We start from the raw sequence: 57,671 nt of genomic DNA on the forward strand, positions 1-57,671 counted from the left end.
CTTGTTACAAACAACGCTTTCATTTCCTGCCCTACAGCAATTGCCAACGCTAATGGCACTAACGTGACAAGCCCAAATGCGACCGTCCCCTAGCCGAAGGGGCGGGCAGGTACGCCAGCGACGGTAGAAGCTGCAAGGACGTCCTTCGTCACGACCGCTCCCGCTGCTACCGTCGCTCCGGCCCCAACTTTTACACCGGCGAGAACGACGCTAGAAGCCCCTAGCCATACATCCTCTTCAATGTGGACAGGCGAAGATTTGAAAACTAAGTTACGTAACGGAACACTGTGGTCATGGTTGCCGTCGCGGACCACTACATTTTCGGCAATCTGTGTGCCGGTACCGATGTAGATCGACTCGCGAGCCACGATGGTAGTGTTTTGCCCGACGTAGTCGGCGGCAATGTCCAGCCGAGCGTTACGTCCCGCCGTAAGTGTTACCCCTGGGCTCACGTGACACCCGTCAAGCTGCATCTTGCCACCGCGATGGAGGTAAATACGGACATTAGCACTGATGTGCACTGCCCCGCTAGTCGTAAGGCCCGGAAACCTAGCCTTCAGCGCAAGAAGCCGGACTCCAGACCATATCTTATCCACGCCCAGTACAGCACCATTAAGCATGAAGCCAATTATATTTCGAACTGCCATCGAGACTTCTTTCTGTCATTGCCTCAAGCCAAGGCATTATTGACGGTTTTTACGGTGGTTGCTAACCAAGCCATGCAAGGTAATCCAGCCATTACGGCGGAGCCGAACCACGACCAGAACCATACGGCGCTAAGGCTTGTTATGAACAGGCATAAGGGATTTGTCGCGGTGGTGCATGGCGGCAGTTTGACGAAGCACATGCGCGCACTTTTCTCGGTACGAGTCCTCGAAAAATCGGGCGGGCGCCTTGCTCCACGCGATCACAGATGTTTTAGATGTTGGGGTGCCCTCACGAGGTCATGGTCCGCAAGCCCTCACCATAATTATGAATGATGACCTGAACTATCACCTGAATCAAAGAGAACAGGCTGATCCTTCACGCCGACGCAACTATTCCACGTTCGCGTCTTCGCCTGCGATAGGTCGGCAGAACTGTGTAGGCCTTTCGCAGAAAGGCCTACAGCGGCTTGGCCAACGCAGCTTCTGGAGGAAAGGGTGGGTGCTTCTGCGGTGACAGTGTTACCAGTTTAATCCCATTCAAAAGGCAAGCTTGAGAAGCGTTATGATCGAAGCGCAGTTTGCACGTCAAAGTTAGGGACGTTGCTTTGTCCCGCCAAAATCCGAGACGTCAACTGACATTCATAACAGATACCTACGAACTGGTGGGGACAATCTAAAGGCATGGCGCCTTCCACCTGAGACAGCGAAACTTTCACAGCCACATTTATACCACCATGAGTCCATGATTTGTGCATTCCACCTCTCCTGCTTGTACGGGCCGCTTTGTTACTCCTCGATTCAATGCTTTAAGTCTCATCGCCGCGTCTTCACATAAAGCAAGAAACTTCAAGTCGTGCAGTCGGAACACCAAAGCGGTTACGGGTCGGGCCCGATGGCAGTGCAAGCGAGTAGATAGCGGGTGTGGTCATCGAGGAAGTTCAGGATCTAGATAACGAGTGAATCGAACTGCCAATATTTTGTGCGGGTAGGTCTCGAAGCGGCGCGGCGAACATTTGGGACAGTTTCGGTCCTAGGGAGATCAGCGCGGCCGGACTTGAGGGATCGCCGAGGCCGAAAGTTGTTACGGAGCCTCCAGGGTCCAAATCTGTACGACACCTTTTGGGGAATGCCAATGGAGCGAGGTCAAGGAAGATCTGACCTCACGTTGGCTCGTGGGCTTCCATATATCCATTGGGGTTAGCCTTTTGCCAACGCCAATGGTCCTCGCACATCTGTGCCAGCCCTCTCCCGGCCGACCACCCTAAGTCCGCCAGAGCCGAGGCCGGGTCTGCGAAGCTTACGGCCGCGTCACCCGCACGGCGTGGCGCCAATTCGTATGGAATGGGACGACCGGCGGCCTTACCGAAGGCCTCAATAACCTCAAGCACAGAATACCCCCGTCCTGTGCCAAGGTTCCACCGGAAGACGCCTGAGGACCGGCGCAAGTATGCCAGGGCAGCTAGATGACCGGCCGCCAGATCCATAACATGTATGTAGTCTCTGACTCCGGTCCCATCTGGGGTGGAATAGTCACTACCGAAAACGCTCACCACTGAACGACGGCCAACAGCTACTTGCGCAACGAAGGGAAGCAAGTTACTGGGTGTCCCCTGGGGGTCTTCCCCAATCAGCCCTGAGGGATGAGCTCCAACAGGATTAAAATACCGTAAAAGGGCTATTCTCCATCTCGAGTCAGCAGCTCCTAAGTCCGACAAAATGTCTTCGATCTGCTCTTTAGTGCGACCGTAAGGGTTTGTTGCCCCCAATTCGCACTTTTCCGTCAGGGGAACGTTTTCGTTTGATCCGTAGACTGTAGCGGAGGAGCTGAAAACTAGCGTTCTAACGCCGTATTTATCCATTGAGGTAATAAGGTTTAGGGTGCCTACAACGTTGTTCTTATAATATTTCAAGGGCATATCAACTGACTCACCGACTGCTTTTAGACCAGCGAAGTGAATAACTGCGTCGAAGGCACCTTCGCTCACAAGCGTGTCCACCGCTCCCTCATCAAGCAGATCCAAAATGCGAAGGTCGACGTCACGCTGAGCTAGATATTGCACCCGGGCCAGGGATTCGGAATTGGAGTTTACGAGGTTATCCACCACCACAACGTCATGGCCTTCCTCGAGAAGAGTGAGTGTTGTGTGGGACCCGATGTAACCGGCGCCGCCGGTGACCAATACCTTCATATGCACTAGTCTAAGGCGGCGCCAGTTACTTGCAGGTTCGCGCTTCTTCGTTGTTAGGGGTGCGCTACTGCAGGAGTGATAGTGGTCATGTTGGCGCAACGACCAAGACGTTACTCAAACTTCGAGCCGATCCGTGACCAGGGCTTATTCGACGGTGACGCTCTTGGCGAGGTTGCGGGGCTGGTCCACGTCGTAGCCCTTGGCTCCGGAGAGTTCCGCGGCGAAGATTTGCAGCGGGACGGTGGTCAGCAGCGGCATGAGCAGGGTGGGGGTTTCGGGGACATAGAAGACGTACTCGGCGTAAGCCTTGACGGCTTCGTCGCCTTCCTCGGCGATGACCAGGGTACGGGCCCCGCGGGCGCGGACTTCCTGGATGTTGGACACCACCTTGGCGTGCAGGGAATCGCGGCCGCGCGGGGACGGGACTACCACGAAGACCGGCTTGCCCTCATCGATCAAGGCGATCGGGCCGTGCTTGAGTTCACCGGCGGCGAAGCCCTCGGCGTGGATGTACGCGATTTCCTTCAGCTTCAGCGCGCCCTCGAGAGCCACGGGGTAGCCCACGTGGCGGCCCAGGAACAGCACCGACGTTTCGTTGGCCATGCTGCGGGCGAGTTCACGGAGTGGTTCGGCGTTGTCCAGGATGGTCTGGATCTTCGCGGGGATCTTGTTCAGGTCCGCGAGGACGTCCTTGATCTGGCCGGAGAAGATGTTCCCGCGCAGCTGCGCCAGGTACAGGCCCAGCAGGTACGCTGCGGTGATCTGGGCAAGGAACGCCTTGGTGGAAGCCACCGCGATCTCCGGGCCGGCGTGCGTGTACAGCACCGCGTCCGATTCGCGCGGAATGGTGGAGCCGTTGGTGTTGCAGATCGAGATGGCCTTCGCGCCCTGTTCCCGGGCGTAACGGACGGCCATCAGGGTGTCCATGGTTTCACCGGACTGGCTGATGGACACCACCAGGGTGTTCTCATCCAGGATCGGGTCGCGGTAGCGGAACTCGTGCGCGAGCTCCACCTCAGTGGGGATCCGGCACCAGTTCTCAATCGCGTACTTCGCCACCGTGCCGGCATAGGCGGCAGTGCCGCAGGCCAGGACGATGATCTTGTTGACCTGCTTCAGCAGCTCCGGGTCGATCCGGAGCTCGTCCAGGGTCAGCATCCCGTTCAGGTCGGAACGGCCCAGCAGGGTCTGGGCGACGGCGTCGGGCTGGTCATGGATTTCCTTCTCCATGAACGAGCTGAAGCCGCCCTTCTCCGCAGAGGCGGGGTCCCAGTCCACGTGGTATTCCTTGCCCGCGGCGGGATTGCCGAAGAAGTCGGTGATGTCCACCGTGTCAGCGGTGATGGTGACAATCTGGTCCTGGCCCAGCTCCACCGCACGGCGGGTGTAATCGATGAACCCGGACACGTCCGAGCCCAGGAAGTTCTCGCCTTCGCCCAGGCCAACCACCAGGGGCGAGTTGCGGCGGGCGGCCACCACGACGCCGGGCTGGTCAGCGTGGACCGCCAGCAGGGTGAAAGCGCCCTCCAGACGCTGGCAGGCGAGCTCCATCGCGCGGGTCAGGCCGCCGTCGGAGACATCGCCGCCGAGCTTGTCCCGGAAGATGTCCCCGAGCAGCGCGGCGGCCACCTCGGTGTCCGTTTCGGACAGGAACGTGACCCCCTTGTCCAGCAGCTCGAGCTTGAGCTCGGCGAAGTTCTCGATGATGCCGTTGTGGATAACGGCGAGCCTGCCCTCATCGGCCAGGTGCGGGTGCGCGTTGCGGTCCGTCGGTCCGCCATGGGTGGCCCACCGGGTATGGCCGATCCCGGTCACCGTCTCCGGCAGCGGCCGGGCTTCCAGCTCGGCGATCAGGTTGCTCAGCTTCCCGGATTTCTTCCGGGACTCAATCAAGCCTTGGGACACCACGGCGACCCCTGCGGAGTCGTAGCCCCGGTACTCCAGCCGGCGCAGTCCCTCAAGAACTACGTTCAGCGCACTGTGACTTCCGCCGTGATTAGAACGGCCCACGTATCCTACGATTCCACACATAAGTTGCAACCTTACAGGCACAGGCAACGCCCTCGGGCGGACATGCAGATACGCAAGTCCTCCTTCCAGCAGGCAGTCAGCATTACTGCTTCCTGCCATGACTTCACGGATATCACCACCTTGTTGGGCAGGTATAATTCTCGTTGTCCACACTAGAGAACTCTCAGGAAACGTGTGACTACTGCCGACTTAAGCATTTACTCAGGGGGAACCTAGTTTGGACCTACGCGAATACCTGCGCATCATGCGGCGCAACTGGATGCCGGTCCTCGGGATTACGCTCTTGGGCCTTCTTCTAGCTGGAGGAGCCTCTGCTCTTGCTCGGCCGACATACACAGCTGAAACTCAATTGTTTGTTGCGATACAAGGCTCTGGTTCAGTTTCGGAACTTCAGCAAGGCAATACGTTCGGACAATCACGGGTTCAATCTTATGTAAAGACTGTCACATCACCCTTAGTCTTGCAGCCCGCGATCGAGTCGCTGGGCCTCGACGTAACGCCGGAGCAATTGGCAAGTCAAATAAAAGCAAGTACCGATCTCAACACTGTATTGATTTCCATTGCCGTCACTGATTCCTCGCCTGTTCAAGCCGCGGCGATTGCGCAGGCCGTGGCGGGCAGCTTGGTCAAGGCAGTCGATGCTTTGGAGACTCCAGAAACCGGCGAATCGTCTCCAGTCAGCTTGTCAGTCATAAAACCGGCCGTTGCCCCACCCACGCCTTCGTCACCGAACACGAAACTGAACTTGCTCATTGGTCTTCTTGCTGGCCTGATGGCGGGCCTAGCTTTTGCAATAGTTCGGACGGTGTTGGACACCCGCATACGAGGCGAGGCCGACGTGCGCGCGGTGACCCAAGCTCCATTACTTGGGGCCATATCGTACGCCGAAGAAGCGATTCGACGGCCACTACTGACTCAAGCACAACATCAGAGCCCACGAGCAGAATCGTTCCGACAGCTAAGAACCAATCTGCAATTTGCTAACTACTCAGGGCGAGCCAAGTCCATTCTCATAACATCCTCACTGCCGGGCGAAGGCAAGAGCACCACGGCTACGAACTTGGCCATCGCGCTCGCTCAGGCTGGTACTGCTGTCTGCCTCGTGGATGCGGATCTTCGTCGACCTTCTGTCAACAGTTATCTGGGGTTGGACCGTAACGCCGGCCTAACTACTGCTCTAGTAGGGGACGTTGACGTCAATGACCTGCTTCAGCCTTGGGGTGAAGACAACCTCTACATTCTTGCCTCTGGTCAAATTCCTCCTAACCCAAGTGAGCTCTTGGGCTCCTCACAGATGGAAGAACTGATAGGACGTTTGGAGCACGAATTTGACACCGTCATCATAGATGCGCCACCCCTACTGCCCGTGACGGATGCCGCAGTGCTGTCCCAACATGTGGGCGGAGTCGTTGTTGTAGTCGGATCTCAAAAACTTCGACAGCAGGACCTGGAAAAGTCGTTGGCAGCGCTCGAGATGGTTAGTGCAAAACTACTCGGGGTGGTCTTAAACCGGCTGCCAGCAAAAGGACCCGACGCCTATTCCTACACTTACTACAGTCATGACGAGCCTCGACATACTGAGGAACCCAAGGGGACCAATCGAAGAAAAGGTACAAAAGGCGCTTCAATGCCATCATTCGTCCCTACAGAGGTATCTTCCACGGGTGACAAGTTCCAGCGCTCCCTGTCTGCCGACGATGAACATCAGCCTTCGTCCCCCAGGTACTAGCAAAAAAGGCCCTCGCATTTAGGCGAGGCTGGTCGATCGACGCCGTATGGCGGAGGCCGCTGGCGGCGGCCGGGATGGCAGGTTTGCCCACCGTGTTCGGGCCCGATGATCGGTGGTTGGTCTGGCAGCGGGTGGGCGGCTCTTCACGGTTCATGGTGAAGGGAATCCCCGGATGAAGGTAAGGCCGTCGTCCGGACGGCACTTCTCATGAGATTAACCGAGGTGTAGTTGGATAGGTTCGGGACTGCCCCGGCTTTTGTTGACTCGGGGTCTTAGGCCGCTGTGAGCGCGGTCCGGTTGATTGTTTCATATTCGATGGGCGTGAGTTTTCCCAGCCGTCTTTGCCGTCATCGGCGGTGGTAGGTCCTTTCGATCCAGGTTGTGATGGCCAGTCGGAGGTCCTGTCTGGTGAGCCACCGCTGACGGTCCAGGAGGTTCTTCTGCAGCAGCGAGAAGAACGATTCCTTCGCGGCGTTGTCCGCGCACGCACCGACCCTGCCCATCGAGCCGGTGAGCCCGTGGTGACGGAGTGATTCGACGAACCGGCGTGACCGGAACTGGGACCCGCGGTCGGAGTGCACCACCGTCGCTGCCGGGCGGCGTGCCCGGACTGCGTTCTCCAACGCGGACACCGCAAGCGAGGACTTCATCCGGGCGTCCATCGAGTACCCGACGATCCTGCCGGAGTAGACGTCCTTCACCGCGCAGAGGTAGAGCTTCCCTTCTTCGGTGGGGTGCTCGGTGATGTCTGTCAGCCACAGATCGTTCGGCGCCGCGGCGGTGAAGTCCCGCTCCACCAGATCGTCGTGGACCGGTGGCCCCGGTTTCCGGTTCAGACCCTGCTTCTTTGAGAACACTGACCAGATGCCGTGGTCCCTGCATAAGCGCTGGACCCTGTTCTCGCCCGCCGTGATGCCCTTCTCCGGGAGCTCGTCGGCGATGAACCGGTACCCGAACGCCGGATCGCCGGCATGGATGTCCAGTGCGGCGTTGACCAGGTGCGCATCGATCCAGTCCCGTTCCGTCACCGGGTTCGCCTTCCACCGGTAGTAGCCTTGCTTGCTGAATCCGAATACCCTGCAGGTCACCGCCACGGAAACACCGTCAGCGGCAAGATCCGTGACCAGCGGGTAGGTCTGTAATGGTCAGTAGCCGGCCAGAGGCTGGCTGGCAGGCTGGTCCCGGAGAGTGGCGCGTGACTCAGGGTATATCCGACCCGCTCGTGCGGTGTCTTTGAAAATGACTCGTCCGCGCCGTTCCCCAGGCACCGGTCTGCCCCGCCGCGGATGACCTGATCAGAAGACTGTCCACCTTTGGTGTGACCCGTTACAGATGCGTCTCCAAAGCGATTCAGGGAGGCTCCTGCCACTTGTCCCGTTCAATAGAAGAGGAGAACGCATGGCAATAATTGCCGAGGAATTCGAGTTCGTCGTCGGAGTCGACACCCACGCCCGCACCCACACTTTCACCGCTGTTCATGCCTCAACCGGTGCAGTGGTCGACACCGCTGTGTTCCCGGCCACCTCCGCGGGAATGGACCGTGCGATCAACTGGATCGTACGGCGCACAGGCGGGGAGAGGGTCTTCGCTGCTGTCGAGGGCACGTCCTCCTACGGTGCCCGGCTCACCCAGGTCTTACTTGCCGCTGACATCGAGGTTGGCGAGGTCAGACCACCCACCCGCTCATCGCGGGCCCTCACCGGCAAGTCGGATCCGATCGACGCCGAAGCCGCAGCCCGTTCAGTCCTGGGGCGACCCCGCGATCAGGTGACCGAGCCGCGTGCTGCAGGCACCAGGGCCGCGATCAGGATTCTGCTGGCCTCACGGTCCCTGCTGGATCACCAACGCACCGCGAACCGCAACGCCCTCACCGCCCTTCTCCGCGGCACAGATCTCGGAGTTGACGCCCGGGCATCCCTGCGGCATGCACAGGTCACCGCCATTGCAGCTTGGCGGACCTCAAACAGCACCGAACCCGTGATCCGAATCGCCCGCGCCGAAGCCAAACGCCTGGCCCTGGCCGTCAAAGACCTCACCGCCAGGCTCGCCGACAACCACAAGGAGTTGGCGCAGCTCACCGAAGAATTGGCGCCAGGGCTTCAATCTGTCGCCGGGGTCCGGCCCGTAACAGGAGCGATCATCACGTGCGCCTACTCCCACCACGGCCGCATCCGTTCAGAGGCTGCCTTCGCCGCACTCGGAGGTGTCGCGCCACGCCCGGCGTCCTCCGGCAACACGACCCGGCACCGGCTCAACCGATCCGGAGACCGTCAACTGAACCGCGCCTTCGACGTCATTGTCCGCACCCGCGTGAGCTTCGACACCGCAACCAAGGACTACGTGGCCCGCAGCCGGGCATCAGGGAAATCAAACCGGGAGATCCGCCGGAACCTCAAACGCTACGTCTGCCGCTCCATCTTCCGGCAGCTCCAAACTATCATGGCTTGACGGAACCCATAGAAGAGTCATTTTGGGTTGATGTCCCTTGCCAGATAGGCAGCTGCCCGGCGCAGAATTTCGTTCTCCTGCTCCAACAGGCGGTTGCGCTTCTTCAGCTCGCGCATCTCGGCCGACTCCGTCACCGCCGGGACGGTCCGGATTCCTTACGTTCGGCCATGCCAATCCAGCTGAATATTCGCGCTCTTGGGGTCCATCTGTCGTGTGTTTGGGGCCGGTAGGCAGAGCGCGCAGTAGCGGTCTTGGGAGCCGGGCAGTGGCGTCGTTGGGGGCCACCCCGGCTTAGGCTCCTTCCGTCGTGTGTATAGGGCGCACGGCGGAAGGAGTAATCAGTGATGGTACGGAAGATCAGGGCGAAGCTGGTGTTGCAGTTGCGCGCCGAGGGTCTGTCAGGCCGGGCAATCGCAGCGTCGCAGGGAATGTCACGGAAGAGCATCACGGCGGTGCTGGAGACTGCCGACGCGGCCGGTGTGGTGTGGGACGAGATCGCCGACAGCTCGGACCGGGAGGTGTATGCCCGGTTGTTGGGACTGTCCGATAAACGGTGTGTGGGGTCCGGCTGGTTTTCATTCGAGCCGGCCGGCGAAGGTAATAGCGAACGCGTTTAGTGCAGGCTTCCACCTGATTACCCAGCGTGCCCGACCGCCGCCGGTGGGATCAAGAGATCTGGTGACCAGGTACAGGCATTTCAGGGCCGCGGTCCCGTTCGGAAAGTGCCCGCGGGCCCTCACCGCCCTTCGATAGCGGGCGTTGATCGACTCGATCGCGTTCGTCGTGCAGATCACCCGCCGGATCTCCACGTCGTACTCCAGGAAGGGCACGAACTCGGCCCAGGAGGATTCCCAGAGCCGCACGATGGCCGGATACCGCTGGCCCCACTCGGCCGTGAACTCGGCAAACCGGTCCTTCGCCGCTTGCTCTGACGGGGCCGTGTAGAGCGGCTTGAGCGCCTTGACGATCCCGTCGCGGTGCTGGCGGCCGGCATAGCGGAAGCTGTTGCGGATCAGGTGCACAATGCACTGCTGCACGACCGTCCGCTCCCACGTGGTCGTAATCGCCTCCGGCAGGCCCTTGAGCCCGTCGCAGACGGTGATTAACACATCTTCCACGCCGCGGTTCTTCAGCTCGGAGAATACCTGCAGCCAGAACCGGGCACCCTCGCCACCGTCGCCGGCCCAGATGCCCAGGATCTCCCGCTCCGCGCTGGTGGTGACCCCCATAACGACGTAGAACGGGGTGTTGCGCACCTGCCCGTCACGGACCTTGACCACGACCGCATCAACAAAGAGCACCGGATAGATCGGATCCAAAGGCCGGGCCGACCATTCGGCCAGCTCCGAGGCGACTTTCTCCGTGATGCGGCTGATGGTGTCTTTGGAGACCTTTGCCTCATAGACCTCCTCGAAGTGGGCGGCGATTTCCCCTGTCGTCAGCCCCCAGGCGGACAGCGAGAGGACGATCTGGTCGATCCCGTCCAGACGCCGTTTCCGCTTGGGCACTATCACCGGCTCGAACGATCCGTCCCGATCCCGGGGGACCTCAATCTCGACCGGGCCGATCTCGGTCAGCACGGTCTTGGACCTCGTGCCGTTCCGCATGTTAGCGCCGACCGGCGTCTGGCCATGCTCGTGGCCCAGGTGCTCGGTCAGTTCCGCTTCCAGCGCGGTCTCCAGCACATTCCTCGTAAGCTGGTTCAGCAGCCCGCCCGGGCCAACCAGGCTCACGCCCTGCTCCCTGGCCTGCGCGAGCAACCGCTCCGCAAGCTCCTTCTGATCAATGATCTCTCCCGTCACAGAATCGATCATCACCCCTGTCATCCCGGTCGTGGACTCAGACACGGCCCTCTCCTTTCGGATCAGGCCGGACCCTCACACACCGTTATTCAGACAGACCCGGACAAGGAGTCAACAAAACCGGGGCCGGTCCCGAGGGCATTACGGTCGATATGACACTCCGATAGACATTTTTGAAGTTGTGCCCTGTTCGTTTACGTGGAGTGTTGGTACCGGGACAGGGAAGACCCGGTGTGCAATGCGGCGCTTAAGGCAGCGGACAATTTCCCGTTTGCCATGGCCTTGAGCCGTCCTCCTGGCCGCGTAGTCTTTCGTTTGCTGGACGTACCTCATTCTGACCAGCACGATGTAGTGAAGGGCAAAGTCGGCCTTCCGAGCGCCCGCGATTCCGACGGTTCCTTTCTGTCTTCCCTAGGAAGCAGGCCGTGGACCAGTGCCCGCAAATTGGCTTTCGCTACTCAGTCGCGCTATGTTGTCGCCGGCGGTGAGGAGCAGCTAGCCCTGTAGTGGGGCCCGATCCGCATACGTTGAGGAGCTCGAGCGAGAGTTCGTAGAATACGAGCACTCTGATGTGAGGTCCCATACCTACTCATCGAGTTCTTGATACCTCTTGGCCAACATGCACTACGGATAGCGTTGCATCCTTCTGCCGCGACAGGTTGCCGCTGTGGGCGGGGGCTGTCAGCAACGCGACGAGAGGTGGCGTTGTCAATTGACGGCGATGCCGCAGAGCACATCACCTCGCACCATGACCTCAGGTATCCCGTGGAGCCTCCACCCAGGTTGATCATCTTCCTGCAACGACGTCCTCAACAGTGCGAACAGCAATCCCAATAGATGCTGCATGATCGACAATTTTCTCAAATTCGGTCGGACTCAGCCCCACCGAAGGGTGAATCCGATGGTGGGTCAGGATTAGCCATGAGTGGTTAGCTTTGGCCTCGTCAAGGCGCTGCATAACCGGCGCTGAAATTCCGGCAACACTTGCGTCACAATGAGTCAAAAGATATGGATCCAGCCGTTCGGGGTGATTATGCAACGGCTGTGACGACGTCGTTCGTGCCGAAGAGAAGTACCTTCGAACCATATGAATGGTCTCCCGATTGAAGGCGCCTTGGGGATAGGCAAAGCTTTGCCCTCGAAATCCATGGGAACGAAGCCACGCCTTGTGTGCAGAAAGCTCAGCATCTAATGTAGCGGCATCTAAGTTGGAGAGCCGAGCATCATGAGCCACTCTTCCCATAGAGTGCCCTCCTATTTCCCAATTGCTGAGATCCTGCATGGCACTGGCCTGCTCAATCGTCAACCTTCCTGGCTGTCCAAAAAGATCGGAGATAACGTAGGCGGTTCCTGGGTAGCCGTACTTGTCCAGAATGCGCTTGCCCTCCGAATAAGCGTCAACATAGCAGTCATCAAAAGTGAAGGACACTACCCCGTGAGGGTACTTGTGGGCCGCTACCGGCACAAGTCCAATGCCACCGACGTTCAGAACAAGCTTTTCAGAGTCGCTCACGTTGGCCGAGGCGATAAAGCGCAGCCGCAGGTCCGTTAGTCCGTCACGAGGAGGAGAATTCGTCTCTAGAGTGCTGTATGACGCCCAATCGAAGCGGAGCGGAAACCACTCCCCGTTAATAGCAGGCGTAATAGACTCACCGCTTATCCACGTACGAAGAGTATAGTACCTCCCAAAGCCAGGAGTACCCAATAGCAGCTCTATAGCGCCCAATTTATTGCCCTGGAGAAAAGTAGCATCAGACTGATTACCGAAGTCTTCGAAGCGAACCCAAACCACAAAATGTTTTAGCGTGGTATTCAGCTTTAGCCCTGTTTTCGTGATCTGGGCGTGGACGCCCGGCCCACTAGCGACCAGCGAGAGCGATTGAGACCCAAACGCTGGATTGGCGGGATCATCCTTAGCTGTGGCATTGGATACTTGAAATCGATGGCCAGGCTGAAAGGTACTTATCCATTCGACAGCGACAGGATAGTGAAGACCCGACGGCCCGGAGCCCACTGAACCAAAACTACCATCCAATCCCATCTGCGACGCCTCGTATAGGCCAGTTTCAACTGCCGCAAGTTCTTGTGCATTAGCAGCACTGATATCGGGCCGGGCAGCAATCCACGCCCCCGTCAAAGCGGACGAAACTGCACCTACTCGGAAAAATCCGCGACGGCCTAAAGGCGTTCTGAACTGCGGCACGGATGACTGATAGGCCCAAACATCTGAAGGCAGGCTCTCAGGGCTGCGTGAAAAAATACTCATGCGAAGCAATGTAATTGCGTAAATAACAGGGAGCCACAGTAGCAACTACCTGCTTTTTTAGCGCACCAGTTATCGGAACTACTTGGTTTAGCGGTTGCATGGTGGGGGCGGCGGAGGCGAGACGCTAGAGAGCGTCACCTCGGACCCTGGATTACAGGAGTCCTCGGACACTTCAGGGGTGCCACGACCTATACTGCCTTTCGCCGGCTACCAGACGCAAAGTCCATACGGCTTCGTCCGCTCCTCCGCCTTCTAGCTGTAGGAGGAACTCGGGCACCCAGGAGAATGAAAGCGAAACAGACGCAGAATGAAAGGATAATCGACATCAGTATGCCAAGCAGAGAAAACCGTGAGCCCCACAAAAGCAAAGAAGGGACCATAACAAGAATCGCAGCGACCGAGCCCATAACCGCAAATCGCAGTCGGCGTAGTGGCGCTAATACGGCAAGCGGAACCGTCTGAGTCATAAAGGCTAAGAACACAATGAGTGCGAAGCAGGTTCCGGTCGCCAAGTTTGTGTCGACTACACCAAGTGATAATACGTCTAGTATGACGGGTCCCGCTATCATCGCGCCCACGAAAATTACGAGTCCTGCAAGCCATATGTGTCGTAAAGATTGAGTAGCTGAAATACGAACATCGCTCCTATCGCGAAGCTTACCCGACATTCTTCCGACCACCATTTGTGTAATTGGGAGCATGATCGTCACAAATTGCTTCTGCACCTTGTCAATAATTGCGAAATGGACGAAGGCCTGTGATCCTACGAAACTACTCAAAGGAAGAGCAAGCGATGACAGGATGACGTATGCAAAATTTAGGCCCAATCCATGAGTCTGTTGACGTAAAACGCGCCCGAGAGCCGACCACCCGAGCCGAACCTTCACTTGCTCCGATGTCCTTCGTCGTGCGTAAATCACGGATAGTATGACCGACAGAAAAAGTCCGCCTGCTATACCGGCGATGTACAAGGTTCCTTGTCGGTAAAAAAAAGCCAAGCCCACCCCACATACAGCGCCTGCACCTCGGGTCAAGGCGTCGATGAAGAAGAGTGCGACAGGGTCGTTGAGTCCTAAGAAGTACCAGCTGGAGCCCATGCCAAGCAGAGCGAAGGCCATAGCACTGCCTACGAACAGCGGGTTGAGGGCACCTGGAAGCACGAAAGCGCTCAGCGCTACTACGAGACAGACCGGCGCCACAAAAAGCAAACGCACCATGAGGGAACGAATCAGGATAACGTACTGGTCCCCTAGCTCCGCCATGGCCACTTCAGAGGGGCCGGTAACCGGCCAGCCCAGCCCGACTATTACCGATCCTACTAAGCCTATTGACTGCCCGAGAGCTATCTGGCCCCACTGATCGTCGCCTATCGCCAGTATTAGAACTGGGATAGAGCCAATAGCCACCACTCCAGAGAGCGCAGCTGGAGCGAAATACCACGCATTCGCCCACGGCAAAGTACCAAAGCGAGAAAACTTTTGTCTTTTTCTTGCGTGTCTCAAGACTTTGATTCTGAACGAGAAGAGGTAGACACAAGCCCATTATAAACTTCGGTATACGCGCGGGCAGAGATCCCTATGTCGAATTGCTTGAGAGCTTTGCAGCGGCTTTCCTGCGAAAGTTTTGCGCGCTCATGAGGTTGCATTTCCGCATAGCAGTTCATCGCCCGCGCTAAAGCACCCACAGATTTGGGTGAAACCAACATATCACTGCGTAGGGCGAAAGAACTGGCTCCCCCAACGTCTGTCGTTATAACGGGCACTCCGTGCATACAAGCTTCAGACCCCACCATTGGGAACGTTTCCGAGAAGCTCGAAATAACGAGAGCGGAAGCATGGGCGAATAACTCCGCAACATTCAAGCAGGGGCCCAAAAATCGGGCCGACGCACTATCCGATTGACTGAAGCCCGCATCCGCCGCAAGTGACGCAAACCGTGAATTTTCCAGTGATACGCCCTCACCAGCGCAAAGTAGACGTGACTCTGGATAGGACTCGAGGTGCTGCTTAAAAGCTTTCAACAACACGTCATGTCCCTTAACCGGGTTGAACCTAGCCAAAGACAAGAACACTACACGATTTGGGTCAAACAGTGGCTGCTCCACGACGGGCGTTCCGTTATTGATGACTATAGCGGGAGACGAATAACGCAAAGATTTCATGTACTCAACAGAACGATCGCTAGTCGCTATCGCTACCGCAAAGAAGCGAGATAACCGTCCTACCGCGTGGGCCATGATGCGGCTGCGGAGCGGATCGGTCTCCTGGATAGAAGCGACGTGCACTGACGTTATACGCTTGGCTCCCCGAGCGTTGATCAACAAGGAGACGAAGTCGGACTGGACAAGGTGTGAATGCAGGATGTCAGGCCGTAGCCGGTCCACTTGACGTTGCACACCTACTAACATCTTCACGAGATCGCGCGAAGACTTAGACGCACCGACTGACGTCAAGGACGCCGCCGATCTGCCCACTTTTTCACTAAGTGGCCCCTGACCCTGCAGGACAACAACATGATGCTCATCTGACCAGTTGGCCAAGAGAGCGGCAAGAAGGCTTTCGGCCCCCCCAATATCAAGACTGTTAATAACATGCAAAATCTTCATGGTTGGGCAACTACCCTTAGTCCGTAAGCCTCAAGCAGTCGCTCCTCCTGGACTGCGGATACATTGTCTTTCAAAAACTTATCCCATGTGTCCAGCAAGTCTCGTGCCTCGTTTCGATTCTGCAGTATTTCTACAACTCGGTCGGCCATTGCCGCAGGAGTCGTAACCTTCGCGGGTTCCGGAACTTCGCTGAAAGCAGGAATGTCCCGCACTAGACTCGGAATACGCATTGCGTTTGCTTCCAGTAGCACCATAGGGAAACCGTCCCATGCTGCCGGATGCACATGGAGGTCTGCGGCAGATAGTTTCTGGAGTGCCTCCTGCCGAGGTAGCCACCCGGTTATTTCCACTCCAGCATTCACCAGACGAGACACGTAGTGATCCTCACCGCCTCCCACCCAAGTAAACTTTATTTGGGGCATGGCTGCTTTAACGATTCGCACTACGTCGCAAAAGAAGTCAGGATCCCGCGCAGGAGTCAAACGTCCCACCACCACAATTTCGGTGCCAGCCTTGTCCTTCGGCGTCGTTTCGACTTGGCGGACCTGGGCGACATTGGGAACGTAAACCACGCTTGGACGTGAATTTCCAAAAGAACTAAGTGCTGCCTCTCGCGGGGAACAAGCGGCATATCGGCTCGTGTTGCGGCTAAGAATGGATTCGACCAGCCGAAAAATGAGAGCAACGAGGCGAGGAATGTCTGCTCGTTCCGAACCGTACCCATGTGGCGTGTAGACAATAGGACGGCGCTCGGTAGCTCTGATGCCCACTCGGACGTATAGCCCGGCAAAACTAGAGTGAGCATGCAGAACGTCCGGCTGCAATTCATTGACGAAGTGCCTCACGCTATGGATGGCGGCGAGGGGTTGCCGGGGCAAGGACAGAACGTCGGCAAATACATCGGTTTCACCGTTGTCTATGAAATCACCGGGTCGCTCGGTCCTTAAAAGATAGTGTGTCAGTTGCGGTGTGGCTTCAGCATATTGCTGGAGGGCGGTAGCGACACCGCCACCAAAACTTTCGACAACATGGAGCACGGAAAGCGCACGTTTCAAGAGAATTCCTTTCGGTTCGCGACATTGCCAGTGCGGGTGGCATTCGAGCGAACGTATACCCAAAGAAGAGCCGGGACGAATGGAGTCAGATGCTTCAGGGCGGACCCATAATCCGGCTCAAAGAAAGACTGCGTAACCAAAAAGCTAATTAAAATAAGCGCCATGCGCGAGTAACGCACTGACTCTTCGTCATCCGCTACCGGGCTCCACCCAGATTGCAAGAGGGCCCTGTAGAACACAATCCACAGAACACCTATTACGCCCGCGAGCAGCATGTAATATGGCGATAGCTTCGCCATCAAAGGAAAAGGAAATTGCAACACCAAGTAGCTCAATACATTGTTTGCAATACCCGACATCGGCTCGCCTACGTCCAGATAACGCGGAATTAGGCTATTTACGTCCCCGTAGGATTCGCGATACGTATTGACACTGGATCGGTAATAATCGCTTGGCACCCCCATAGCGATCGTGATGAAGGCTGAGCCTAGTACCACTAGAGCAGGGGCAACAACGAAGACCACTCGTTGAGGTGTCATGAAATTCTTAACCGCAAGTAGCACTGTGAAGGCTGCAGCCAGGAAGAACCAGTAGTTCCTAAAAAAGTAGGCGTACGCACATATTGCGATCAGAAGAAGCAGTAGTCGCCAGAGACCGGATCGTAGCACAAGTGCCATCAAAATAATGGGAACAATGAATACTTCTTTTGAATAAGTTCCCATATAAATTGAGGTGAGAAGAATGCCGAAAACCAAAATTGGAGTAGCGAATCCTCGCAGAACATCGGTGGAACACGATCGAAGGATGACAAAGTACGGAACGCACCCGATCGCAAAACCCAACAAAGACGCAAGCACCGGGTAGTCAGCAAAGCCGACTATTCTGTAGAGCGTAGCCACAGTTCCGTAGGAGGAATCACCAACCGTTTCCCATGTACCCTGCGCCAGGCTTTGTATAGTCTTTTCGTCACCTAGAAACCGTGGAGGAAGAATAGCCTCCCTACGCAGGACGATAAGCAAGCCAATCCCGATAGATAGCAGCGTAAAGAGGTCACGAACTAAGAAGGCCTTGGCATCCTTACTTCTTGACGCACGGGCTTGCCGGTCGGGCGCCGTCTCCGCTTTTAGCCGCGAGTAACCCGTAGTGTCCACTCAAAATCTCCATAATAGGCGGCACTCCAGCCAAGGGGGCTTCCCCCAAAGGAAGGACCATTGAGCGAAGCACCTTTGAACCGGTACAATCCACCGTGCGCGAGTGGAACGACCTCACGCTCATTTGCAGGCGGGTCCCCGCCGGCCACCTTCCAGCTCGTCATATTCAAGCCCCCCACCATCGAACCGCTCCCCCTACCCGCTGTCACCATTCGAACAGCCACTTAGACCACTACTATGATGTTGTCAGAGGAATAATCTTAAATCCTCTGCGCCGGGCGTAACGATCATACCGGCATAGAGGGGGCAGGACTTCGTCAATGCCCTTGCTTTCCTCGACAGCCGTTTTTTTGATGAGTTGCGTCACTTAAGGCTGCGGTGGCGTTGGTTGCTTCAGGTGATCTCGGCTATTCTGGCGCCACCTTGTGAAGGTCAAGGCGCGAGGCTGGGGCAGTCGCCAAACTTGTCGCGAGGAAGTTAACTTTCTACCGTCCATTCGAGAACCAGAGCCGCCATGCGGTCTGGCTACTCCAGGCCTTCGTCCTGTTACTGATCGGCGCAATAGCGCCAAAGCTTGCAAAGGGGTTTCGTTGAATCGGGAAGCTGATTGGCGTGCGCGGTCTTCCCGACTAGTCGGAGTAGTGGATGCGTTTGTCATTACCTGGGCTGTTGCGGGGGCATTCGTCGTCAGGTTCGGGGCAGAACCTAATTTCGTAACATCGGGCATGGAGACGGCGTATTCGTGGTTATCCCTAGGACTGATCGTCACTTGGTGGGTCATGCTCGCTGCCTGGAACACTCGACAGACTCGCATCCTGGGATCTGGGCCGGATGAGTATAAGCGAGTAGCGGCCGCATCGCTCTGGTTGTTCGGCCTTATTGCCATTCTCTCGTATGTGTTTCGAATCGATACCGCCAGAGGCTACGTTGGCATAGCTTTGCCGGTCGGTCTTCTGGGCCTTTTTCTTTCTCGCTGGCTTATTCGACAGCACCTCTTCGTTGCCCGCCAAAATGGCGAGAGAATGTCAAGGCTTCTATTAGTAGGCGGACATAGCGCGGTTGCTCACCTAGCAGCCTCTATGGACCGCGCAAAGTACTGTGGCTATCTGCCCGTCGCGGCATATACTCCCGGCGACGAAGACGCCCAAGAGAATAAGACCTATGGCCTTCCTGTACTCGGCAATGAGCCAGATACGTCGTCCATACTTGACGCCATAAAAACTTGCAGGGCCGATGCTGTTGCAGTCTCGGCTGGCGTTCAGTTACATCCTCAGACTCTGAGACACTTGGGCTGGGAATTAGCTGCTCGAAATATCGGGCTGATTATGGCACCGGCTTTAACTGATATTGCCGGACCGCGTATACATACGCAACAGGTAGCGGGGCTCCCGCTAATACATGTCACTACGCCTACTTTGGAAGGCGGTCAAAGAGTTGCAAAGCGACTCTTTGACATTTTAGGGTCAGCCGTCCTGGTTATCCTCGCATCGCCCGTAATGTTGATCGTTGCGGGCCTCGTATGGGTCGACAGCCCTGGGCCTATCCTCTTCAAACAGGAGCGGGTTGGTATAGAAGGTAAGCATTTTAAGATGCTGAAATTCAGGTCAATGATAGTTGATGCGGAACAGAAGCTAAACGAGCTTGTAAGCCGCAACGAGGGGAGTGGTGTCCTCTTCAAGATGAAGCAAGACCCACGGGTGACACGCGTAGGTCGGTTTACCAGAAAATTCAGCCTCGACGAACTTCCTCAACTGTTCAACATCTTGGGTGGTTCTATGAGTCTTGTAGGCCCGCGCCCGCCGTTGCCAAAAGAGGTGCAGGCCTACGAACATGACGTCCGGCGTCGCCTTCTTGTGAAGCCAGGCCTCACCGGATTATGGCAAGTTAGCGGGCGATCGAACCTATCGTGGCAGGACTCCGTGCGCCTTGACTTGTACTACGTGGAGAATTGGTCCCTGGCCGGTGATCTGGTGATAATTCTTCGTACCGCCCGCGCCGTCTTCGGAGGAACTGGCGCGTACTAAATACACGCGTTTTCTCGCTGTGCCCTTACGGAAGGAAATAACTTATGACGCGCAGGTTATTAGGCAAAGCGGGCGGGGTCAGGGTAGGCGGGTCTGCCGACGGTAGTGGGCATAAAGGGAAGTCTCGGGTCTGGTACCTCCTCGTAGGAACCGCAGTTACTGTGGCGATTGCGTCCTTGGCAAGCCTATGGTGGCTGCGATCAGCGGCGTCTGATATCCAATCTCATTTGAATGCCGCAGCATCATTTGTCCCCTCGGTTCGAGCGGACGTGGCGGCAGGTAGGACCACAGAGGCTGAGGCTTCGGTAATCAAAATTCGCGAGCACACAGCAGCGGCTAAGGGAACCTCCGAAAAGCCCCTTTGGACGCTTACTTCCGAGCTCCCTTACGTTGGTCCGAACTTCAGAGCCATAACGGAAGTGGCTCATTCTGCTGACGATGTTGCTACGCTCGGGCTCGCTCCCCTAGTTTCAGCGGTCAGCGCGTTCGACTGGGAGAGTCTCGTACCCAACAGTTCTGGTTCGGACTTGAAGCCGCTGGCCGAAACCTCATCAACTGTCGCCTCTGCGGCATATGCAGTTCGCGAGTCCGCTAACCGATTAAATGCGATTGAAACTCAGAATTTGCTTCCGCAGATCGCAACGCCCATAGTCCTCGCCCGCGAGCAGTTAAATGAGGTTACCCAAGCTTTGGATACTGCGGCTGATGTCTCTAGGCTCGCTCCGGCGATGTTGGGTAACGAACAAACCCGTAGATACCTTTTATTGATTCAAAATAATGCTGAGTCTCGAGCTTCAGGTGGAATTCCCGGTGCTTTGGCTATTGTCTCCATCGATGACGGAAAGCTGACTCTTGAAGCGCAGTCAAGTGCGACTGCGCTTGGATCATTTACACCTGCACTGGTAGTGGAAGAGGAACAACTGCGCATCTACTCCAGCAGAATGGGCAAGTTTATGCAGGACGTCAACTTCACGCCTGACTTTCCGACCACTGCTGCTTTGGCCAAAGACATGTGGGAGTCGAAAATGGGCGGCACGCTCGATGGCGTGATCTCAATTGATCCTGTTGCCCTCAGTTACGTACTTGATGCCACGGGTCCGATACCGATCGACGACCCTGAGCTCCAAGAATTGTCGGGCGGCAAACTGCCCCGTGAAGTCACCAGCACAAACCTCGTACCTACCCTTCTCTCGGATGTGTATGCCAAGATTTCTGAACCTGAGCTCCAAGATGTGTACTTCGCAGGTGTCGCCCAATCGATATTCGCCAGCCTGTCATCTGGAACTACTGACCCCGGGAAGCTGACAGAGGGCATCAGCCGCGGCGCAGATGAAGGCCGCGTATTGCTGTGGTCGGCGAAAAGTGACGAGCAGGCCATCATTGCGAACTACAGGCTAAGCGGCTCAGTCACCGGACTTTCCAACTCACCGGCACAATTTGGCGTCTACTTCAACGACGGGACCGGTGCAAAGATGGACTATTACGTCAGACGCACAGTTCAGCTAGTCAAAGAATGCGCTAAAGACGGATACGAGCAAACGTCCGTCCGGATAACCAGCACGAACACCGCTCCAAAGGACGCCGCCACATCGCTACCTCCCTACGTCACTGGGGACGGCATTTACGGTGTCTCGCCGGGTTCAGTGCAGACGAATGTGGTAGCTTACGGACCGGTGCAAGCAAACGTGGAAACAGCGAAACTAGACGGGCAGCGAGTCGCATTTGCCCCATACCTACACCGCGACCGACCCGTTGGCGTCCTTACGGTGCGACTTGCTCCAGGGGAGAGTAAAAGTGTCGAGTTTACTTTCGGCAAAATAGTCCAGCAAACCGAGCCTGAAGTGTTTGTCACACCCAGTCTTCAACCCTTAGCTGATGTGATTTTGCCCACCGAAACCCCTGGCTGCCACTGAGTTCCATGGACAGTCGCTTAACGCTAAGTAAACCGAGTGGATTGAGATTGCTCACAACGAAGTGCAGATGGTACCGTCTTTCTTGGGATATCTATCCGTAGTTCTGCACGGTCTCGTGCGGAGGGGAAAAGCTCCCTAATTTCGGGTACAACAAAACTTAAGGTCTCCGGGGGGACACATATGAAAAAAACACTCGCAGCACTCGCACTTGCAGGATCAATCGCATTGCTGGGCGCCGCCCCAGCAATGGCAGATCTTCGTTATGTATCAGATGAATCGCCGGCTACCGTTTCAGACGGAACTCCGGCGCCGGGCGAAACCTTCATCTTCAGCGGCACTGGCATGCTCCCTAATGAGCCTGTCACTATCACCGTAACGCCCGTTGACGCTGCCGCACCTGCAGCCGGCAGCCAGTCGGTGGCGGCAAAAATCAGCATCTTCCAAGCACCGCAGTCCTTCAGCACCACCGCTGACGCACGCGGCGCATTCTCCCTGCCCATTAGCATCAGCGAAGCTGGCACTTACTCGATCTTGGCCACGGGTAACATCTCGGGAAACCAGGCGGGGCCTGTCACGGTAAAGGTTGAGGTCGCCTTGGCCAACACGGGTGGCGCTGCCTTGGCCAACTCGGGCAGCAGCACGGGCCTCGCAAACACAGGCGCTGACTCCGGCCTTGTCCTCTGGACCTTGGTTGGGGCAGGCGCGCTGGCTGCCGGCGCAACCTCAGTAGTGGTTGTTCGCCGCCGCGCTAAGGTTGAAGTCGCTGCATAGCTGCACACCCGCAGGCACCAAAGAGGGTGGGGTTCCCCGGGCAACCGGCGAGCCCCACCCTTTGCTTTAAGTTGTAACCAAACTCCCAGCCGTTGGGGCTGTGATGTCTATAAGAGCTAGGGGGCGGGACATTGACGACGAGCACCAGGGCAATGCGCCTTCTTCGATTCGCCCCCCGCCCACAGGAGCCTCGTTATGCTGTCTTAGGCCAACTCGCCTTTTCCACCCCGGGCATTACGGCCTTACGCCTTCTACATACTGCTTAAGTGTAATTTGAGGTACTTTCGGAAGAACCGGTTGTGGCGCTTGCTCCTATTTGTCATGCTAGTTCCCCTAGCCGCGATAGCCTTCTGGGCGAGCCCCGTGGACCAGCCATTCCAGGGCCAACTTGCCAAAATCCTGCAATTGCTTCACCGGCAGGGAATCCCGGCCTGCTTCAATTACAAATTCGTGGAGGCCTCGGCCAATGTGGCACTTTTCGTCCCGCTCGGATTTGTAAGCTCCCTTGCTTTCCCCGATAAGCGGTGGTGGCAGATTGGCGCCTTTGGGCTCATAATGTCCTGCTGCATCGAGTTAGGCCAACTCCTGTTTCTTCACAACCGGTTTGCAAGTCCCCTTGACCTTGTGACAAATGCTTCAGGTGCTGTCATTGGCAGTTTGCTGGCGATTCTTTTGGCTAAAAACCTTGAGGCCCGCCGCCTTCGGGCAACGGGCCTTTAGAAGGTTTGTAAAGCTTCAGTTACACATGACGAAGCTCTTCATCCAGGTTTTCAAGTCCTCTCCGAACTCCACGCGCTCCGACGCCAGAGTGATGACGGCCTTGAGGTAGCTCAGCTTGTCGCCTGTGTCGAAGCGGCGGCCCTTGAAGACCACCCCATACACACCGGAGCCTTCGCCCTCGCCGGCAGCAAGAGTCTGCAGCGCATCCGTCAGTTGGATCTCCCCGCCGCGGCCCGGCTCCGTGTTCTCTAGGACGCCGAAAACAGACGGGTGCAGCACGTATCGGCCGATCACGGCCAGGTTGGACGGTGCCTCAGCTACGGCAGGCTTCTCCACCAGGCTGTTGACTCGGACGTAGTCCTCGCCGTCTACCGCAGTGATGTCCGCGCAGCCGTAGGCGCTGATCTGAGAGGGGTCAACCTCGATCAAAGCAATGACGGAACCGCCGGTCTTCTGCTGGACCTCCATCATGGTGCTCAGCAAGTCCTCGTCCTCATCGATGAGGTCATCGCCCAGCAGGACCGCAAACGCTTCGTTGCCCACGTGCTGGCTGGCGCACAGCACCGCGTGGCCCAAGCCCTTGGCCTCGCCCTGGCGGACGTAGTGAATGGGGCCAAGCTCCGAGGCGTAGTGCACGGACTCCAGACGGTCTGTGTCGCCCTTCAGCTCGAGCGCGCGCTCCAGGCCCGGCTCGCGGTCGAAGTGGTCCTCGAGGGAGCGCTTGTTCCGCCCCGTGATCATCAGCAAGTCGGTGAGGCCGGACTTCACGGCTTCCTCAACGACGTACTGGATGGCTGGCCGGTCCACCACCGGCAACATTTCCTTCGGCATTGCCTTGGTGGCGGGCAGGAAGCGAGTTCCCAATCCGGCAGCAGGAATGACGGCTTTGGTGATAGCTTTCCCCATAGTCATAGGTGAACCTTACAAATCAGCGGCAGGCAAAGGCAATTTCCCGCCGGTGAATTCGGGGTTCCACTTCTCCTGTAAGGCCCTAAAACCCTCTGCGTAGTCGTCTCTTTTGCAGAGAGTCTTGCCTGTTCAGCGTTTACTTCTGTCATAGCCTCCCACAGCCCCTGGCGATGGTCATGAATGGTCGCCACCAGCTCCTTGCTGGCGGTGAAGGCTCCGGTGGCACCACGAGCAACCCTGGCTACGATGGCTCGCGTGTTCTCCACCAGCTCCCCCGCCGGCATGGCACGGCTGAACAACCCACGTGCCACGGCCTCTGCCCCGCTGATCAATTCGGCCGTGTATATCAGGTCCAGCGTCCGGTGCATCCCCAGCCGCTCCGTGAAGTACCAGTGCCCGCCCGAATCCAGCGTGGCGCCCAGCTTGGCGAACGGCGACCCGAACTTTGCGTTCTCCGCCACGTACACCATGTCAGTGGCAAGCAGCAGCCCCAGCCCCACGCCGAGGCAGGTGCCGTGGGCCGCGGCAAACGTCGGTGCCGGGAACGCGCTCATCTTCTTCAGCAGGCGCTCCACCAGCCCGCCCAGGTACGCGGCGGCGTCGTCATTCTGCGGCGTCACGTTCTGGATGTCCCGGTCCGCACGGAAGGCGCGGCCCTCTCCCCTCAGCAGCAGCGCCCGCATCTCACCTCGCGTGGCGGCGGCAGCAGCAGCGACGTCGTACGCCTGGGACAAGTCCGCCAGCGCCTACTCATCCAACGAGTGCAGCTTCTGCGGTGCGTCCAGGACCACCTGAGCGACGCCATTGCTAATGGAAAGGGGAAATCACTCGGGCTCCTTCGGGTGAGACCGGTCAGGCTTAGACTTGAAGTCGACGATGATTTCCTTGCTGTTGGGGTGGCTCTGGCAGGTCAGCACGTACCCCTTGTCCAGCTCATCAGCACGTCCCGCACACTCCCCCGGCGCGGGCGAACGGCGCAGCCGGGCGGATTCTCTATCCGCGAATCCTCGGCCGTGAATGTCAGGCCTTCGGCATCGCGCAGGACGGCGCCTCGGAATTGGATGCGTCCGGCCTACGTCAAGACCCTGCCCCGGCAGATCTCCCGGGCCGCTTCCATGATTGCTCCTAGCACGGTCATCGCGGCCTGAAACCTATGCCGATCGTTAGTTCAGGATAGGAGGTAGCCACGAAGGGTATAGCGGAATTCATCAATTTATTGATTCCAGGGCCGGTTGAGGTCTCGCACAACTTGCGGGGCAGCACGCAGGAATCGGGCCCACCTGGTTTGGTGCTGCCGGATCCGCCCGCGGAAGGACATGTCTGCATAAATGTTTGCGCCCAAAAAGACCTCGGGCCGCGGGAAAACGGCTCGAAACAGCATCCTCGGTCTGTCCTTCAGTGGCGCCTGACCAATGGCGATAAGCCGCGCGCTCCCCGGCTCTTTAGCCATCACAAGGTTGTGCCACTCCATGGATGCCTCAGGCCAGTCCAACATCGCGGTCTTGGGAAGAAGGTCCTCAAGGAAGGGGCGTATTGCGGCAAGTGAGCCTGTGGCTGCGGAAATGTCTAGGATCGCGACGGCGTGCGACTCCCGTTCGGTAAGATCCGCGAGGAACCCGAGTTCCTGCAGAGAGGCCGGCAACTGGGGTGAGCGGAGAGCGTGCAAAGCAAGAATCAGAATTCCCAACGGCTTTGAGGGGACGCGCACCTTTTGTCCTGCAACTTCAAAGTCCTCCGTGTCGGCCCACAGCGATTTGAAGGTGTCGCCAGGAATATTCTCCATCCCGGGAAACCGGAAGTGAACGTCGATGCAGCACGGCCATTCTGGATGGTCGACAGTAACTGAGTGCTTTGGAAAGGTTTTGCTGTCCGGATCCACCGGGCGTTCCCGCCAGCCGCGCTCCCGAAGTCCCTGGAGCATCGCAGCCAGGTCCGACGGCGCCACGAAAACATCGACGTCGGCCGAAATCTTGGGCGGGCGCAGCCCCTGCGTGACACTCGCCGGGCCCTTGATGAAGAAAGCCCGTATCCCCATGCTGTCCGCGATGCGCGACACCAGGGCATGCCCCAGGAGCACGCCTTCGGGGACACTGAACTGAGTTTCATCAGGCTGATTTTTCATGGAACTATCCGCGTGCCCGGCGGCCAGCGGCAGTGAGCTCGGATTCAACCTCAGGAGTTGGATCCGTTGCGGAGGTGTAGGTCCCGTAGTACGAGTAGGCGTCTGTTCCGCGGGTATGCACGCAGTTGAGGACCGCGCCCAGGATCCGGCCCTTAACCTTGTCGAGGTTCCCAAGTGACTGTGCCAACTGCTCCTGGGTGGTCTTGCCTGTCCGGATCACCACGATGGCGCCGTCCGCTGCGCGGGAGAGTACGGCGGCATCCGTCACGGGAAGCAGTGGAGGGGCGTCGATCAGGACGATTGCGTTCTCCGCCAGGACGTTGAGCATGTTCTTCATAGCCAGGGAACCCAGCAGCTCGCTAGGGTTCGGCGGAATGAGGCCAGAGCCGAGTACCGAGAGGTTCGGCAGGGCACCCCAGGGCTGAAGGACATCCGCCAACTCGGCGGCGCCGGTCAGGACATCGGTGACTCCCACCCCCGGCACAAGATCGAAAACGTCCACTAAGGTGGGGCGCCGGAGGTCGCCGTCAACCACTACAACGTTCTCTCCGGTAGCTGCGATGGCGACCGCAAGATTTGCCGTGACCGTGGATTTGCCTTCCGCCTGCACCGAACTGGTTATCACGATTATTCGTGGCGGTTGGTCCACATCGAGGAAACTAAGGTTGGTGCGCAGTTCCCGGAGCGCTTCAGCCATCGCTCCGCCGGCGTCGTGGACCTCCTCCGCGGTGCCGGCTTCCAAGGTGGTGCTCTTGTTTGCTAGGCGGTGGTCCACGGGGAGGGTGCCTATCACGGGGAGTCCGAACAGCCGTTCGATTTCAGCGCTGTCCCGGATGCGCCGGTCCAGAAGACGGCGGACCAGTGCATAGGCTACCCCTAGCGCTAGTCCGACAAGTGCGCCGAGCGCCAGGTTGAGCTGGGTGTTCGGTGATGTGGGGCTGGCGGGAAGAAGTGCTTTGCCCAGGGGAAGCACCCGCACAGCCGTCGCGGTAGCATTCGCCAGCGACCCGGCGTTAGGCGTTGCTACGGTGCCGGGCTCAGCACTTGTCTCCGCGGGAGCCGCCGTTTCGATCGCTTCCACTTGGGCGGCGAGGCCATTGACCCAGGCGTCGGCGACGCGCTGCGCGGTAACGGGGTCGGTCGATAGGGCGGTCACCCGAATCTCGGCGGTGTCCAGCGGGGCCTTCACACTGATGGTGCCGAGCAGAGCGTCCGCAGTGGTGTTCAGCTCTAGGGCGGCGATGACTCGGTCCGCCACGAGCCGAGACTTTGCCACAGACTCGTAGTTTTTGACCTTGGCCTTGGCAAGGCTGTCTCCGGCCAGAGACAGGCTTACGTTGTCCGAGCCCGGTGTCACCACGATACCGCTGGAATCAGAGGAATAAATTTTGGGCTGGATAATGGTCCACCCGCCCGCCGTTACGGTGCCCAACAGGGTGAAGGCGACAATGGCCTTCCAGTAAACCCGAAGTATCCGCAGGTAGTCCGTCAGGTCCAATCCTGCCGGCGCTTCCGCGGGCGCTGCCGCTGTTGTGCTCATAGTGGTTCCTTCCACTCAAATTCTCTGTTTACTGTCCCGGCGTTCATCGCCGCGGTGCTGCTTCGAGTGGTCCCCCACGCTGTCGGCGGCTACTTGCGGCCGTGTTCCAAAACTGATCTCTCAGCGAGCTGCGCTGCGGCTGCGGCGACGGCACCACGGTAGCCTTCCGGCCTGCCGTGCACCTTGCTGACTTCTTCAGTGAGCTGGTCCAGCCTGACTGGGTTGGCGGACGCTTCCCAGATGGCCGGGCCGATCCCGCTGAGCCGCACAATCTCGTTGTCAAGCATCACTAGCACGTCCCCATCGATAGCCACAGCGTCTTTTGGTGTTGTGCGCCGAAGGCAGCCGTCCGGGATGCGTCCGGACTGGGCATCGTCTGCCCGGGCTTCCCATCTGGGCTCCGTCTCGGGCTGCGGCCAAAATAACGGCTCCAGGGCGGCCGGCAGATGAGTGGCTTCCGAATACGTCATTTGCCAGACTCCCCCGACGCTGTCGATCAGACGACAAAGCGATTGCAGCGGCTCCTCAATCTCGCCCTGCGAGGACGAGTCTGGGATCAGGGCAAGTACAGCGTCGGCCAGCGGGAACCTCTTCAGCACGGGGGTCACCGGAGGATCACTCTGGATCCGGTTCAACAACACGATGGACTGGATGAAGGGCTTGGTGGGGGCTGGTTCTAGTCCAAGTTCGTCCGGCCCAATCTGTCCCTTGGGCAGGCCGGGCCCTTGCTTCACTGACAGCGGCTTCGGGTACGGAATCACGGATCCGTCCGGACCGATGGCTACGGTTTCATCCGTGACATACCCGTACGTTCTCGCCAGTACCGAAGCTGCGGTGGTTTTGCCCGTTCCCGACTTGGCCACGAGCGCCACCACCGCCCCTGTGACGGGATCCGCCACTCCGCAGGCGTGGAGCATCATTAGTTCCCCAGCATTGGCCAAGATGGCAGCCACCGTCAGCCTGGTCGTGAGGTTCTCAGCCAACTCTTCAAAAGAGGCAGCCTGCAGCGGGAAAGTGCCGGCCTCGGTGGCCATCGTCCGGTAGGTGACTGACGCCGAGAACGGCTCGGAGTCGGTGGGCTCGTTCGGCAGCGGCGGAACCAACAGCTCCTCAATGCTGGCGCATCGTTCCCAGGCCAAGCGCATGGCATCCCGCTGCTCCCGGGTAACTTCGAGGCCCCAACGAACGGCGAACTGCGTTCCCAGCACGTCCACGCGCAGTAGATCACTGCCGCTCAGCAGCCCGTCAAATTGGCTTGGTGCACCGGCCGTCTGTAAGTTACTCATAATCCCGCCGGACCTGAAGCTCTTAGAGCGAAGTGTGGCTAGCAGACTCAATCAAGTGCTGGGCTTCGAGGCCGGCCAGGAACCCTTCGACTTGGACCTGCATCCGGCCGACCTGATCCTCAAAGCTTGACTCGAGTTCATTCAGAATGGACTGCACTGTTCGTTGCCCGTCAATGAGATCCCAAATTTTTGCAGCGGTACCTTCGAGGACCACCGGCTGGGTTGCGTCGAGATGAAGGAGGGCCACCCGGCCCTGCGACTCTGTACGAACTTCTGCGACTAGGCTCCCATGTTTCCAGACCATGGTTAGTAGGCCACCGTCAGAACCCCAGTCAGAATCCGGTCGGTGCCGTCCGGAAGCCTGAGGGTAATGGTCAGCGAATAAGTAAAGGTCGTCTTAGTAGGAGACCCGTTGAGACGTTGGTACTCGAATGAGAGGGGGAAGTTCAGGGGCTGGCCACTGCTGATGCCCCCTGCGTACGAGAATGTGGCGTTGTACTCGAAGGTGGCGGTATAGGCCGGTGCTGTGAGTACGGCGGGAGTCATGGACTGGATGCCTGCTCCTGCAGTTACTGTTCCTGACGGCTTGATATTGACAGTGCCGGTGATCGGACCCGTAATTGCTGCACCCACGTTGTTGATCTGGAAGCCCGTGGGGCCGGTCCCCGTGCGGTTGGTGCCTGAACCCGTACCTGTTGAACTGACCAGTGTGATGCTCGACGCTGGACCCGTCAATGCCGCTGTGGCGCTAATCCTGGACGCCGCTGCAGCCGGCGCGGCGATAGCCGTGGCAATAACTGGTAGCGACCATGCCACTCCCGCAACTACCCTGCGACGGCTTAAGCCCCCCTTTGCGCTGTTATGGACCGTCTCGTTCAGAACCTCAGACAAGTGTGCCCCCGTGGAGTTTCAGCTGCGCCACGTCTTTGAAGACCTGCAGCGTCGTTATACCGGGTTTCTCCCGGTTTCTTCTACTCTTGCGAACGGGAACAAAGATTTCCGCAAATGAGACTCAAGTTTCAGTCAATATTCGGGCTAATTCTCAACACGAGTTTGACCTGCGGTTATGCGACAAACCGTAGACTAAGAGGCGGCCGGTGGTGAGTTTCGCAGCTCAGTTGAGCGGGCGGCTAGGGCGGCTGTGGGTCAAGCCGCGTCTAAGGGTGGGTAAGGGCCCGACTCTGCCGAGAACGCAGTCCCGCCTTCATCCGTCACTATCTCATCCGATTCCCTCAGGCTCGCTGACGCGAAACTGTCATCGCACCGGCTAACAAGATGGTGCGGGCACGCGGCAAGGTAGATGCCGTCCCCGGTGGATCTGTTTCAGCCGCCGCGATGATGGTGCCGGCGAGTGCTGGGGTGGGAGCCCTCTCGCGAGAAGCTCTCTCCTCGCCGGCACTTCCCAGTAAACAGCCAACCAAAGCGGGAAACACGAGTAAGCGGTACCCGTTCCGGCAGGCGGGAAATACCTGCGTGATCTGTACGCCTGGGCTAGGCAGAGACGCAGGAGCGGTTCTCCGCACCGGTCGCCCATACCGACTCATTAGGGACGCGTTTTAGAGATTAGGCAAGCCTAAGCTAATCTTCAGGAGTGATTCAGCAAAGTGAACTCTTCGGGCTCGAGGCGAGCGGCCTGGTGCTCCGTTACGGGGACAGGGACGTGGTGCACGGTGCCGGGCTGCAGCTTGTGCCCAGCCGGATCGTTGCCCTCGTCGGGCCGAACGGCAGCGGCAAGTCCACCCTGTTGCGCGCCCTCGCCCGGCTGCATGAGGCTTCCTCGGGAACGGTAACCGTCCGGCCAGCGGCTGGTGAAGCCGCTGATGCACTTTTGATGAAGCGCAGCGACTTTGCCCGGCATGTGACGCTGCTGTCGCAGAGCAGGCCGGTGCCGCACGGGCTCAGCGTCCGTGACGTCGTCGAATTTGGCCGCCACCCCTACCGCGGCCGGTGGCGGGCAGCGGATCCCGAAGGACCCGCCGCCGTGGACCGCGCCATGGGCCTCACCGGCATTACTGATCTGGCGCACCGCGGTGTCCATGAGCTCTCCGGCGGCCAGCTGCAGCGCGTCTGGCTGGCAAGCTGCCTGGCGCAGGACACCTCCGTGCTGCTGCTCGACGAGCCAACCAACCACCTGGACCTGCGCTACAAGGTGGAGATCTTCGACCTGATGTTTGACCTCGCGCGAGTGCACGGCGTCGCGATTGGCGTGGTGCTGCACGACCTCGACGAGGCAGCCGCGCTGGCCGACCACGTGGTGGTCCTCTCCGCAGGCCGCATCGCGGCGTCCGGCCCTGCCCATGAGGCGCTCGACGCCGAACTCCTCAGCGAGGTCTATTCCATCCCCATAGTCACCCATACCGACCCGCTCACCGGCCGGCTGCGCACCCGCGCCGTCGGACGGCACAGCGACAGTCAAAACCACCACCCCGAAAGGACCCCACGTCCATGAGAATTCCCAAGGCCGCCCTGGCCGCCACCGCTGCCCTGGCGCTCCTGCTGACCGGCTGCGGCACCACCGAGAGCCCCGCAAGCCCGGCTTCCGACAGCGCGGGCAGCGGCGAAGCCGTCACCCTGACGGACTCCCGCGGCGTCGAAGTCACGCTCGATGGCCCCGCCAAGCGCGTGGTCGGCACCGAATGGAACGTGGTGGAGAACCTGACCACCCTGGGCGTCCAGCCCGTCGGCGTCGCCGACATCAAGGGGTACAACGCCTGGGTCACGGCCGGGAAGCTGGACAGCACTGCCACCGACATCGGCACCCGCGGCGAGCCCAGCTTCGACACCATCGCATCCCTTGACCCGGACCTGATCGTGGCAACGGCTGACCTGCCCGAGGCCGTCATCAAGCAGCTCGAAGACGTGGCCCCCGTCGTCGTGGTGAAGTCCGCCGACGCCAGCCGCCAGATCGACCAGGCCAAGGACAACCTGAAGCTGGTGGCCAAGGCAACCGGCACGGAGGCCAAGGCTGACGAGGCTGTTGCCGCGTTCGACGCCGCCGTTGCCAAGGGCAAGGAGGCCCTCGCCACGGCCGGACTGGCCGGCTCCCGCGTGGCCTTCGCCGACGGCTGGGTAGCCGACGGAAAGGTCTCCGTCCGCCCCTTCACCAAGGGCTCGCTGCTGACCGACATCAACACCGAGCTGGGCCTGGTCACACCGTGGACGATGGAAGGCGACCCGGCCTACGGCCTGGCCTCCACCGACGTCGAGGGTCTGAGCGCCATCGACGCCGACAGCTTTGTCTACATCACCAACAGCGCCGACGGCGACTTCACCGAGGAACTGGCCGGCAACGCTGTGTGGAAGTCGCTGCCGTTCGTCGCATCCGGCCAGGTACACCGGCTGCCGGACGGCATCTGGATGTTCGGCGGCCCCGCTTCGATGACCCAGTACGTCGACGCCATCGTCGCCGCCCTCACCAAGTAGCCCCACCGCGCCATGACCGAAACCGTGAAGAGGCCCTCCCCGGCTGTCCCCGCCCCAGCGCCAACGGCCGTGGCAGGGGCCCCCGCACCGGCACTCACGGGCGCCCGCGGCCGGTCGCCGGCAGCCCTGGCCGCCGGCTGCGGACTGATCGTACTGGTCCTCTTCGCGCTGATCCACCTCACCCAGGGCACCGCCGACGTCGGCCCGGCCGAGTTGCTGGGCCTGCTTACTGGGGGAGGCTCTGACCAGGCGGCCGCCGTTCTGGTCGCCTCGCGCATCCCCCGGCTGATGGCCGGGCTGCTGGTGGGCGTGGCGTTGGGGGTGGCCGGCGCGGCACTGCAGTCGGCCACCCGCAACGTCCTCGCCGCCCCGGACACCCTGGCGGTCAACGCCGGTGCGCACCTGGCCATCGTTGCCGTCGCCGCGTTCGGGGTGACCCTTCCGGCGCTGCTCTCCGGCGCGCTTGCCTTCGTGGGCGGCCTCGCCGCGGCGCTCCTGGTGCTGGCCCTCTCCGGCGGCGGCGCCAACGGCAACGGCGGCCCGATCCGGCTGGTGCTGGCCGGCACCGCACTTGCCCTGGGCCTGCATTCGGCCACGAGCGCCCTGCTGCTGCTCTTCAGCCAGGAGACCACCGGCCTCTACGCGTGGGGCCAGGGCAGCCTCGCCCAGTCCCGCCCCGACGAACTGCTCCAGTTCACGCCGGTGGTCCTGGTGGCCGTCGCCGGGTTGCTGGTTCTTGGCCGCCGGCTGGATCTGCTCGGCCTGGGCGACGACGCCTCCCGGCTGGCAGGGGCGGACCCGCGCCTGGCCCGGGTTGGCGCCGTCGTGCTTGCGGTCCTGCTGTCCGCAGCGGCGGTGACCATCGCCGGTCCCATCGGATTCGTGGGCCTGTGCGCGCCGGCCATCGTGCGCCTGCTGGCATCCCGGGTCCGCGGCCTCGGCAGGCACCGGGCGCTGCTGCCCATCTCGGGCCTCGCCGGTGCCGTGGTGGTGATCGGAGCCGACGTACTGGTCCGTGTTGTCTTTGGTGCGCAGGCCGGCGTGGAAGTTCCCACCGGAGCGGTCACCACCGTTTTCGGTGCGGTGTTCCTGGTGGTTCTGGCGCTGCGGATGTCCGACGCCGGCCTGAGCGTTGCCGGGGACGCGCTGGCACGGCTGCGCTCCCGCAGGTTCTTCCTGGGCGTGCTGATGGGGCTTCTGTTGTTGCTTGCCGGGCTGCTGGTGGCCGGCGCACTGCTCGGCGACGCGAAACTCCTGCTCGGCGACCTGGCCAACTGGCTCACCGGCCAGTCCGGCAACCGGGTCAGCGCCGTGCTGGGAACCCGGATGCCGCGCGTTGTGGCGGCCGTCCTGGCCGGTGCGGCCCTTGCGATCGCGGGTGCCCTGATCCAGGCGGTCTCCCGGAACTCACTGGCCGAACCCGGCATCCTCGGCGTCTCCGGCGGCGGCGGCCTCGCGGCGATCGTGGTCATCACCACCGTCCCGCTGGCGGGCTCCTGGCTGGTCACCGGCTCGGCGCTGCTGGGCGCCGCCCTTGCCGCCCTGCTGGTGTTCGGGCTGGCCTTCCGCGGAGGACTGCAGCAGAACCGGCTGGTGCTGATCGGCATCGGCGTCTCCGCCGGCCTGGCCGCGCTCATCACCGTACTCCTGGTGACCACCGACCCCTACAACCAGACCAAAGCCCTCACCTGGCTTTCCGGCTCAACCTACGGGCGGACGTTCGCCTCGGTCCTGCCGCCGCTGGCGGCGCTGATTCTGGCGCTGCCGGTGCTGGCGGCACTGCGGCGGGATCTTGACCTGATAGCGGTGGACGACGATTCCCCGCGCGTGCTGGGCATCGCGCTGTCCGGTTCCCGCCTTCTCCTGCTGTCCGTGGCGGTGCTGCTGACTGCCGGCGCGGTGTCATCCGTGGGCGTGATCGCCTTTGTGGGCCTGGTGGCGCCGCATGCCGCCCGCAGCCTGGTGGGCGCGCGGCACGTGCGGGTGCTGCCGGTGGCAGCCCTGATCGGAGCCTGCACGGTGGTCCTCGCCGACGTGATCGGCAGGACGGTCATCGCACCGGCGCAGATACCCGCCGGCATCATGACGGCGCTGGTGGGCGCCCCCTACTTCGTGTACCTGCTGTGGCGCTCACGGGTGGACCGGGCAGCGTAACGGGGCTTCTGCACGCGGCGGTGCGATTGACTTTCGATAGGTAAGTGCCGATTATTGATGAATGCTTATTGTTAATAAATTGGTCCTCCCGCTACGAGCCCTGCTGGTACTGGTGTTCCTCGGGTTGCTGGTGGCCCAGGTCATGTCGTTCCCCGGCGAGTTTCTCTTCACCACCGAGGAGGGGCCGGCATTCGATCCCTGGCGGTGGCCGATGCTGCTGTTCTGCGAACTGGAAGCCCTGTGCCTGCAGGTTGTGATCGTGTGCGTCTGGCGGCTGCTCACCCTGGTCCAGCGCGACCGGATCTTCACCGCGGCCTCGCTGCGGTGGGTGGACGTGATCATGTGGGCGTTCGTCGCGGCGTGGCTGCTGCTCGCGGCCATGGCCGGCTCCCTCGTCGCGTACATCTACTTCACCCCCGAACTGCGCGACCCCGGGACGCCCGCGGTGTTGATCGGCATCACGCTGATCGGCGCGGTGCTGGTGCTGCTGATCGTGGTGATGCGGGATCTGCTGCGGCAGGCGACGACACTGCGGACGGACATGGAAGGGGTGATCTGATGGCGATCGTGGTGCGCATCGACGTCGAACTGGCCAAGCGCAAGATGAGCGTGGGCGAGTTCGCCGAACGCGTCGGGATCACGCCCGCCAACGTGGCGGTGCTGAAAAACGGCCGGGCCAAGGCGGTCCGCTTCAGCACCCTGGACGCAATGTGCCGGGTCCTGGACTGCCAGCCGGCCGACCTGCTGGAGTGGGTGGACGACGACACTGCCGGCGAAGGGACAGAGCAGCCGTGAGGTGGCTGGTCTCGCTCCTCGTGCAACTATTCCCAGTGGCGCCTATGGGTCCTAGGGTCGATGAATGACCAGACTGCATGGCGTGGGCCCGAGGACAATCCGGATCTTTTTTTGAAAGTCCTGTCGATCCGGCGCCTGCCTGTTCGACGCGATAGTAGAAGGACCCATCCGGCGTCCTCAGTACGAAGGAGAAGAACCATGAAATTTATGCTGATCATGCGCGCTACCGAGGAAGCAAAGACGGCCTACGAAGCGGCGGACTTCGAGCAGATCATCAATGCAATGGGCGCCTACAACGAATCCCTCATGAAGGCCGGCGTGCTGCTCGCCGGTGAGGGACTTGCCGATGACATGAGCGAAGCTTTCGTCGTGGATTTCTCCGCCGATACCCCCATCGTCACCGACGGCCCCTACGGGGAGACCCACGAACTGTTCAACGGCTTCTGGATCATCCAGACCGCCAGCAAGGAGGAAGCTGTCCAGTGGGCCAGCCGGTGCCCACTGGGCCCGGGCAGCAAACTTGAGGTCCGCCGCGTGACCGATATGAGCGACTTCGAAGACTTCTCCGACAACGAGTACCTGCGCAAGGAAGCCGGCTGGCGCGAAGAACTCAACCAGCCCTAAGCCAAAGAGCAGCTAAGCACGTGGCCACCTCCAAGCCGGGAATCGAGCGCACCCTGGACGCCGTATGGCGGATCGAAAGCGCGCGGATCATTGCGGCCCTCGCCAAGATGACCGGCGATATCGGCCTGGCCGAGGATCTGGCTCAAGAAGCCTTGGTGGATGCCCTCAGCCAATGGCCCGAGTCAGGCGTCCCGGACAATCCGGGCGCCTGGCTCACGGCCGTGGCAAAACGCAAGGCAATCGACGGCTGGCGCCGCCGGGAGCGCCTCGACGAACGCTACCGCGCCATCGCCCATGACCTCCAGGAGATGACCGAGGACCAGTGGCAGCCGATCCCCGACGACATGCTCAGGCTTGTCTTCATCGCATGCCACCCCGTCCTCTCCCGGGAGGGCCAGGTGGCCCTGACACTGCGAACCGTCGGTGGCCTCACCACCGAAGAAATTGCACGCATGCTGCTCGTCCCCGTCGCCACCGTCCAGCAGCGCATCGTCCGGGCAAAGAAAACCCTGTCCGTCGCCCGGGTGCCATTTGATACGCCCGACCCGAACGAGTGGAAAGCCCGCCTCAGCGCTGTTCTGGGCGTGGTTTACCTCATCTTCACCGAAGGCTATGCCGCCACAACGGGCGACCGGTGGATCCGCACCGAGGTGGCCAACGAGGCACTGCGCCTTGGCCGTGTGCTTGCCGGCCTGCTTCCGCGGGAACCCGAAGTTCACGGACTCGTTGCGCTGATGGAGTTCCAGGCGTCCCGGTTCGCCGCACGCGTCAACCACGACGGCAGCCCGGTCCTGCTCGCTGACCAGAACCGATCGCGCTGGGACAGGACGCAGATCGGCCGCGGCGTGAGTGCACTGGCGCGTGCCGACGCGCTGGGCCGCGGAAGGGGAAGTTACTGCCTGCAGGCAGCTATCGCCCAGTGCCACGCAACGGCCCGAACTTTCGAAGAGACCGACTGGAACAAGATAGTCCTGCTCTATGAGGCCCTGGGACAACTGGCACCCAGCCCCGTTGTCGAACTCAACCGCGCCGTAGCGGTCTCCATGGCAACAGGGCCCGCGACCGCCCTGAAAATCGTGGATCAACTCGTCGCCGACCGCACCCTCCCCCGCTCACACCTGTTGCCCAGCGTGCGGGGGGAATTGCTCACCCAACTCGGGCGCAGGGAGGAAGCAAGAACCGAACTGCTCGCGGCGGCCGAACTCACCGCCAACGAACAAGAAAAAGCCGTGCTGTACGCCAAAGCCGCCGCCCTCTGACCGAACTTAACCAACAAGGCCGGTGAACTTCGGCTCCCGCTTCTCCTGGAACGCCCGGAAACCCTCGGCATAGTCGTCCGTTTTGCACAGCCGTGCCTGTTCAGCGTTCTCCTCCGCCATCGCGGCCCACAGGCCCAAACGCTGGTCCCGGATGTGCGCTACCAGCTCCTTGCTGGCGGTGAACGCCTCGGTGGCGCCGCGAGCCACCTTCGCGACGATGCCACGGGTGTTCTCCAGCAGCTCGTCCGCGGGCATGGCCCGGCTGAACAGCCCCCGCGCCACGGCCTCGGTGCCGCTGATCAGCTCGGCCGTGTAAATCAGGTCCAGCGTCCGGTGCATCCCCAGCCGCTCTGTGAAGTACCAGTGCCCGCCCGAATCCAGCGTCGCGCCCAGCTTGGCGAAGGGCGAACCGAACTTGGCGTTCTCCGCCACGTACACCACGTCCGTGGCCAGCAGCAGCCCCAGCCCCACGCCCAGGCAGGCACCGTGGGCGGCCGCGAACGTGGGAGCCGGGAACGCGCTCATCTTCTTCAGCAGCGGCTCCACCAGCCCGCCCAGGTACGCAGCGGCGTCGTCGTTCTCCGGCGTGACGTTCTGGATGTCCCGGCCGGCGCAGAAGGCGCGGCCCTCTCCCCGGAGCAGCAGCGCCCGCACCTCACCGCGCGAGGCGGCGGCAGCAGCGTCGTCGTACGCCTGGGACAAATCCTCCAGCGCCTGCTCATCCAGCGAGTTCAGCTTGTGCGGGGCGTCCAGGACCACTTCGGCGACGCCGTTGTTGATGGAGAGGGAAATCATCGGGCTCCTCAAGTAATCGAATAAAACTCAGACGTCGAAGTCGACGGTGACTTCCTTGCTGGTGGGGTGGCTCTGGCAGGTCAGCACGTAGCCCTTGTCCAGCTCATCCTGCTCCAGCGCGTAGTTCTCGTCCATGGTCACGCTGCCGGCGACCACTTTGGCCCGGCACGTGCCGCACACTCCCCCGGCGCACGCGAACGGCACATCCGGGCGGACCCGCAGCGCGGCGTTGAGGATGGACTCGCGGGCGTGCGTGGGGCTGGCCACGTCGCCCTGCAGGCCGTCCAGCTTGAACGTGATCTTGTACGTCTCCTTGGACTCGTCCACCACCACGGGACGGCCCGCATGCCCCTCGGGCTTGTCCGGCTTGCCCGAGGTAAACAGCTCGAACCGGATCCTCTCCGGCTCCACCCCGCGCTCGGCCAAGGTGTCCCGGCACAGCTGCACCAGCTCGAACGGCCCGCACAGGAACCACTCGTCCACATCGTCCGCGTGGATGGCGGTGCCCAGCAATTGCTGGAGCTTCTCGGCGTCGATCCTTCCGCTCAGCAGCGGCGCGATCCGCTGCTCGCGGGACAGCACGTGGTGGATGGCCAGCCGCTGCGGGTACTTGTCCTTCAGGTCCGCCAGCTCCTCCAGGAACATCACGTCCATGGCCGCCTTGTTGGCGTAGATCAGGTCGAACCGGGACTCCGGGTTGGCGGCCAGCAGGGTCCGGGCGATCGCGATCACCGGGGTAATGCCGCTGCCGGCGGCGATGGCCACAAAGCTCGCTTCCCCGCTGGCGGCGACGTCCCCCGCCAGCTCCTCCGGGTTGTTCATGGAGTTCATCCGGTTCTGCTCCACGGCCTTGCCGTCCCGGCCGTGCCTGGACACAAACGCGCCCATGGGGCTCATCACGTCCAGCGTGTCCCCGGCCTTCAGCTCGGCGTTCGCCCAGGTGGAGAACAGCCCGCCCAGGTCCTTCTTCACCGCCACCCGGATCTCGCTGCTGCTGTCCGCGAAGCTGCGCGGCTCGGCGCAGATGGAGTAGCTGCGGCGCACCTCGTGCAGCTCGCCGGTCTCGTCCGGCAGCTTGGTGCGCAGGGCCACGTACTGGCCGGGCAGGTAGTCGAACTGGCCGGCGAGCTCTGCCGGGACGTGGAAGCCCACCTCGATGGCGTCCTCGGTGAGCCGGCGCACCTCCTTTACGGCGAGGGTGTGGAAGGACGGACGACGGCGGCCGGTGGCCTGCGCCGTTTCGGCGGCGGTCTGGCGGACAACAGGCATGGGGCTTCCTTACAGCACTTTGAAGTAGTCGAACGGTTCCTTGCAGTCCTGGCACACATACAGCGCCTTGCAGGAGGTGGAGCCGAAGCGGGTGAGTTCCTTGGTGTGCAGGCTGGCGCACTGCGGGCACTTGACGGCCATTTGCAGCCGGATGGGACCGGCGTGCCTTGCCGCGTTTGCCATGCCCGACGGCGGGGCGATGCCGTACTCCTGCAGCTTCTGTTTGCCTTCGGTTGTCATCCAGTCCGTGGTCCAGGCCGGGGCGAGGACGAGGTCCACCTCGACGTCCTGGTAGCCCTCTTTTTTGAACGCAGCTTGCAGGTCATCGCGGATGGCGTCCATGGCGGGGCAGCCCGAGTAGGTGGGCGTGATGGTGACTGTTACCTTCTCGTCCGTCACCTGCACGTGCCGCAGGATGCCCAGGTCCGCGATGGTGAGCACGGGGATCTCAGGATCGCAGACGGTGGCGGCGATGTCCCACGCCTGTTGCTCCGCACTTTTGTCCACGGACGTGGGCTTGGTTTCGAAGTCGCTCACGTAGATGTCCATGACCGTCACCAGCTCGCTCCAGGGTGCTCGCGGGCCAGCACCTGCATCTCGGCCAGGAGGTAGCCCAGATGCTCCGAGTGCCTGCCGTGCCGGCCGCCGCCGGGGGCAGCCGGCACGTCCGGCACCTCGAGCTCGGCTTCTGTCAGGACTTCGCCGGTGAGCCGGTCGAAGTCCTCCCGCAGGCTGGAAGGCGCGACGGCGGCACCCGCCTCGGCGAGCCGCTGCGTCAGCTCGTCGTCCTGGAACAGTTCGTTGACGTACGGCCACATGAGACGGAGTCCGTGGATCATCCTTCTTCTTGACTCTTCGGTGCCGCCGGCCAGCCGGAGGATCCACTGGGCGCTGTGGTCACGGTGGTAGTCCACTTCCTTTACGGCCTTGGCGGCGATGGCGGCCAGGGTGGCGTCCGTGGATTCGGTTAGCCGGCGGTACAGCTCGAACTGGTAGTAGCTCACGATGAACTGGCGGGCGATGGTCACCGCGAAGTCGCCGTTGGGCTGCTCGAACAGCTGGACGCTGCGGAACTCGTGCTCGCGGCGGAAGTAGGCGAGATCGTCCTCTGTTTTGTTCCAGGCGCCGCCGGCGTAGCTGAGGAAACTCCGGGCGTGGCCCAGCTGGTCCAGGGCGATGTTGCCCAGGGCCACGTCCTCTTCCAGCTCCGGGGCGCGGGAGATCCAGTGGCCCAGGCGCTGGGCGAGGATGAGGGCGTCGTCGCCGAGCCTGAGGGCGTACTCCGCGACATCTTCTGATGGCTTGGCCAGGCCCGTGCGGACTTCGAGCGCGATGTCCTCCGGGCGCAGGGCGTTGCCGGGGGTGATGCGGGTGGCGCTGGCGTTGGAGTCGCCGCCGGCTGTTGCGTTGGGGACGCCGGTGGAGATGTCGCCGTGGCCTGATGTTTCTGCTGCCTGTGTGTTCGATGCGGGGGTGCTCACAGGTGCTTAACCCCTTCGCTCTTGGTGTAGTACGTGGCGTGCCGGTAGTCCTTGCCCTGCGGGGATTCGAAGAACGAGCCCTTGGAATCGGGGTCACTGGCGGCAATGGCGTCCGCGGGGACCACCCAGATGGAGACGCCCTCGTTGCGGCGGGTGTAGAGGTCGCGGGCGTTGCGCAGGGCCATGGCGGCGTCCGGTGCATGGAGGCTGCCGGCGTGCACGTGGGAGAGGCCGCGGCTGGACCTGACGAATACTTCCCAGAGGCCCCAGGCGTTGCGGCCCTGGGTTTCGGCCGCATGTTTTGGTTCGGCAGCTGGCGCCGGCGCTGCGGACGTGGGGGTGTTCTCAGGACCGGCGGGAACCTTTGCCGCATTGGGGTTGATCTCTGCGGCGGCGCTGGCTGTGGTGTCCGGACCGGCGGGAACCTTTGCCGCGTTGCGGTTGATTTCCGTTGCCGAGCTTGCCGGCACTTCCGGGTTGCCGTGTGGACTCATGCTGCGTATTCCTTCGTCTTCATTGACTGTTGTGCTGCCTGTTTTGCTGCATAGGCGGCCGCTGCCTCGCGGACCCAGGCGCCGTCGTCGTGCGCTGCCCTCCGGCGCTCAAGGCGCTGGGCGTTGCAGGGACCGCGGCCGGCCAGGACTTCCTGGAACTCGTGCCAGTCCAGCGGGCCGTGCTCCCACTTTTTGGTGTCCTCGTTGTAGCGGACCTGCTCATCGGGGAGGGTGAGGCCCAGGACCCGGACCTGTTCGACCATCATGCCCACGAAGCGGCTGCGCAGTTCGTCGTTGCTGAAGCGCTTGATGTTCCAGGCCATGGACTGCTTGGAGTTGGGCGAATCGTCGTCCGGCGGGCCGAACATCATCAGCGACGGGGCGTACCAGCGGTTCACGGCGTCCTGGGCCATCTGCTTCTGCTCGGGCGTGCCGTTGGAGAGTTCCAGGAGGATCTCGAAGCCCTGGCGCTGGTGGAACGACTCCTCCTTGCAGATGCGCACCATGGCGCGGCCGTAGGGGCCGTAGGAGGCGCGGCACAGCGGGACCTGGTTGCAGATCGCGGCGCCGTCCACCAGCCAGCCGATGGCGCCCATGTCCGCCCAGGTCAGTGCCGGGTAGTTGAAGATGGACGAGTAGCGGGCCTTGCCGGCGATGAGGTCGTCCATCATCTTGTCCCTGCTTTGGCCAAGGGTTTCGGCGGCGCTATAGAGGTAGAGGCCGTGGCCGGCCTCGTCCTGGACCTTGGCCATCAGGATGGCCTTGCGCTTCAGGCTGGGGGCCCTTGAGATCCAGTTGGCTTCGGGCTGCATGCCGATGATCTCGGAGTGGGCGTGCTGGGAGATCTGGCGCAGCAGCGTCTTGCGGTACGGCGCCGGCATCCAGTCCTTGGGCTCGATGCGGGAGTCCTCGGCCATAACGCGGTCGAAGTGGGCCTGGGCTTCCGCCTCCTGCGCCGCGACCTCCTCTGGGGATAGCTCGGCCGGCACTGACTGCAAGTTCTGCGCTGCCATGGTTGCTCCTATGCAAAAGACCTTCTGGGACGTGCGGAATTATTTACCGACCGTTCGTTCAGGATATGCGGAAGCGTTTCTGCCCGTCAAGCGTGGGCCCCTGCGACGCCCGCTCACCACCGCCGACGCGCAAATCCGCTCTCGACGCGCACATTCCCCCGCGCACACCAAATACCAGTCGCGTCAGGGCACATGCGGGTCGGGACGGAATTTGCGCGTCGGACGTCCTAGACCACGCATGGAAGTCCCGGCCCAATCGGGGCGCTCTCACGGTGCGGGCCGCCGTCGTGCCTTCCTGCTTACCCTGGGCGCACCTGGTCTCCCCCGCCGGGCACCGCCCCCTGACGCCCCAATTCGCCGTCGACGCGGATCTTCCCGGGCGCAGCCCATATTCCAGTCGCGTCAGGTTAGCTGCGGGTCGGCGCGGAACAAGCGCGTCGCCAGCTGTTCTCCACATAGCGGCACCTGCCCCTCCCGTCACGGACGCGCAGCTGGCAAGTTCGGTTTATGCCCGACCTGCTGCCGCTCTTTTTGTCCCGTGAACGCATCCTGCATGGCGTGACCCCGAACGAGCTCACCAAGCGTGTGAAAGCCGGCGCCCTGGTCCGGGTCAGGCACGGCGTCTACGCGGACGGTGCGACGTGGAGGGCACTGAAGCCATGGGAGCAGTACCGCATTCGCGTCCAGGCAGCCGCGGAAACGTTCGAGAAACCCACGGTCTTCGCGCGGCGCTCTTCCGCCAGCGTGTGGGGCATCCCCACGGTTGGGTTGCAGCACCCCGTCGAGGCCCTCACGTTGAAGAACGACGGCGGCCGGTCGCGTGCCGGAGTCAGCCGCCACTTCGCCGCGCCAGCAGGTCTGCAGGTGGTGAGGCGGGAGGGCCTCCTGGTCACCGACCGCATCCGCACCGTCCTGGACCTGGCAGCGTTCATTCCCTTCAGCGAAGCCGTGGTACCCGTGGACCATGTGCTCCGTCCCGACAGGGCCCGGCGGCTGGCGGCCATAACCAAGGCCGAACTGGAGGCCGGCATCGGTTCAATCTATTCCGCTGCTGCCGCACGGAGGATTCGGGCCGTCATTGATTTTGCTGATCCCACGTCCGGCTCGGCCGGGGAGTCCTTGAGCAGGGCCTTGATCCATCTGGCTGGTTTCGAGGTTCCGGTCCTCCAACAAGAATTCTCGGACGCGGCGGGCCTGGTGGGCTATACGGACTTCTACTGGAAGCGGGCCAAGGTTGTTGGTGAATTCGATGGCGAGGAGAAGTACGTCAAACCCGGGTATCTGAAGGGCGGGACCGCATCGCAGGCCGTTGTGGCGGAAAAGAGGCGCGAGAACCGGATACGTGCCCTGGGAATCAACGTGGTGCGGTGGGACTGGGCCGACCTCATGGAGGCCGGGACGCTGGAACGCATGCTGGCCGCGGCCGGCGTGCCCCGGCGTCGTACGCGTTCTGCGGTCACCGACCCGCAAACCCAACCATGACGCGCACCTTCCCTGACGCGACGGCTATCCGGGTGTCGACATGGAATATACGCAGCGCAGGCTCCTGCACCCAGCCGCTCTACGACAGGTCCTGCCGGCGCTCGGCGGCGAGAACGGCAAGGTCGTGGATGAGCCGCCGCACTTCACGTTCACGCCCTTTGGAAGGCGCAACTGGAGATGCTGTAAGTGGTTTGCTCGGAGGAGCGGGACGGGGCACCCGGCCTGCGGACGGCGCCGGCGCCACGGAACCTGGGACCACCTGCTGCATGGCGATATTTTCTTTTTGAGCCAAAGGTGCGTCAGTGCTTACCAAGATGTCCCCCTCGACGAGCGTGTGTGACCACCCTAGGAAACGTGCACCCTCGAACGGAAGAAGGTTTGTCCACACACGGGAGTAATTGTGCAAATCTTGAGTCGCCCTACTGGCTTCTTATGACGGTCTTGATCGGGGGCTTTAAGGCTGGAGGGAAACAGCAGCTCCCGCGTTGGGCGCCGGGCGTATTGTGGGTGGCGGCTGCATTGGGCGTCCGATGAGTTCATCACCTACGAGGCGGTCCCGCGGCCAGGATTGTAGGAGGCACTGTGGAAGACCCTGGGCGTGACGACGTCACCGGTACGGTCGAGCTATCCGGGCTGATACTGCACCTGAAGTGGGGTCCCGGCGCGGTGGTCAGGGAAAGTGACGCCAAGGCACTGATGGAACGTGCCAGGGCGCTGAGCGCCGGCCGCACCCTCCCCTTGCTGGTGGATATGGCGGGCATGAAGTGGATCGACCGTCGCGCCCAGGAAGCCTTCGCCGCGTCCTGGCCGCTCGCGCGGGCAGCGCTTGTTGGCACCTCGCCCGTAGACGAAGCCATCGCCGAGTTCTACATCTCGCGGCATCATCCTGCTCACCCCACCCGCTTCTTCACTTCCCTGGATGAGGCGATGGCCTGGCTGAAGGAAGATCCGTCGCTGTCCTAGCCGGCACGAAGGCGTCAGCTCCCGCTACGGCCGGCATTGGAACCGTAGTGCTCGGCCAGTCTCGCCAGTCCCTCATCGACCGACACAGCGGGCGTCCAGTCGAGGAGTTCACGGGTCTCGCGCTGGTCGAACCAGTGGGCGGTGGAGAGCTGTTCGGCAAGGAACCTGGTCATCGGCGGCTCCTCTTGCCGTCCGGCCCAGTTCCAGAGCTTCTCCACCACCGCTCCCGCCGCCCGTGCCACCCCACCCGGCACAGTCCACGACGGCGCGCGGACGCCTCCCGCAGCGCAGATCCCCGCCAGCAGCTCGCCGACCGGGCGGGGCTCGCCATTGGTGACCACCAGGGCCCTGCCATGGACGTAGTCCATGCGGTGCAGCGCGGCGGCGACGGCCGAGGCGGCGTTGTCCACGTAGGTGGTGTCGATCAGGGCCGCACCGGCGTCGAGCAGCGGCAGTCGGCCGCGGCCGGCGCGTGCCAGGACCCGTTCAACCAGTTGCGTATCTCCCGGTCCCCAGACAATGTGGGGGCGCACGGCTGCCACCCGGAAGTCCGGGGCGTCCGCTGCGAGCGCCAGCAGCTCGGCCTCGGCCTTGGTGCGGGAGTAGTCGCCGTGCGCATGCTCCGGGTCGGCCGGCTCCGCGCCCAGCCCGGCGATGGCGGCCCCGGAGTTGGCCACGGACGGGGACGAGACAAACACCATGTCCCGCACCCTTGCCGCGCGGGCGAGCTGGAGCAGGCGGCGGGTCCCTTCGACATTCACCTCGTCGAACTCGGCGGCGCGGCCCGTGAAGGAAACTTTCGCGGCCAGGTGGATGATTCCTTCCGCACCCTGGACTGCTCCCTGGAGCGCTGCACTGTCCGTGATGGACCCGCAGTAGTCAGCGGCGCCGTCGACTCCTGATGGACGGCGCTGGAAGGTAGTTACCGCATGCCCCTGGCGAACCAGGTGCCGGGCCACTTCCCGCCCGAGCAGCCCGCTTGCGCCGGTAACGAGGACCCTCATGGCTCTCCCAGACGGCCGCCAGCCAGCACCCGTGAAGCCCAGCGGGACAGGCGGGTCCTGTCGATCTTGGCGTTGTGCCGGATGTCGGTGGGCAGCGCGGGGACCGTGAGCACAGCAGAAACGTCGACGCCGGCCTCAAGGGCCGCCTTTCGGACAAGCGCGGCGAGCTGCGGCGCCGCAGGGCCGGCTTTGCGGACGGGTGGTACAGCCTCGACGACGGCGACGACGGCTTGCGTCCCTGCCGGTCCGACGCCCGCGATGGCGGCCAGCCGGACGCAGTCCAGGCGTTCGATGGCCTGTTCGGCGCCCACCGGCGTCACTACAGCGCCGGGCGCCGTCACGATATGGGCGAGGCGTCCCTCCACCCAAAGCCGGCCGGCGGCGTCGAAGTGGCCCACGTCGCCGGTGCGGTGCCATCCGGGCAGGCCCGCGCTCTCCCGCTGGGTGAGCCAGAGCCTGTCGTAGGTTTCCTTGACGTGTGGGCCGCTGACCACGATCTCGCCGGTCACGCCGGCCTCCGTTACGGGATCAAAGCCGGGCGCGGTGCCATCCGCCGCGAGCGGGACCACAGCGACGCGGGCGCCGGACACGGGTCTCCCCACGCACACGCCATTGCCTGCCCCCGCCACGGTTCCGGCGGCAGCGTCGGCATCGGCGGCCTGGATCTGTTCGAGGCTGACGTCGGTGACCGGCAGCGCCTCTGTCATTCCGTACGGGGTATGCAGCGCAGCCTGAGGCAGAAGCTGCTGCACCTCCGCCAGGAGCGGTTCCGGGACGGGCGCGCCGGCCGACAACAGCAACTCGACTTTTCCCAAGGCGTTGTGCCCGGCCCCGCTCACCCCATCCCGGGTGGCCAGGACGTTGCGCAACGCCGCCGGTGAAGCGAAGACCACCGTAGCGTCGATGGCCGCGGCGGCGTCCGCCAGCGCGCGGGCCGTCAGAGTGCGGGGCGCCGTGACGTCCATGGCGGGCGTCACCGAGACCGCTCCGAGCGCTGGCCCCAGCAGGGCGAACGGGGCGAAGCCCGCCACCAGCCTGGCGCCGGGGCGGATCCCGAACGTTTCGGCCACCGTATTCCGCATCGCGGCGAGCTGCCGGTGCGTATAGAGCACGCCTTTGGCGGGGCCGGTGGAGCCGGACGTGAACAGCACAGCGGCGTCGGCATCCGGGTCCGGGCCCTGCGAGGAGGGTTCCGGACTCATGCCCGCACCGCGCCGCGCCAGGGCTGTCAGCGAGGTTTCCACACCCAGGATCCGGCGGCGCGCGGCCGGGAGGTCCCGCACGCTGATCCGCCGCCCCGGCCAGCCGAGCACCGAGGCGGCCGCGAGTGCCTTGTCGATGCCGATCAGGAAATCAGGGGTGGCGCCTTTTACGGCGCGGCTCAGGCCTTTGGTTCCCAGTCCGGCGTCGGCCACTACCACCACGGCGCCCAGCCGCAGGCAGGCGTAGAGGGCTACAGTCAGGTCCACTCCGGGCGGAACCATCAGGCTCACCCGGCTGCCGCTACCCACTCCCGCCGTCCGCAGCCCCGCGGCGAGGTCCATGATGTTCCGGTCCAGGTGCTGCCAGCTGAGCGAGCGGCCCACCCTGCCGTCCGCGGACATTTCCGCGACGGCGGTATCTCCTCCCGCCGGCCCTGCCGCCTGTTCGCCGAGCAGGTCCCAAAGGGGCCGGAATGCCGCCGTCGCAACTGCGGCCTTCAGCCCTTCGCCACCGGTGGTTGTGGTTCCCGCTTCCGGCGGATCGCTTTCGCTGGCAGCGCCGTGCGCGGCAAGCCACTGGAAAATGGGTGCGGCAATGTTCCGGTCTTCCGCCACGAGGTGCCCGGCGCCTTCGAAGCGGTGCACCTGTGCGTGCGGAAGCCGGCTGGTGAGGTCCTTGAGGTAGCGGTCGGAAAAGATGGGATCCCGGGGTCCCCAGAGCATCAGGGCCGGTACCTTCAACCCGCGGAGACCTTCCGCCACGCCCGTGAGCGCCGGAAAGCTGGGGTGGGAAGCGTCCACGGGAATGTCGGCAACAAAATTGCCCACCCCGGCCCGGCGGTGGGCTCCGCGGTAAGGGGCCTGGTAGGCGGTTCGGATGTCGGCGGGCAGCGGCGGGCGTGCCAGCGAGTGGGTCACCCGCAGGAAGGCGTCCGACGTCGTGGTTCCCCACCTGTGCACGGCGGGATGCAGGGCAAGCCGCAGGGCCGGCGGGATCACGGAATCGGCGGGCTGGTGGACGGCCGTGTTTGTCAGCACCACCCCGGTGAGGAGCTGCGGGTGTGCCAGCGCCCAGCCGAGGCTGATCACGCCGCCCCAATCGTGGCCCACCGTAATAACCGGCCCGTCCAGGCCCAGTGCGTCGGTAAGGTCGCCGAGGTCGTTGATCCGGTCCGCCAGGCGCCGGAACGTGCCGGTGCGCTCGGAGTAGCCCATGTCCAGTTGGTCCACCGCCACAACGCGCCACGGATGAGCCGGGCTGGATCCGGTGGCCAGCAGCGTCCGCCACAGATATGACCAGGTGGGGTTGCCGTGGACGCACAGCAGCGTGCCTGCCGGAACCAGGCCACGGCGGGAGAGTTGAGGGCCGTTGTCCAACAGGTGCCAGCGGCGCACGGTTCCGGGCTGATCTGCACCGGACGTGGACGGCACATCAATCTCGCGGGACCAGTCAGGGTCCACGCCGGGCCAGCTGCCGGCTACCAAACGATTTCCATCATGGCGGTGTTCAGCCCGGAGCCGACGCCCATGCACAGCACGCGGTCGCCGGCTTCAAGGGATTGCGCCTCGGCAGCGAGGGTCATCGGAAGGGAGGCCGGGCCCACATTGCCCCAACGCGGGAACGTGATGGGCACCTTGTCCGGGTCAAGGTCGATGGCGTCGATGATGGCCTTGGTATAGGCGTTGCTCACCTGGTGCGTGACGTAGCGGTCCATCGCGGCCCAGTCCCACTCCGGCTGGGCTTCGTGCCAGGCATCGACGACGAGCCGGAGGCCGCCGTCAAGCAATCCTTTGGTGTCCGTGGACATGCCGTCGATGCCGCCCACGCACAATTCGTGGTGTTCCGTGCCGGCACGCATCACGCCGCCGACGATCCGGTGCGCCCCGGGGTGCTGGTCCGCGGGGCCCAGGACAGCGGCAGCGGCTCCGGAGCCCAGGGTGAGCGTGGCGAACTCGCGGTTGAAGTCCTCGCGGGTGGTCTCGGGGCGCTGCAGCCGGGCCAGCGTGGCCTCCTGGGTTGCCTCGGCGTCCTCAGCGTTGGCGATCACTGCGTATTTGATCTGGCCGGAGTCGATCATGCTGGCCGCCAGGGTCAGGCCGTTCACGAATCCGAGGCAGGCATTCGCCAAATCAAAGTTCATTGCCGACGACGGCAGGCCGAGTCCGTGATGGATCTTCACCGCGACGGACGGTTCGAGGTTGCGCCGTGTGACTGAGGTGTTGATCAGCAGGCCAATTTTGGATGCTTCGACGCCGGCCTCGGCCAGGGCCTTGGCGCCCGCTTCAACGGCGGCATCATCGAATGACGTCCCATCCGCCCACCAGCGGCGGTGCGTTATGCCGGCAACGCGCTCCAGCAGCCGCGGCGGGAACTTCAGCCGCTGCAGGGTCGAAGCCAGCCTGCGGTCGAAATCCGTGGAACTCACGATCCTCGGAGCCTCGACGCTGCTCACCGAAAGCAGTGCGGTGTTGCTGTGCCGGAAGGTTGAATTCCCTGCCAAATGAAGCCCCTGTTCGTTTCCGTCCTGCATCAATGCGGTTCCCGTACCCACAAATGCAGGCCCAAACGCTTAACTATGCGGGTGCGAGCCCGGATCCTCCACATTTTTGGTCCGTGGCGGCGAACAATAGAGCCATGGCACGAGGTAATCTGCGCATCCTGCTGGGGGCTGCGCCCGGGGCGGGCAAGACGTTTGCGATGTTGGAAGAAGGCCGCAGGCTGGCCGGCGAGGGTTTCGACGTCGTTGTTGGTGCCGTCTCCCTGCGCGGACGCAACGATACTGCCGAACTGCTGGAAGGTCTGGAGCTGGGCCCGCAGCGTCAGGACAGGGCGCCGGCTGATGCGGATGTCCGCGCGCTGACCGCCCGCCGACCCGACGTCGTTCTGGTTGACGACTACGCTGCAATGGCCGATGGCGTCAGCCGGTGGAAGCAGATCGATCAGCTGATGGACGCAGGAATTGATGTTATTTCCACACTCGACATCCGGAACGTGGAGTCCCTGTCCGGTGCCGTCCGGGAGATCACGGGCGTCCAGGAAGCGACTACTGTCCCCGACGCCGTGGTGCGGCTCGCCAACCAGATCGAGCTGGTGGATGCCTCACCCGAGTTGCTGCGCCAGCGGCTGGCGGACGGAAAGATCTACAGCACCCGCGAGGAGGCCGATGCCGCCCTGGCTGGCATCTTCCGCGTTGGCACGCTTGCCGCCCTGCGGGAGCTTGCGTTGTTGTGGCTGGCCGAGCGGGTCGATGCCGGGCTGGCGGACTACCGGGACCCGGCGCGCGTGAGGGAGGGCTGGCCCGCCCGGGAAAAGATCGTCGTGGGGGTAGGCGGCAGGCCGCAGGACCAGGTACTGGTCCGCCGTGCTGCGAGGATGCTCGCTGCCGCCGCGGGCGGAGAACTGCATGTGGTTCATGTCCGCACCACCAAGGAGGGACGCGGCCCGGAATCGGGCAAGGACCTGGAACACCTGCGCAAGCTCGCGGCTGAGCTGGGAGGATTCTTCCATTCCGTCGGCAGGCAGGACGCGGGAGAGGCGCTGGTGGACTTCGCGAGGAGCATCAACGCTACCCAGATCATTGTTGGATCCCCCGCACGCCGGCCCCTGCCCGGCATCCGCCGCGGGGTGGCAGCCGCGGTGATGCGGGAGGCAGGCAATATCGATGTCCACCTCATCAACCACCTCCCCAACCCCGGCGACCGCCCGAAACGGAGGCCTCCTCGTCTGGGGCGCCGCCGGGAGATACCGGCGTTTGTCCTCGCGGTGGGACTTCCCCCGCTCCTGCAGTTCCTCCTGGACCTTCTCCCCCACAACCAGCTCTCAACCGACATGCTGGTGCACCTGACAGGAATCATTGGTGTGGCGCTGCTCGGCGGGCTGTGGCCCGCAGTGGCAGCCGCCGTCGTCGCGGGACTCATCGTGAATTACTACAGTGTCCGGCCGGTGGGTTCGCTGACCGTGATCGATCCGGAAAACGTCCTGGCCCTGCTGATCTTCGTCCTGGTGGCAGTGGCAGTGTCGCTGGTGGTGGACCGGTCCGCCAAGCTCAGCAAGGAAGCGCACATCGCCGGCGCGGAAGCGGCTGTTCTCGGGGAGTTGAGCCGCCGGGCCGTGGCGGAAGGGAACAGCATCCCGGCGTTCCTGGACCAGGTGCGGGAGCATTTCCAGGCGAAGGGGGCAGGACTGTGGGCCAGGCAGTCCGGACCCGGCAGGACAGTCCTGTGGGAAGTTCAGGAGTTCTCCGGCGAACCCCGCCCGGCTGACGTATCGGAGGCAGACACCGTGGAGCAGCTGGACGAGGACCGGATGCTCACGCTGAACGGGAAGGAACTGTCCCAGGACGAGCGGCGGTTGCTGGCCGCCTTCGGTGCACACCTGCTTGCCATGGTCCAGCGCGAAGAGCTCTCAGCGAGCCAGCGGGAAAACCTGCGCCTGGCCGAAGGGAACACCATGCGGACCTCCATCCTGCGCGCGGTGTCCCACGACCTGCGCACACCCCTGGCAGGAATCAAACTGGCCTCCAGCAGCCTGCGGGACAGGACAATCGCCTTCGGGCCGGAGGAGCAGGAGGAGCTCCTGGCCACCATTGAGCACGGCGCGGACAGGCTGGACCGCCTGGTCAGCAACCTCCTGGACATGTCACGAATCACCGCGGACTCGGTGGCGCCCCTGATCCGCCCCGTCTACTGGGCCGACGTGGTCGGCGAGGCCCTGCGCGGCACTTCATCGGACCGGCTCAGGGTGCTGCTGCCGGACAACATGCCTCCGGTTGATGCCGACCCGGGGATGCTGGAACGGGTCATCGCGAACCTCGTGGAGAACGCTCTGAAGTACGCCCCCGAGTCCGACGTCGTGATTGCCGGTGCGGTGGGCGGCGCGGGCAGTGCAAGAATTGGGGATGTTCCTGCCAGCGAGCTCAGCATCGTGGATCACGGCATGGGCATTGCTCCAGAAAAGGTCCTGGCCATGTTCCGGCCCTTCCAGCGTGCCGATGACACCACGCCCGGGACGGGGATCGGCCTGGGCCTTGCCGTGGCGAAAGGGTTCACCGAAGCGATGGGCGGGGTGCTCCTGGCTGAGCCCACTCCCGGCGGGGGCCTGACCATGGTGGTCCGGCTGCCGCTCTCCACGGGCGTAGCGCCGGAACCTGGGATGAGAGGACTTCATGGCAGCAGTGCTGATCGTTGACGACGAGGTCCAGATCCTCCGCGCCCTGCAGATCAACCTGAACGCCAGAGGCTACTCCACCGTCACCGCCTTCACCGGACAGAACGCGTTGGAGCAGGCGGCGCAGCATCCGGTGGACGTCATCATCCTGGACCTGGGCCTTCCGGACCTGGACGGCGTGGAAGTGATCCGGCGGCTTCGGCGCTGGAACAAAGTCCCCATCGTGGTCCTGTCCGCACGGCACGGCTCCGATGACAAGATCCAGGCCCTGGACGCCGGCGCCGACGATTACGTGACCAAGCCCTTCGGGATGGACGAATTGATGGCCCGGCTCCGCGCTGCCCTGCGCCGCGGATCCACCGGGGACGTTCCCGTCATAGAGACCGCCGGTTTCACCGTCAACCTGGCCACCAAGCAGGTGACCCGCCGGGGCGTGGCAGTCCGGCTTACCCCCACTGAATGGAACATCCTGGAACTGCTGGCCAGGAACACCGGCGCCCTGGTCACCCACGAAGAGATCCTCACCCAGGTGTGGGGACCCGCCTACGCCCACGAGACCGCCTACCTGCGGGTCTACCTGGCCCAGTTGCGCCGGAAGCTCGAGACCGACCCGGCGAATCCGCGGCATCTGCTGACCGAAACCGGCCTGGGCTACCGCTTCCAGGAGTAGCCCGTCAGGGCCTGCGCCATGGCACATCCGCGCGCCGCAGGAGGGGCGTTAAGAAAGCATTAAGATCCGCGGAAATGCCGCTTTGACGGGCTTTGCCCGGTGCTACGCTCCGGTGGTTATCAGCACAGCGTCGCGCCTGAAACGGGGCCGGTTGTGCACGTCTCAGGCAGTACAGAAAGATACGTCCTTGACGGCTTCCGCCCACTTCGCCATTCCCGCCACCGTTCCCAACCCTGAACGGGAGGCCGCACCCGGCAGCCCGCTGGTCAGGTGGCTGCTGGAGCACCGGGTGAACCAGCCCGTGGGTCCGGAGACCTCCGACGCCCATGCCACCCAGCAGAGCTGGTGGAAGGTCATGTGCCTGACCGGCGTGGACTACTTCTCCACCCTGTCCTACCTGCCCGGCATCGCCGCCCTCGCCGCCGGTGCGCTTTCACCGCTCGCGACGCTGCTGATCGTGGTCCTGACACTGCTCGGGATGCTGCCCATGTACCGGCGGGTGGCCAAGGAAAGCCCCCACGGCCAGGGGTCCGTGGCGATGCTCGAGCGGCTCCTGCCGTTCTGGCGGGGAAAAATTTTCGTGCTGGTCCTGCTGGGCTTCGTCGCCACCTCCTGGATCATCACGATCACGCTCTCGGCGGCGGACGCCACGGTGCATCTGCTCGAAAACCCCTACCTGCCGCCCTTCCTTGAGGGGCAGGCCGTCGCCATTACCGTGGTGCTGCTCCTGATCCTGGGCGGGGTGTTCCTGATGGGTTTCTCGGAGGCAGTCGCCGTCGCAATCCCGCTCGTGGCGGTCTTCCTGCTGATGAACGCCATCATCATCGGGACTGGAATCGTGGACGTTTTCAGCACCCCGGGTGCGCTCATCTCCTGGACGGACGCCCTCACCTCCTCAGGCGGCGGCTTCAGCGGCATCATCGGGCCGGCCCTGGTTGCCTTCCCCCTGCTGGTCCTGGGCCTGTCCGGCTTTGAAACCGGCGTCAGCATGATGCCCCTGGTCGCAGCCAAGGGCACCACGCCTGCGGAGAAACTGGCCAGCCGGATCAAGAACACGCGCAAGCTGTTGACGACGGCGGCGCTCATCATGAGCGTCTACCTGCTGGGCAGCAGCTTCGTCACCACCGTCCTGATCCCCGCCGAGGAATTTGAAGCCGGCGGCGAAGCCAGCGGCCGCGCGCTGGCATACCTGGCCCACGAACGCCTCGGCAACGGTTTCGGCTCAGTCTACGATGTCAGCAGCATTTTGATCCTCTGGTTCGCCGGCGCCTCCGCGATGGCCGGCCTGATCAACATCGTTCCCCGGTACCTGCCCTCCTACGGCATGGCCCCGGACTGGTCCCGCGCCGTCCGCCCGGTGGTGCTGGTCTACACCGCCATCAGCATCCTGATCACCATCGGCTTCAACGCCGACGTGAACGCCCAGGCCGGCGCCTACGCCACCGGAATCCTGGCGATGATGGTGTCCGGGGCCATCGCCGTGACCATCTCCGCCATCCGCAAAAAGCAGCGCCGTGCGTCCATCGGCTTCACGGCCCTCACCGTGGTGATGCTCTACGCCCTGGCCGCGAACGTGATCGAGAAGCCGGACGGCATCACCATCTCCGGGTTCTTCATCCTGGGCATCGTGGCCGTTTCCCTGGTTTCCCGCATCAGCCGCACCACCGAGCTCCGCGTGGACAGGATTGAGTTCGACGACGACGCGCGCCGCTTCATCAGCGACACCCTGGAGTACGACGGCCGGATCAACCTCATCGCGAACAGGCCCCAGGCATGTGACAGCGCCGAGTACGCGGACAAGGAAGCCGTCCAGCGGGAAAACAACCCCGTACCAGGCACCGCGGACATCATCTTCCTCGAAATCGGCATCACCGACCCCTCCGAGTTCAGCGACACCCTGGCAGTCCACGGCGTGGAAGTGGACGGCCACCGGGTCCTCCGCGCCCAGAGCCCGGCGGCGCCCAACGCCATCGCCGCAATCCTCCTGGCCCTGCGGGACGCCACCGGCGTCCGTCCGCACGCCTACTTCGAATGGTCCGAAGGCAACCCCCTGGCCCACCTAATGCGCTACCTGCTCCTGGGCCGCGGCGACACCGCCCCGGTGGTCCGGGAGATTATCCGCGAGAACGAACCGGATCCGGACCGGCGCCCCGGCATCCACGTGGGATGAGCATCCATAAGGAGGCCCCGCCGTCGGAATCCGCCGCGCCGGTACCCGATGCTTCCAGCATTGCCGCTGTCCATAAGATGCTGCGGAACGCCCGGGCCGGCGGCAGCAATAGTGGCCGCAGAGGTGGCCGCAAGGAAAGCATCATCCGCAGGGTGGTGTCCCACCCGGTCAGGGCGGTTCCCCTGGCCTTCCTGCTCGTCATCATCATTGGAGCAGCCTTGCTGATGCTTCCCGCAGCGCGGACTGACGGCGGGTCCGAAGGGTTCATGCCGGCCCTGTTCACGTCAGTGTCAGCGGTCTGCGTCACCGGCCTGATCACCGTAGACACGGCGACGTTCTGGACCCCGCTGGGCCAGGGCATCATCCTCGGGCTCATCCAGGTGGGCGGGTTCGGCATCATGACCTTGGCAACCCTGCTGGCGCTGCTGGTCCGCAAAAGCATCGGCCTGCGCGGCCAACTCGTCGCCCAGTCCGAAACCCACACACTGAACCTCGGCGACGTCCGGGCCGTGCTGGTCCGGGTAGCCAAGATCATGCTCACGTTCGAAGCCGTAACCGCCCTGGCCCTGACTGTCCAGTTCTGGGTCGCCTACGACCAGAACCCGGCCACCGCCCTCTGGCATGGGATCTTTCACGCGGTTTCCTCATTCAATAACGCGGGCTTCTCCGTCTACAGCAACAGCCTTATCGGTTTCGCTGAAGACCCCTGGATCATCGCCCCCATCTGTCTGGCCGTCATCGCCGGCGGGCTCGGGTTCCCGGTGATCATCCAGCTCACCCGCGGTGAGATCAAGCCCAAAAACTGGACCATCCACCTGCGCCTGACCATCTACGGAACAGCCTTCCTAGTGGTCGCGGGGATGGCGCTGTTCGCGGCCTTCGAATGGAACAGGAACGAGACCCTCGGCCAGCTTTCCCTCACCGGCAAGATCCTGGGGTCCTTCGCCGGCAGCGTGTTTCCCCGCACCGCCGGGTTCAACAGCATCGACTACGGCGTTGCCGCACCGGAAACACTGATGGTCACCAACATCCTGATGTTCATCGGCGGCGGCAGCGCCGGCACCGCGGGCGGCATCAAAATCACTACGTTCCTGGTGCTGGGCTTCGCGATCTGGAATGAAGTCCGCGGCCGCGACCAGGTGACCATCGCGCACCGCTCCATCAGCTCCTCGTCCCAGCGCCAGGCCCTGTCCGTGGCCCTGCTGGGCATCGCCGCCGTGGTCACCGGCACCATGCTGCTGCTGATGTTCACTGACTATGGCCTGGAGAAAGTTCTCTTCGAATCCATCTCCGCCTTCGCCACAGTGGGAATGAGCACCGGCATTACCTACAACCTTCCGCCGGCTGCGCAATGGGTCCTCATGGCGCTGATGTTCACCGGACGGATCGGCACCGTGGCGGTAGCCTCCGCCCTGGCCCTTTCGGCCCGGCCACGCCTGTACCGCCTGCCCGAGGAACGGCCGATTATCGGGTGATGGCTTTCCTACCGTCCGTTCAGAACTTACGGAAGCGTTTAGAGGCGTCGGGCACTGAGCGCGTGCCTTCATCCAGCAGTTCCGGGCGCACGGGTTCAACGGGGACTGTTAGCGAGGTAGTCGCTCCATCGTGTCAGTGCCGCCGTAGTGTCTGGTTGGAGGAGTCCGTGCCGCTGTGCCAGCTGGTTGGCGGCACCGGTGGGATACCTGTCCGATGACAGGAAGCTCAGCGTCTCCGGGTCCACCCCGGTGATGGTTTGGGGCAGCCGTTTTACTATCCCTACAGGAATAAGGAGTCGTGGCACGCGCACCTGATGGTGTCTGCCGATCAGGTGCAGCAGTTCCGGCAGTACCGGCGTGTTGTCGTCCAGAATCCAATAGGACTTGCCTCGGGTTTCGTCCTGTATGGGCAGCAGCGTCATGAACCGGGCGAGGTAGTCCACGGTGACAACGGGCACGAACGTTCGAGAGTTGCCGGCAATGGCGGGCAGCCTGCCGATAAGAAGGTCCCGGATTGTCGTTGCCAGGCCCAGGATCTGGTCCGACTCGCCGGTAACGGAGTGCCCGATGACGGAGGCCGGGTTGGCAATGGTCAGCGCCACGCCAAGGTCCGCCGCCCTGGCCTGTACCACAGCGTCACTTTCGACTTTCGACGCCTCGTAGGCACCCAGACGCTGGTACTCGCGCTTGTACTTCTGCTCCGTCCAAGGCACGGAGGCGGGCTCCTGTCCCCCCACCCGGTAGCCGGACACGTGGATGAGGCGAACGCCGGGGATGGTGGCAGCGAATTCCACCAGGCGCCGGGACGTGTCAACGTTCGCGGCGCGGGCGGTGTGCGCGGTCATGCCGAACGCGTACGCGCCGGCTGCGTTGTAGATTTCGCTGATCCGGTCGAAATTGCTGCCGTTCAGTCCGATGCCGTCGGAGGCCAAGTCGGCTCTTACGGTGTCGAGCAGCTCGAGGTCGCTGCCGTGGCCGGCCAGCCAGCCGCGAACGGCCTCGAACCGGCCGATATCCCGGACG

At 62.4% G+C, this 57,671-nt stretch carries 45 protein-coding genes and 3 pseudogenes (2 of these 48 cut by a window edge); 21 read left to right on the forward strand and 27 right to left on the reverse strand.

The genetic code is table 11. The features are described 5' to 3' along the window. A protein-coding gene (locus tag M1E07_RS15735) for a right-handed parallel beta-helix repeat-containing protein (protein ID WP_461187565.1) crosses the window boundary here: on the forward strand, positions 1-93 show its 3' end. Its footprint begins 1,614 nt before the window's first position; only the last 93 of its 1,707 coding nucleotides appear in the window; its start codon lies beyond the left edge, outside the window; it ends in the stop codon at positions 91-93. Here the strand turns inward: M1E07_RS15735 and M1E07_RS15740 are convergent. From M1E07_RS15740 to glmS, 3 genes are all read right to left on the reverse strand, one after another. Further along, positions 90-647: an acyltransferase gene (locus M1E07_RS15740; protein WP_461187566.1), complete on the reverse strand. Its 558-nt coding sequence runs from the start codon at positions 645-647 to the stop codon at positions 90-92. The two genes, M1E07_RS15735 and M1E07_RS15740, sit on opposite strands and share 4 nt — an antisense overlap. Before the next feature lie 1,160 nt (positions 648-1,807). Further along, a complete protein-coding gene (gene galE, locus M1E07_RS15745; RefSeq protein ID WP_461187567.1) occupies positions 1,808-2,836 on the reverse strand; it encodes a UDP-glucose 4-epimerase GalE in 1,029 nt (342 codons plus the stop codon). A 144-nt stretch (positions 2,837-2,980) separates the two neighbouring features. Continuing rightward, positions 2,981-4,867 (reverse strand): glutamine--fructose-6-phosphate transaminase (isomerizing), encoded by a 1,887-nt coding sequence (gene glmS, locus M1E07_RS15750; protein WP_461187568.1) that lies wholly within the window; start codon positions 4,865-4,867, stop codon positions 2,981-2,983. Positions 4,868-5,084: 217 nt separating this feature from the next. Here glmS and M1E07_RS15755 point away from each other — a divergent pair, with 217 nt between their 5' ends. After that, the gene (locus M1E07_RS15755) at positions 5,085-6,596 is read left to right on the forward strand and encodes a tyrosine-protein kinase domain-containing protein (protein ID WP_461187569.1); all 1,512 of its coding nucleotides are present in this window, start codon (positions 5,085-5,087) and stop codon (positions 6,594-6,596) included. A gap of 272 nt (positions 6,597-6,868) precedes the next feature. On the opposite strand, the pseudogene M1E07_RS15760 reads toward M1E07_RS15755, so the two are convergent. Then, positions 6,869-7,741 (reverse strand): annotated as a pseudogene (locus tag M1E07_RS15760) (IS3 family transposase); the annotation flags it as partial. Between the two features lie 253 nt (positions 7,742-7,994). Here M1E07_RS15760 and M1E07_RS15765 point away from each other — a divergent pair. Continuing rightward, positions 7,995-9,044 (forward strand): IS110 family RNA-guided transposase, encoded by a 1,050-nt coding sequence (locus M1E07_RS15765; protein WP_461187570.1) that lies wholly within the window; start codon positions 7,995-7,997, stop codon positions 9,042-9,044. A 20-nt stretch (positions 9,045-9,064) separates the two neighbouring features. On the opposite strand, the pseudogene M1E07_RS15770 reads toward M1E07_RS15765, so the two are convergent. After that, positions 9,065-9,222, reverse strand: a pseudogene (locus M1E07_RS15770) (transposase); the annotation flags it as partial. A 166-nt stretch (positions 9,223-9,388) separates the two neighbouring features. On the opposite strand from M1E07_RS15770, the gene M1E07_RS15775 reads away from it, so the two are divergent. Next, positions 9,389-9,661: a hypothetical protein gene (locus M1E07_RS15775; RefSeq protein ID WP_461190482.1), complete on the forward strand. Its 273-nt coding sequence runs from the start codon at positions 9,389-9,391 to the stop codon at positions 9,659-9,661. On the opposite strand, the gene M1E07_RS15780 is transcribed toward M1E07_RS15775, so the two are convergent. The 5 genes from M1E07_RS15780 to M1E07_RS15800 all read right to left on the reverse strand — a co-directional run bounded on the left by M1E07_RS15780 (position 9,620) and on the right by M1E07_RS15800 (position 17,923). Then, complete coding sequence (locus M1E07_RS15780; protein WP_461190416.1) at positions 9,620-10,858, reverse strand: IS256 family transposase; 1,239 nt, start codon at positions 10,856-10,858, stop codon at positions 9,620-9,622. The two genes, M1E07_RS15775 and M1E07_RS15780, sit on opposite strands and share 42 nt — an antisense overlap. A 775-nt stretch (positions 10,859-11,633) precedes the next feature. Further along, positions 11,634-13,112, reverse strand: coding sequence for a polysaccharide deacetylase family protein (locus M1E07_RS15785; RefSeq protein ID WP_461187571.1), 1,479 nt, complete (start codon positions 13,110-13,112; stop codon positions 11,634-11,636). 1,498 nt (positions 13,113-14,610) lie between these two features. After that, on the reverse strand, positions 14,611-15,717 hold the full coding sequence (locus M1E07_RS15790; protein ID WP_461187572.1) for a glycosyltransferase: 1,107 nt from the start codon (positions 15,715-15,717) through the stop codon (positions 14,611-14,613). Continuing rightward, positions 15,714-16,772: a glycosyltransferase gene (locus M1E07_RS15795; RefSeq protein ID WP_461187573.1), complete on the reverse strand. Its 1,059-nt coding sequence runs from the start codon at positions 16,770-16,772 to the stop codon at positions 15,714-15,716. Before M1E07_RS15795 ends, M1E07_RS15790 begins: the two co-directional genes overlap by 4 nt. Then, positions 16,769-17,923, reverse strand: coding sequence for a hypothetical protein (locus tag M1E07_RS15800; RefSeq protein ID WP_461187574.1), 1,155 nt, complete (start codon positions 17,921-17,923; stop codon positions 16,769-16,771). Before M1E07_RS15800 ends, M1E07_RS15795 begins: the two co-directional genes overlap by 4 nt. 590 nt (positions 17,924-18,513) lie before the next feature. On the opposite strand from M1E07_RS15800, the gene M1E07_RS15805 reads away from it, so the two are divergent. From M1E07_RS15805 to M1E07_RS15820, 4 genes are all read left to right on the forward strand, one after another. Next, complete coding sequence (locus tag M1E07_RS15805; protein ID WP_461187575.1) at positions 18,514-19,947, forward strand: sugar transferase; 1,434 nt, start codon at positions 18,514-18,516, stop codon at positions 19,945-19,947. 419 nt (positions 19,948-20,366) lie between these two features. After that, positions 20,367-21,860 carry a DUF4012 domain-containing protein gene (locus M1E07_RS15810; RefSeq protein ID WP_461187576.1) on the forward strand — a complete coding sequence of 498 codons (1,494 nt, stop codon included), beginning with the start codon at positions 20,367-20,369 and terminating at the stop codon, positions 21,858-21,860. Positions 21,861-22,040: 180 nt separating this feature from the next. Beyond that, on the forward strand, positions 22,041-22,631 hold the full coding sequence (locus tag M1E07_RS15815; protein WP_461187577.1) for an LPXTG cell wall anchor domain-containing protein: 591 nt from the start codon (positions 22,041-22,043) through the stop codon (positions 22,629-22,631). A 363-nt stretch (positions 22,632-22,994) separates the two neighbouring features. Beyond that, complete coding sequence (locus tag M1E07_RS15820; protein WP_461187578.1) at positions 22,995-23,351, forward strand: VanZ family protein; 357 nt, start codon at positions 22,995-22,997, stop codon at positions 23,349-23,351. Positions 23,352-23,366: 15 nt separating this feature from the next. On the opposite strand, the gene galU is transcribed toward M1E07_RS15820, so the two are convergent. From galU to M1E07_RS15855, 7 genes and pseudogenes are all read right to left on the reverse strand, one after another. Continuing rightward, the gene (galU, locus tag M1E07_RS15825) at positions 23,367-24,263 is read right to left on the reverse strand and encodes a UTP--glucose-1-phosphate uridylyltransferase GalU (protein WP_461187579.1); all 897 of its coding nucleotides are present in this window, start codon (positions 24,261-24,263) and stop codon (positions 23,367-23,369) included. Between the two features lie 9 nt (positions 24,264-24,272). Then, positions 24,273-25,072, reverse strand: a pseudogene (locus M1E07_RS15830) (enoyl-CoA hydratase/isomerase family protein). Between the two features lie 401 nt (positions 25,073-25,473). Next, complete coding sequence (locus M1E07_RS15835; RefSeq protein WP_461187580.1) at positions 25,474-26,382, reverse strand: nucleotidyltransferase family protein; 909 nt, start codon at positions 26,380-26,382, stop codon at positions 25,474-25,476. A gap of 4 nt (positions 26,383-26,386) precedes the next feature. Then, positions 26,387-27,922, reverse strand: a complete 1,536-nt coding sequence (locus M1E07_RS15840; protein ID WP_461187581.1) for a tyrosine-protein kinase domain-containing protein — start codon at positions 27,920-27,922, stop codon at positions 26,387-26,389. Positions 27,923-28,011: 89 nt separating this feature from the next. Then, positions 28,012-29,208, reverse strand: coding sequence for a hypothetical protein (locus tag M1E07_RS15845; protein WP_461187582.1), 1,197 nt, complete (start codon positions 29,206-29,208; stop codon positions 28,012-28,014). Positions 29,209-29,230: 22 nt separating this feature from the next. Next, entirely contained in the window at positions 29,231-29,512 is a 282-nt protein-coding gene (locus M1E07_RS15850) for a PqqD family protein (RefSeq protein WP_461187583.1), read from the reverse strand. A gap of 2 nt (positions 29,513-29,514) precedes the next feature. Further along, positions 29,515-30,024, reverse strand: a complete 510-nt coding sequence (locus tag M1E07_RS15855) for a hypothetical protein (protein ID WP_461187584.1) — start codon at positions 30,022-30,024, stop codon at positions 29,515-29,517. 775 nt (positions 30,025-30,799) lie between these two features. Between M1E07_RS15855 and M1E07_RS15860 the strand changes: the two genes are divergently transcribed. The 7 genes from M1E07_RS15860 to M1E07_RS15890 all read left to right on the forward strand — a co-directional run bounded on the left by M1E07_RS15860 (position 30,800) and on the right by M1E07_RS15890 (position 37,463). Beyond that, the gene (locus M1E07_RS15860; protein ID WP_461187585.1) at positions 30,800-31,657 is read left to right on the forward strand and encodes an ABC transporter ATP-binding protein; all 858 of its coding nucleotides are present in this window, start codon (positions 30,800-30,802) and stop codon (positions 31,655-31,657) included. Further along, a complete protein-coding gene (locus tag M1E07_RS15865) occupies positions 31,654-32,631 on the forward strand; it encodes an ABC transporter substrate-binding protein (RefSeq protein ID WP_461187586.1) in 978 nt (325 codons plus the stop codon). The genes M1E07_RS15860 and M1E07_RS15865 overlap by 4 nt, the downstream gene beginning before the upstream one ends. A 12-nt stretch (positions 32,632-32,643) precedes the next feature. Further along, positions 32,644-34,785, forward strand: a complete 2,142-nt coding sequence (locus tag M1E07_RS15870; protein WP_461187587.1) for an iron ABC transporter permease — start codon at positions 32,644-32,646, stop codon at positions 34,783-34,785. Positions 34,786-34,846: 61 nt separating this feature from the next. Next, positions 34,847-35,344, forward strand: a complete 498-nt coding sequence (locus M1E07_RS15875) for a DUF2975 domain-containing protein (RefSeq protein WP_461187588.1) — start codon at positions 34,847-34,849, stop codon at positions 35,342-35,344. Further along, a complete protein-coding gene (locus M1E07_RS15880) occupies positions 35,344-35,580 on the forward strand; it encodes a helix-turn-helix domain-containing protein (protein WP_461187589.1) in 237 nt (78 codons plus the stop codon). Before M1E07_RS15875 ends, M1E07_RS15880 begins: the two co-directional genes overlap by 1 nt. Positions 35,581-35,778: 198 nt before the next feature. Continuing rightward, positions 35,779-36,204 carry a YciI family protein gene (locus M1E07_RS15885; protein ID WP_461187590.1) on the forward strand — a complete coding sequence of 142 codons (426 nt, stop codon included), beginning with the start codon at positions 35,779-35,781 and terminating at the stop codon, positions 36,202-36,204. Positions 36,205-36,224: 20 nt separating this feature from the next. Beyond that, positions 36,225-37,463 carry an RNA polymerase sigma factor gene (locus M1E07_RS15890; RefSeq protein ID WP_461187591.1) on the forward strand — a complete coding sequence of 413 codons (1,239 nt, stop codon included), beginning with the start codon at positions 36,225-36,227 and terminating at the stop codon, positions 37,461-37,463. A 6-nt stretch (positions 37,464-37,469) separates the two neighbouring features. On the opposite strand, the gene M1E07_RS15895 is transcribed toward M1E07_RS15890, so the two are convergent. Genes M1E07_RS15895 through paaA form a run of 6 tightly spaced genes read right to left on the reverse strand, consistent with a single transcriptional unit; the run spans position 37,470 to position 42,515 of the window. Beyond that, complete coding sequence (locus tag M1E07_RS15895; protein ID WP_461187592.1) at positions 37,470-38,258, reverse strand: enoyl-CoA hydratase/isomerase family protein; 789 nt, start codon at positions 38,256-38,258, stop codon at positions 37,470-37,472. 27 nt (positions 38,259-38,285) lie between these two features. After that, positions 38,286-39,527 (reverse strand): 1,2-phenylacetyl-CoA epoxidase subunit PaaE, encoded by a 1,242-nt coding sequence (gene paaE, locus M1E07_RS15900; protein WP_461187593.1) that lies wholly within the window; start codon positions 39,525-39,527, stop codon positions 38,286-38,288. A gap of 9 nt (positions 39,528-39,536) precedes the next feature. Then, entirely contained in the window at positions 39,537-40,076 is a 540-nt protein-coding gene (gene paaD, locus M1E07_RS15905) for a 1,2-phenylacetyl-CoA epoxidase subunit PaaD (protein ID WP_461190417.1), read from the reverse strand. 5 nt (positions 40,077-40,081) lie between these two features. After that, a complete protein-coding gene (gene paaC / locus M1E07_RS15910) occupies positions 40,082-41,008 on the reverse strand; it encodes a 1,2-phenylacetyl-CoA epoxidase subunit PaaC (RefSeq protein WP_461187594.1) in 927 nt (308 codons plus the stop codon). Next, a complete protein-coding gene (gene paaB / locus M1E07_RS15915; RefSeq protein ID WP_461187595.1) occupies positions 41,005-41,502 on the reverse strand; it encodes a 1,2-phenylacetyl-CoA epoxidase subunit PaaB in 498 nt (165 codons plus the stop codon). Before paaB ends, paaC begins: the two co-directional genes overlap by 4 nt. Then, positions 41,499-42,515 carry a 1,2-phenylacetyl-CoA epoxidase subunit PaaA gene (gene paaA, locus M1E07_RS15920; protein ID WP_461187596.1) on the reverse strand — a complete coding sequence of 339 codons (1,017 nt, stop codon included), beginning with the start codon at positions 42,513-42,515 and terminating at the stop codon, positions 41,499-41,501. The genes paaB and paaA overlap by 4 nt, the downstream gene beginning before the upstream one ends. A gap of 507 nt (positions 42,516-43,022) precedes the next feature. On the opposite strand from paaA, the gene M1E07_RS15925 reads away from it, so the two are divergent. Beyond that, positions 43,023-43,997, forward strand: coding sequence for a hypothetical protein (locus M1E07_RS15925; protein ID WP_461187597.1), 975 nt, complete (start codon positions 43,023-43,025; stop codon positions 43,995-43,997). Positions 43,998-44,579: 582 nt separating this feature from the next. Beyond that, positions 44,580-44,960, forward strand: coding sequence for a DUF7793 family protein (locus M1E07_RS15930; protein WP_461187598.1), 381 nt, complete (start codon positions 44,580-44,582; stop codon positions 44,958-44,960). 14 nt (positions 44,961-44,974) lie between these two features. On the opposite strand, the gene M1E07_RS15935 is transcribed toward M1E07_RS15930, so the two are convergent. Genes M1E07_RS15935 through M1E07_RS15945 form a run of 3 tightly spaced genes read right to left on the reverse strand, consistent with a single transcriptional unit; the run spans position 44,975 to position 49,697 of the window. Further along, entirely contained in the window at positions 44,975-45,964 is a 990-nt protein-coding gene (locus M1E07_RS15935) for an NAD-dependent epimerase/dehydratase family protein (protein WP_461187599.1), read from the reverse strand. Beyond that, positions 45,961-48,651, reverse strand: a complete 2,691-nt coding sequence (locus M1E07_RS15940; protein WP_461187600.1) for an alpha/beta fold hydrolase — start codon at positions 48,649-48,651, stop codon at positions 45,961-45,963. The genes M1E07_RS15935 and M1E07_RS15940 overlap by 4 nt, the downstream gene beginning before the upstream one ends. Beyond that, positions 48,645-49,697 carry a 3-oxoacyl-ACP synthase III gene (locus M1E07_RS15945; protein WP_461190418.1) on the reverse strand — a complete coding sequence of 351 codons (1,053 nt, stop codon included), beginning with the start codon at positions 49,695-49,697 and terminating at the stop codon, positions 48,645-48,647. The genes M1E07_RS15940 and M1E07_RS15945 overlap by 7 nt, the downstream gene beginning before the upstream one ends. A gap of 104 nt (positions 49,698-49,801) precedes the next feature. Here M1E07_RS15945 and M1E07_RS15950 point away from each other — a divergent pair, with 104 nt between their 5' ends. The 4 genes from M1E07_RS15950 (at position 49,802) to M1E07_RS15965 (ending at position 56,648) form a co-directional block, all read left to right on the forward strand. After that, positions 49,802-52,354, forward strand: a complete 2,553-nt coding sequence (locus M1E07_RS15950; protein ID WP_461187601.1) for a DUF4118 domain-containing protein — start codon at positions 49,802-49,804, stop codon at positions 52,352-52,354. Continuing rightward, a complete protein-coding gene (locus tag M1E07_RS15955) occupies positions 52,332-53,003 on the forward strand; it encodes a response regulator (protein ID WP_461187602.1) in 672 nt (223 codons plus the stop codon). Before M1E07_RS15950 ends, M1E07_RS15955 begins: the two co-directional genes overlap by 23 nt. 187 nt (positions 53,004-53,190) lie before the next feature. Next, a complete protein-coding gene (locus M1E07_RS15960) occupies positions 53,191-55,173 on the forward strand; it encodes an APC family permease (protein WP_461187603.1) in 1,983 nt (660 codons plus the stop codon). Next, entirely contained in the window at positions 55,170-56,648 is a 1,479-nt protein-coding gene (locus M1E07_RS15965) for a TrkH family potassium uptake protein (RefSeq protein WP_461187604.1), read from the forward strand. Before M1E07_RS15960 ends, M1E07_RS15965 begins: the two co-directional genes overlap by 4 nt. A gap of 95 nt (positions 56,649-56,743) precedes the next feature. Here the strand turns inward: M1E07_RS15965 and M1E07_RS15970 are convergent, their stop codons facing one another. Beyond that, positions 56,744-57,671 carry the 3' portion of an SDR family oxidoreductase gene (locus tag M1E07_RS15970; protein WP_461187605.1) on the reverse strand. It continues 101 nt past the right edge of the window, so only the last 928 of its 1,029 coding nucleotides appear in the window; the start codon falls outside the window, past its right edge; it ends in the stop codon at positions 56,744-56,746.

The sequence above is a fragment of the Arthrobacter sp. Z4-13 genome (assembly GCF_054792705.1).

What these genes read in the sequence shown, in the direction of transcription:
- M1E07_RS15740 (WP_461187566.1), bottom strand. Translation starts at nt 647, where the DNA reads ATGGCAGTTCGAAATATAATTGGCTTCATGCTTAATGGTGCTGTACTG.
- galE (WP_461187567.1), bottom strand. Translation starts at nt 2,836, where the DNA reads ATGAAGGTATTGGTCACCGGCGGCGCCGGTTACATCGGGTCCCACACA.
- glmS (WP_461187568.1), bottom strand. Translation starts at nt 4,867, where the DNA reads ATGTGTGGAATCGTAGGATACGTGGGCCGTTCTAATCACGGCGGAAGT.
- M1E07_RS15765 (WP_461187570.1), top strand. Translation starts at nt 7,995, where the DNA reads ATGGCAATAATTGCCGAGGAATTCGAGTTCGTCGTCGGAGTCGACACC.
- M1E07_RS15775 (WP_461190482.1), top strand. Translation starts at nt 9,389, where the DNA reads ATGGTACGGAAGATCAGGGCGAAGCTGGTGTTGCAGTTGCGCGCCGAG.
- M1E07_RS15780 (WP_461190416.1), bottom strand. Translation starts at nt 10,858, where the DNA reads ATGATCGATTCTGTGACGGGAGAGATCATTGATCAGAAGGAGCTTGCG.
- M1E07_RS15785 (WP_461187571.1), bottom strand. Translation starts at nt 13,112, where the DNA reads ATGAGTATTTTTTCACGCAGCCCTGAGAGCCTGCCTTCAGATGTTTGG.
- M1E07_RS15790 (WP_461187572.1), bottom strand. Translation starts at nt 15,717, where the DNA reads ATGAAGATTTTGCATGTTATTAACAGTCTTGATATTGGGGGGGCCGAA.
- M1E07_RS15815 (WP_461187577.1), top strand. Translation starts at nt 22,041, where the DNA reads ATGAAAAAAACACTCGCAGCACTCGCACTTGCAGGATCAATCGCATTG.
- galU (WP_461187579.1), bottom strand. Translation starts at nt 24,263, where the DNA reads ATGACTATGGGGAAAGCTATCACCAAAGCCGTCATTCCTGCTGCCGGA.
- M1E07_RS15835 (WP_461187580.1), bottom strand. Translation starts at nt 26,382, where the DNA reads ATGAAAAATCAGCCTGATGAAACTCAGTTCAGTGTCCCCGAAGGCGTG.
- M1E07_RS15840 (WP_461187581.1), bottom strand. Translation starts at nt 27,922, where the DNA reads ATGAGCACAACAGCGGCAGCGCCCGCGGAAGCGCCGGCAGGATTGGAC.
- M1E07_RS15845 (WP_461187582.1), bottom strand. Translation starts at nt 29,208, where the DNA reads ATGAGTAACTTACAGACGGCCGGTGCACCAAGCCAATTTGACGGGCTG.
- M1E07_RS15850 (WP_461187583.1), bottom strand. Translation starts at nt 29,512, where the DNA reads ATGGTCTGGAAACATGGGAGCCTAGTCGCAGAAGTTCGTACAGAGTCG.
- M1E07_RS15865 (WP_461187586.1), top strand. Translation starts at nt 31,654, where the DNA reads ATGAGAATTCCCAAGGCCGCCCTGGCCGCCACCGCTGCCCTGGCGCTC.
- M1E07_RS15870 (WP_461187587.1), top strand. Translation starts at nt 32,644, where the DNA reads ATGACCGAAACCGTGAAGAGGCCCTCCCCGGCTGTCCCCGCCCCAGCG.
- M1E07_RS15875 (WP_461187588.1), top strand. Translation starts at nt 34,847, where the DNA reads ATGCTTATTGTTAATAAATTGGTCCTCCCGCTACGAGCCCTGCTGGTA.
- M1E07_RS15880 (WP_461187589.1), top strand. Translation starts at nt 35,344, where the DNA reads ATGGCGATCGTGGTGCGCATCGACGTCGAACTGGCCAAGCGCAAGATG.
- M1E07_RS15885 (WP_461187590.1), top strand. Translation starts at nt 35,779, where the DNA reads ATGAAATTTATGCTGATCATGCGCGCTACCGAGGAAGCAAAGACGGCC.
- M1E07_RS15895 (WP_461187592.1), bottom strand. Translation starts at nt 38,258, where the DNA reads ATGATTTCCCTCTCCATCAACAACGGCGTCGCCGAAGTGGTCCTGGAC.
- paaE (WP_461187593.1), bottom strand. Translation starts at nt 39,527, where the DNA reads ATGCCTGTTGTCCGCCAGACCGCCGCCGAAACGGCGCAGGCCACCGGC.
- paaD (WP_461190417.1), bottom strand. Translation starts at nt 40,076, where the DNA reads ATGGACATCTACGTGAGCGACTTCGAAACCAAGCCCACGTCCGTGGAC.
- paaB (WP_461187595.1), bottom strand. Translation starts at nt 41,502, where the DNA reads ATGAGTCCACACGGCAACCCGGAAGTGCCGGCAAGCTCGGCAACGGAA.
- paaA (WP_461187596.1), bottom strand. Translation starts at nt 42,515, where the DNA reads ATGGCAGCGCAGAACTTGCAGTCAGTGCCGGCCGAGCTATCCCCAGAG.
- M1E07_RS15925 (WP_461187597.1), top strand. Translation starts at nt 43,023, where the DNA reads ATGCCCGACCTGCTGCCGCTCTTTTTGTCCCGTGAACGCATCCTGCAT.
- M1E07_RS15935 (WP_461187599.1), bottom strand. Translation starts at nt 45,964, where the DNA reads ATGAGGGTCCTCGTTACCGGCGCAAGCGGGCTGCTCGGGCGGGAAGTG.
- M1E07_RS15945 (WP_461190418.1), bottom strand. Translation starts at nt 49,697, where the DNA reads ATGCAGGACGGAAACGAACAGGGGCTTCATTTGGCAGGGAATTCAACC.
- M1E07_RS15950 (WP_461187601.1), top strand. Translation starts at nt 49,802, where the DNA reads ATGGCACGAGGTAATCTGCGCATCCTGCTGGGGGCTGCGCCCGGGGCG.
- M1E07_RS15955 (WP_461187602.1), top strand. Translation starts at nt 52,332, where the DNA reads ATGGCAGCAGTGCTGATCGTTGACGACGAGGTCCAGATCCTCCGCGCC.
- M1E07_RS15965 (WP_461187604.1), top strand. Translation starts at nt 55,170, where the DNA reads ATGAGCATCCATAAGGAGGCCCCGCCGTCGGAATCCGCCGCGCCGGTA.